At 44.8% G+C, this 57,671-nt stretch carries 58 protein-coding genes and 1 tRNA gene (1 of these 59 running past the window's edge); 47 read left to right on the forward strand and 12 right to left on the reverse strand.

The window, feature by feature from the left end; genetic code table 11:
* Nucleotides 1-136: 136 nt before the first annotated feature.
* Complete coding sequence (locus tag FW767_RS08010) at nt 137-754, forward strand: helix-turn-helix domain-containing protein (protein WP_147438778.1); 618 nt, start codon at nt 137-139, stop codon at nt 752-754.
* A gap of 70 nt (nt 755-824) precedes the next feature.
* Complete coding sequence (locus tag FW767_RS08015; protein WP_121699531.1) at nt 825-2,087, forward strand: multidrug effflux MFS transporter; 1,263 nt, start codon at nt 825-827, stop codon at nt 2,085-2,087.
* Between the two features lie 89 nt (nt 2,088-2,176).
* Here the strand turns inward: FW767_RS08015 and FW767_RS08020 are convergent, their stop codons facing one another.
* Nucleotides 2,177-2,941 (reverse strand): carboxymuconolactone decarboxylase family protein, encoded by a 765-nt coding sequence (locus tag FW767_RS08020; protein WP_369864030.1) that lies wholly within the window; start codon nt 2,939-2,941, stop codon nt 2,177-2,179.
* Nucleotides 2,942-2,994: 53 nt separating this feature from the next.
* Complete coding sequence (locus tag FW767_RS08025) at nt 2,995-4,002, reverse strand: alpha/beta hydrolase (RefSeq protein WP_235898089.1); 1,008 nt, start codon at nt 4,000-4,002, stop codon at nt 2,995-2,997.
* A gap of 203 nt (nt 4,003-4,205) precedes the next feature.
* Here FW767_RS08025 and FW767_RS08030 point away from each other — a divergent pair, with 203 nt between their 5' ends.
* The 3 genes from FW767_RS08030 (at nt 4,206) to FW767_RS08040 (ending at nt 7,306) form a co-directional block, all read left to right on the forward strand.
* Nucleotides 4,206-5,120 carry a helix-turn-helix domain-containing protein gene (locus FW767_RS08030; RefSeq protein WP_121699528.1) on the forward strand — a complete coding sequence of 305 codons (915 nt, stop codon included), beginning with the start codon at nt 4,206-4,208 and terminating at the stop codon, nt 5,118-5,120.
* A gap of 375 nt (nt 5,121-5,495) precedes the next feature.
* Nucleotides 5,496-5,568, forward strand: a tRNA-Lys gene (locus FW767_RS08035).
* A 499-nt stretch (nt 5,569-6,067) separates the two neighbouring features.
* Nucleotides 6,068-7,306, forward strand: a complete 1,239-nt coding sequence (locus tag FW767_RS08040; protein ID WP_068960670.1) for a site-specific integrase — start codon at nt 6,068-6,070, stop codon at nt 7,304-7,306.
* 58 nt (nt 7,307-7,364) lie between these two features.
* On the opposite strand, the gene FW767_RS08045 is transcribed toward FW767_RS08040, so the two are convergent.
* The 5 genes from FW767_RS08045 to FW767_RS08065 all read right to left on the reverse strand — a co-directional run bounded on the left by FW767_RS08045 (nt 7,365) and on the right by FW767_RS08065 (nt 12,860).
* Nucleotides 7,365-7,655, reverse strand: a complete 291-nt coding sequence (locus tag FW767_RS08045; RefSeq protein WP_068960671.1) for a helix-turn-helix domain-containing protein — start codon at nt 7,653-7,655, stop codon at nt 7,365-7,367.
* Between the two features lie 414 nt (nt 7,656-8,069).
* Entirely contained in the window at nt 8,070-10,028 is a 1,959-nt protein-coding gene (locus FW767_RS08050; RefSeq protein ID WP_205523867.1) for a DNA topoisomerase, read from the reverse strand.
* A gap of 193 nt (nt 10,029-10,221) precedes the next feature.
* Complete coding sequence (locus FW767_RS08055) at nt 10,222-11,670, reverse strand: DUF4099 domain-containing protein (RefSeq protein WP_205523868.1); 1,449 nt, start codon at nt 11,668-11,670, stop codon at nt 10,222-10,224.
* Nucleotides 11,671-11,715: 45 nt separating this feature from the next.
* Entirely contained in the window at nt 11,716-12,084 is a 369-nt protein-coding gene (locus tag FW767_RS08060; RefSeq protein WP_016411857.1) for a hypothetical protein, read from the reverse strand.
* A 179-nt stretch (nt 12,085-12,263) separates the two neighbouring features.
* On the reverse strand, nt 12,264-12,860 hold the full coding sequence (locus tag FW767_RS08065; protein ID WP_068960675.1) for a hypothetical protein: 597 nt from the start codon (nt 12,858-12,860) through the stop codon (nt 12,264-12,266).
* Nucleotides 12,861-13,162: 302 nt separating this feature from the next.
* On the opposite strand from FW767_RS08065, the gene FW767_RS08070 reads away from it, so the two are divergent.
* Nucleotides 13,163-14,500 (forward strand): sigma-54-dependent transcriptional regulator, encoded by a 1,338-nt coding sequence (locus FW767_RS08070; RefSeq protein WP_068960676.1) that lies wholly within the window; start codon nt 13,163-13,165, stop codon nt 14,498-14,500.
* Between the two features lie 54 nt (nt 14,501-14,554).
* On the opposite strand, the gene FW767_RS08075 is transcribed toward FW767_RS08070, so the two are convergent.
* Genes FW767_RS08075 through FW767_RS08095 form a run of 5 tightly spaced genes read right to left on the reverse strand, consistent with a single transcriptional unit; the run spans nt 14,555 to nt 24,866 of the window.
* Nucleotides 14,555-20,698: a MutS N-terminal domain-containing protein gene (locus FW767_RS08075; protein ID WP_088294826.1), complete on the reverse strand. Its 6,144-nt coding sequence runs from the start codon at nt 20,696-20,698 to the stop codon at nt 14,555-14,557.
* The gene (locus FW767_RS08080; RefSeq protein WP_068960678.1) at nt 20,688-21,143 is read right to left on the reverse strand and encodes a DUF1896 family protein; all 456 of its coding nucleotides are present in this window, start codon (nt 21,141-21,143) and stop codon (nt 20,688-20,690) included. Before FW767_RS08080 ends, FW767_RS08075 begins: the two co-directional genes overlap by 11 nt.
* 22 nt (nt 21,144-21,165) lie before the next feature.
* A complete protein-coding gene (gene mobC, locus FW767_RS08085) occupies nt 21,166-23,166 on the reverse strand; it encodes a conjugal transfer protein MobC (RefSeq protein WP_068960679.1) in 2,001 nt (666 codons plus the stop codon).
* Between the two features lie 15 nt (nt 23,167-23,181).
* Complete coding sequence (mobB, locus tag FW767_RS08090; protein WP_121699525.1) at nt 23,182-24,462, reverse strand: conjugal transfer protein MobB; 1,281 nt, start codon at nt 24,460-24,462, stop codon at nt 23,182-23,184.
* Nucleotides 24,441-24,866 (reverse strand): plasmid mobilization protein, encoded by a 426-nt coding sequence (locus FW767_RS08095; RefSeq protein ID WP_068960682.1) that lies wholly within the window; start codon nt 24,864-24,866, stop codon nt 24,441-24,443. The genes mobB and FW767_RS08095 overlap by 22 nt, the downstream gene beginning before the upstream one ends.
* Nucleotides 24,867-26,383: 1,517 nt before the next feature.
* On the opposite strand from FW767_RS08095, the gene FW767_RS08100 reads away from it, so the two are divergent.
* From FW767_RS08100 to FW767_RS08295, 41 genes are all read left to right on the forward strand, one after another.
* On the forward strand, nt 26,384-27,139 hold the full coding sequence (locus tag FW767_RS08100) for a ParA family protein (protein WP_068960684.1): 756 nt from the start codon (nt 26,384-26,386) through the stop codon (nt 27,137-27,139).
* Between the two features lie 10 nt (nt 27,140-27,149).
* A complete protein-coding gene (locus FW767_RS08105; protein ID WP_068960685.1) occupies nt 27,150-27,539 on the forward strand; it encodes a DUF3408 domain-containing protein in 390 nt (129 codons plus the stop codon).
* Nucleotides 27,540-27,851 carry a DUF3408 domain-containing protein gene (locus tag FW767_RS08110; protein ID WP_068960686.1) on the forward strand — a complete coding sequence of 104 codons (312 nt, stop codon included), beginning with the start codon at nt 27,540-27,542 and terminating at the stop codon, nt 27,849-27,851.
* Complete coding sequence (locus FW767_RS08115) at nt 27,848-28,633, forward strand: hypothetical protein (protein WP_068960687.1); 786 nt, start codon at nt 27,848-27,850, stop codon at nt 28,631-28,633. The genes FW767_RS08110 and FW767_RS08115 overlap by 4 nt, the downstream gene beginning before the upstream one ends.
* Before the next feature lie 83 nt (nt 28,634-28,716).
* Nucleotides 28,717-29,025, forward strand: a complete 309-nt coding sequence (locus tag FW767_RS08120) for a DUF4134 domain-containing protein (protein ID WP_068960688.1) — start codon at nt 28,717-28,719, stop codon at nt 29,023-29,025.
* Entirely contained in the window at nt 29,025-29,345 is a 321-nt protein-coding gene (locus FW767_RS08125; protein ID WP_068960689.1) for a DUF4133 domain-containing protein, read from the forward strand. The genes FW767_RS08120 and FW767_RS08125 overlap by 1 nt, the downstream gene beginning before the upstream one ends.
* Nucleotides 29,342-31,831: a TraG family conjugative transposon ATPase gene (locus FW767_RS08130; protein WP_068960690.1), complete on the forward strand. Its 2,490-nt coding sequence runs from the start codon at nt 29,342-29,344 to the stop codon at nt 31,829-31,831. Before FW767_RS08125 ends, FW767_RS08130 begins: the two co-directional genes overlap by 4 nt.
* A gap of 3 nt (nt 31,832-31,834) precedes the next feature.
* Nucleotides 31,835-32,557, forward strand: a complete 723-nt coding sequence (locus FW767_RS08135) for a hypothetical protein (protein WP_068960691.1) — start codon at nt 31,835-31,837, stop codon at nt 32,555-32,557.
* Complete coding sequence (locus tag FW767_RS08140) at nt 32,554-33,192, forward strand: DUF4141 domain-containing protein (protein ID WP_088294824.1); 639 nt, start codon at nt 32,554-32,556, stop codon at nt 33,190-33,192. Before FW767_RS08135 ends, FW767_RS08140 begins: the two co-directional genes overlap by 4 nt.
* A gap of 14 nt (nt 33,193-33,206) precedes the next feature.
* The gene (gene traJ / locus FW767_RS08145) at nt 33,207-34,205 is read left to right on the forward strand and encodes a conjugative transposon protein TraJ (RefSeq protein WP_068962035.1); all 999 of its coding nucleotides are present in this window, start codon (nt 33,207-33,209) and stop codon (nt 34,203-34,205) included.
* Nucleotides 34,206-34,223: 18 nt separating this feature from the next.
* Nucleotides 34,224-34,847, forward strand: coding sequence for a conjugative transposon protein TraK (gene traK, locus FW767_RS08150; protein ID WP_068960692.1), 624 nt, complete (start codon nt 34,224-34,226; stop codon nt 34,845-34,847).
* Nucleotides 34,848-35,150 (forward strand): TraL conjugative transposon family protein, encoded by a 303-nt coding sequence (locus FW767_RS08155; protein WP_068960693.1) that lies wholly within the window; start codon nt 34,848-34,850, stop codon nt 35,148-35,150.
* Nucleotides 35,140-36,339, forward strand: coding sequence for a conjugative transposon protein TraM (traM, locus tag FW767_RS08160; RefSeq protein WP_068960694.1), 1,200 nt, complete (start codon nt 35,140-35,142; stop codon nt 36,337-36,339). The genes FW767_RS08155 and traM overlap by 11 nt, the downstream gene beginning before the upstream one ends.
* A gap of 155 nt (nt 36,340-36,494) precedes the next feature.
* A complete protein-coding gene (gene traN / locus FW767_RS08165; RefSeq protein WP_449405092.1) occupies nt 36,495-37,370 on the forward strand; it encodes a conjugative transposon protein TraN in 876 nt (291 codons plus the stop codon).
* A gap of 3 nt (nt 37,371-37,373) precedes the next feature.
* Complete coding sequence (locus tag FW767_RS08170; RefSeq protein ID WP_068960695.1) at nt 37,374-37,955, forward strand: conjugal transfer protein TraO; 582 nt, start codon at nt 37,374-37,376, stop codon at nt 37,953-37,955.
* Between the two features lie 4 nt (nt 37,956-37,959).
* Entirely contained in the window at nt 37,960-38,646 is a 687-nt protein-coding gene (locus tag FW767_RS08175) for a hypothetical protein (RefSeq protein ID WP_068960696.1), read from the forward strand.
* The gene (locus tag FW767_RS13465) at nt 38,643-39,134 is read left to right on the forward strand and encodes a CHC2 zinc finger domain-containing protein (protein WP_394349337.1); all 492 of its coding nucleotides are present in this window, start codon (nt 38,643-38,645) and stop codon (nt 39,132-39,134) included. Before FW767_RS08175 ends, FW767_RS13465 begins: the two co-directional genes overlap by 4 nt.
* The gene (locus FW767_RS13470) at nt 39,127-39,510 is read left to right on the forward strand and encodes a toprim domain-containing protein (protein ID WP_394349338.1); all 384 of its coding nucleotides are present in this window, start codon (nt 39,127-39,129) and stop codon (nt 39,508-39,510) included. The genes FW767_RS13465 and FW767_RS13470 overlap by 8 nt, the downstream gene beginning before the upstream one ends.
* Before the next feature lie 24 nt (nt 39,511-39,534).
* Nucleotides 39,535-40,080, forward strand: a complete 546-nt coding sequence (locus FW767_RS08185; protein ID WP_068962037.1) for a DUF3872 domain-containing protein — start codon at nt 39,535-39,537, stop codon at nt 40,078-40,080.
* Nucleotides 40,077-40,607, forward strand: a complete 531-nt coding sequence (locus tag FW767_RS08190; protein WP_068960698.1) for a glycoside hydrolase family protein — start codon at nt 40,077-40,079, stop codon at nt 40,605-40,607. Before FW767_RS08185 ends, FW767_RS08190 begins: the two co-directional genes overlap by 4 nt.
* A 91-nt stretch (nt 40,608-40,698) precedes the next feature.
* Nucleotides 40,699-41,583 carry a carboxylesterase family protein gene (locus FW767_RS08195; RefSeq protein ID WP_084274015.1) on the forward strand — a complete coding sequence of 295 codons (885 nt, stop codon included), beginning with the start codon at nt 40,699-40,701 and terminating at the stop codon, nt 41,581-41,583.
* Nucleotides 41,584-41,775: 192 nt separating this feature from the next.
* On the forward strand, nt 41,776-42,012 hold the full coding sequence (locus FW767_RS08200) for a helix-turn-helix transcriptional regulator (RefSeq protein WP_068960699.1): 237 nt from the start codon (nt 41,776-41,778) through the stop codon (nt 42,010-42,012).
* Entirely contained in the window at nt 42,009-42,740 is a 732-nt protein-coding gene (fabG, locus tag FW767_RS08205; protein ID WP_068960700.1) for a 3-oxoacyl-ACP reductase FabG, read from the forward strand. The genes FW767_RS08200 and fabG overlap by 4 nt, the downstream gene beginning before the upstream one ends.
* A gap of 20 nt (nt 42,741-42,760) precedes the next feature.
* Entirely contained in the window at nt 42,761-43,984 is a 1,224-nt protein-coding gene (locus FW767_RS08210) for a beta-ketoacyl-[acyl-carrier-protein] synthase family protein (RefSeq protein WP_068960701.1), read from the forward strand.
* 12 nt (nt 43,985-43,996) lie between these two features.
* On the forward strand, nt 43,997-44,506 hold the full coding sequence (locus FW767_RS08215) for a hypothetical protein (RefSeq protein WP_135957385.1): 510 nt from the start codon (nt 43,997-43,999) through the stop codon (nt 44,504-44,506).
* A 60-nt stretch (nt 44,507-44,566) separates the two neighbouring features.
* A complete protein-coding gene (locus tag FW767_RS08220) occupies nt 44,567-45,676 on the forward strand; it encodes a methyltransferase (protein ID WP_068960703.1) in 1,110 nt (369 codons plus the stop codon).
* A gap of 5 nt (nt 45,677-45,681) precedes the next feature.
* Nucleotides 45,682-45,924 (forward strand): acyl carrier protein, encoded by a 243-nt coding sequence (locus FW767_RS08225; protein ID WP_068960704.1) that lies wholly within the window; start codon nt 45,682-45,684, stop codon nt 45,922-45,924.
* A complete protein-coding gene (locus FW767_RS08230; RefSeq protein ID WP_232321496.1) occupies nt 45,925-46,809 on the forward strand; it encodes an LpxL/LpxP family acyltransferase in 885 nt (294 codons plus the stop codon). It abuts the gene before it with no gap.
* Entirely contained in the window at nt 46,799-47,257 is a 459-nt protein-coding gene (locus FW767_RS08235; protein ID WP_068960705.1) for a pseudouridylate synthase, read from the forward strand. Before FW767_RS08230 ends, FW767_RS08235 begins: the two co-directional genes overlap by 11 nt.
* Nucleotides 47,254-47,670, forward strand: coding sequence for an acyl-CoA thioesterase (locus FW767_RS08240; RefSeq protein WP_068960706.1), 417 nt, complete (start codon nt 47,254-47,256; stop codon nt 47,668-47,670). The genes FW767_RS08235 and FW767_RS08240 overlap by 4 nt, the downstream gene beginning before the upstream one ends.
* Nucleotides 47,658-49,352, forward strand: coding sequence for a beta-ketoacyl synthase N-terminal-like domain-containing protein (locus tag FW767_RS08245; protein WP_068960707.1), 1,695 nt, complete (start codon nt 47,658-47,660; stop codon nt 49,350-49,352). Before FW767_RS08240 ends, FW767_RS08245 begins: the two co-directional genes overlap by 13 nt.
* 2 nt (nt 49,353-49,354) lie before the next feature.
* Entirely contained in the window at nt 49,355-49,615 is a 261-nt protein-coding gene (locus FW767_RS08250; RefSeq protein WP_068960708.1) for a phosphopantetheine-binding protein, read from the forward strand.
* A gap of 7 nt (nt 49,616-49,622) precedes the next feature.
* Complete coding sequence (locus tag FW767_RS08255) at nt 49,623-51,413, forward strand: beta-ketoacyl-[acyl-carrier-protein] synthase family protein (RefSeq protein ID WP_068960709.1); 1,791 nt, start codon at nt 49,623-49,625, stop codon at nt 51,411-51,413.
* Nucleotides 51,406-51,792, forward strand: a complete 387-nt coding sequence (locus FW767_RS08260; protein ID WP_068960710.1) for an EamA family transporter — start codon at nt 51,406-51,408, stop codon at nt 51,790-51,792. Before FW767_RS08255 ends, FW767_RS08260 begins: the two co-directional genes overlap by 8 nt.
* Before the next feature lie 4 nt (nt 51,793-51,796).
* Nucleotides 51,797-52,417, forward strand: a complete 621-nt coding sequence (locus FW767_RS08265) for a LolA family protein (protein ID WP_068960711.1) — start codon at nt 51,797-51,799, stop codon at nt 52,415-52,417.
* Between the two features lie 109 nt (nt 52,418-52,526).
* Nucleotides 52,527-52,823: a hypothetical protein gene (locus tag FW767_RS08270; protein WP_084274016.1), complete on the forward strand. Its 297-nt coding sequence runs from the start codon at nt 52,527-52,529 to the stop codon at nt 52,821-52,823.
* Nucleotides 52,810-53,178, forward strand: coding sequence for a hotdog family protein (locus tag FW767_RS08275; RefSeq protein ID WP_068960712.1), 369 nt, complete (start codon nt 52,810-52,812; stop codon nt 53,176-53,178). Before FW767_RS08270 ends, FW767_RS08275 begins: the two co-directional genes overlap by 14 nt.
* Nucleotides 53,129-54,640, forward strand: coding sequence for a glycosyltransferase (locus tag FW767_RS08280; RefSeq protein WP_235898088.1), 1,512 nt, complete (start codon nt 53,129-53,131; stop codon nt 54,638-54,640). Before FW767_RS08275 ends, FW767_RS08280 begins: the two co-directional genes overlap by 50 nt.
* Nucleotides 54,633-56,117, forward strand: a complete 1,485-nt coding sequence (locus FW767_RS08285) for a phytoene desaturase family protein (protein ID WP_068960714.1) — start codon at nt 54,633-54,635, stop codon at nt 56,115-56,117. The genes FW767_RS08280 and FW767_RS08285 overlap by 8 nt, the downstream gene beginning before the upstream one ends.
* Nucleotides 56,118-56,122: 5 nt before the next feature.
* Entirely contained in the window at nt 56,123-56,962 is an 840-nt protein-coding gene (locus FW767_RS08290; RefSeq protein ID WP_068960715.1) for an alpha/beta hydrolase, read from the forward strand.
* 15 nt (nt 56,963-56,977) lie between these two features.
* Nucleotides 56,978-57,671, forward strand: the 5' end (the start) of a protein-coding gene (locus tag FW767_RS08295; RefSeq protein ID WP_150980485.1) for a 1-acyl-sn-glycerol-3-phosphate acyltransferase. Its footprint extends 2,879 nt past the window's final position; only the first 694 of its 3,573 coding nucleotides appear in the window; the start codon lies at nt 56,978-56,980; the stop codon falls past the right edge of the window.

Here is a 57,671-nt window from a genome sequence, read left to right on the forward strand (position 1 = left end):
GGCAGAACTTGACAGAATACAAGCAAAAATCAACAGAAGACCGCGAGAAAAATTAGGTTTCTCAGCGCCTCGTATTGAGTTCTTCAAACTATTGACTTAATTTTGCACTTGCTTGTTGACTCTACATGCTGAAAATGTGGAAGGATACGCTTTGTTGTTATCTTCTGATTATCTTGACGAATTACAGATAGAATTAAAACTCAGGGCAGATACGTATATGAATGTCAGGCATAATGCTGTAATACATTTGCCATATGAGGAAATAATCGAGTTAAAGCCATATTTTACATTATTACAGAAGTATCTTCGGAAAAATAATCTGTATGTAGTAAAAGGGCTTGTACTTGCGGTCTCATATACAATAATATCCTTACATCAGGAGTATTGTGCGGAAGATAGAGCTGAAAATTCGATTAATGAGCCTCGCGCGCAAAATATATTCGACCGGTTCATATATCTGCTTGATATATACCATACAAAAGAACGTTGTTTGAAATTTTATGCGGATAAAATGGCGATCACACCCAAATATATGTCGCATATGGTTAAAATTTTCAGTGGAAGAAATGCTTTGGAATGGCTTAACGAGTATGTGGTTTTGGAAGCCAAATTGATGCTTAACTATACTAATCTAACGATTCAGGAGATTTCTTATAGATTGAATTTCCCTACACAATCATCTTTTGGAAAATATTTCAGAAAACAAGTAGGCAACAGCCCCAAACAGTATAGGATGGCTATAAATAAGGAGTAGAAGCCGCTTTATAATAGAGAAGTTTAAACCCATTGAGAGGCAGGAGTGTTTTAATCGAAAAAGGTGGAATATGGATAATCATCATATAGAAAAACAACCGCAGCAACCGGAAACTTCTCAATCGTCACAGCAGGAACCTCCATTGCGACCGGCACAGACCGATAAAAAGTATTATTGTTTTTTGGTACTGTATCTGGTACTTCTCAGTGCCTTGGGGTCGTTTGTCAACGACATGTACACACCTTCACTTCCTGAGATGGCACGATATTTCCATTGTTCGGCATCGCAGGCGCAGCTTAGTCTTACATTCGGTATGATAGGCCTCGGTATAGGCCAGTTGTTGATGGGGCCGATTTCTGATCATTACGGGCGCAAGATTGTATTGGCGGTTTCGCTTATAGTCTTTATTGTGGGGGCGGTGGTTTCGATTTTCTCGCCCAACATGACTGTATTTCTGTTATGTAGGTTTGTTCAGGGTGCGGGAGCGGCGGGAGGTTATTTTCTGGCTCGTACTATTCCCGCCGACATATATCAAGGACGGGAGTTGGCCAAATTGATGGCCCTTATCGGAGCGGTCAACGGTCTGGCACCGGCTTCGTCGCCTGTACTCGGCGGTGTTATAGCGGATTATGGCGGATGGAAGGCTGTATTCATCGTTCTCGCCGCTTTTGCTTTTTTGGTGCTTTGCATCTCTCCTAAACTCAAGGAGTCTCTTTATAGGCAGGACCGAACCTCATTGCCGTGGTACAGGACCTTGCCCGGTTATATAAAGTTGATGAAGAATACTCAATTTATGGTACACATAAGCCTGAAGGGTTGTGCATTGGGTTTGCTTTTCAGCTATATATCGGCTGCGCCGTTCATCTTGGAGGTTCATTACGGATTCTCACAAACCATGTATGGTGTCATAATCGGATTGAACTCTTTGGCTTTGGCGGCGGGGTCAATGCTGTCGTTACGGTTTAATCCGTTTAAAAATGCGGTCGTTATGGCTTCTGCCATACTATTGCCGTCAATTGGGGTAGGGGCCTATGCGCTATGGCACATACACAGTTTTCTACTGTTTGAGATTTGTTCGGTTACGATGCTGTTTGCCGGAGGCATGATTTTCAGTGTCACAAATGCTCTTGCCATGAATGAAGGACGTACTCAGGCAGGAGAAGCCTCGGCTTTACTTGGTGTCGCCGGTTATCTTGTCGGTGCTATTGTAGCTCCGCTCGTGGGAATCGGAAATATCCTCCACAGTACTGCAATTGTTTTTCTTGTGCTGCTTCTGTTTGTCATCGTATTTTCTGTGTGGACGTACTGTCTAAAATCAGACCTTAACCAATAAGTTCTGTCTAAATAAGCTTTTTCAGCAGGCTATTAAACAGACAAGGGCAAGTATTCCTGCCTTTGTCTGTTTATATATGAATACATCCGCTATTTTAGGTTGTTGTATTCGTTGTCAGTTACCGGTTCAAGCCATTCAGTTGAGTTGTTCTCGCCCGGCAACTCAAATGCAAGATGTGAAAACCAACTGTCAGTTGCGGCTCCGTGCCAGTGTTTTACGTTTGCAGGAATGTGAATGACGGTGCCCGGCAGTATCTCCTGTGCCGGTTTTCCTTCTTCCTGATACCAGCCTCGTCCGCCAACTCCGACAAGCATCTGGCCTCCGCCGGTTGTGGCGTGATGTATATGCCAGTTGTTGCGGCAGCCCGGCTCGAAGGTGACATTAAAGAAGGGTATATGCTGTGTGGATATCGGGGCAATATAACTGTTGCCTGTGAAATACTTTGCATAAGCAGTATTGGGCTCACCTATAGGAAAAATCATAGTACGAGCAAAGGCAGATTTGGCGTCATCGCCATTCTTGTCATCGTTCCACACTTCCTTGGCAAGATTAAAGGCGGCCCATGCTTTCGGCCATCCTGCATAAAAGGCTATATGGGTGATAATCTCGGCTATCTCTGTGCGGCTGATCCCGTTTTGCTTCGCTGTCGCAAGATGGTATTTCAACGAGTTGTCGGTTATGCCCATGGATATGAGCGATGTTATTGTCACAAGGCTGCGGTCGCGCAGCGAAAGGAGGTCGTTGCGGCTCCATACTTCGCCGAAAAGGATGTCATCGTTAAGGTGAGCGAACTCCGGGGCAAAATCGCCGAGCTGCTGATGTCCGGCGGTCTGTACGATTTTTTGCTGAGCCATAATGTTAGTCATTAAAAAACTGAATAATATTATTGAGATTATCCTATTGGTCATCATTTCATATTTTTATTGAAGAATGCCGCTATTTTATCAAACGGTATTTTGTCAAGATTGTCGTATAGGTCACAATGATTGGCGTCTGCAACGATAAGAAGCTCTTTGTTGTCGCCATGCAGCTTTTTGAAAGCATCTTCGCCAAAATAGCGTGAATGGGCCTTCTCGCCATGTACGACCATCACTGCGTTGCGTATCTCTGATGCGCGGCTCAGAAGCGGGAAATTGATGAAAGGCAGGTTGGATGTGAAGTTCCAGCCGTCGGTAGAGTTGCCCGACCGGGAGTGGAATCCGCGTGGCGTCTTATAGTAGGCATAATAGTCTTTTACAAACTGCGGGGCATCTGCGGGAAGCGGATCGACCACTCCGCCGGCTCGTTTATAAGAACCGTTACGATAATCCTCGGTGCGCTGTGAGGTCATAGCTTCAAGCATCTTATAGCGGGCGTCCGGATTGTCGTTGGCATCGAAATAACCATTGGATGTGCAACGGCTGATGTCGTACATAGTAGAGGCGACGGTAGCTTTGATGCGTGGGTCGTTGGCGACAGCATTTATGGCTAAACCGCCGAAACCGCAAATACCGAGTATGCCGATGCGGTCGGCATCCACGTCGGACTGAACCGACAGAAAATCAACGGCAGCTGAGAAATCCTCGGTATTGATGTCGGGCGAGGCCACGCGACGGGGCATACCTCCGCTCTCACCGGTGAACGAGGGGTCGAAGGCGATGGTAAGGAATCCTCGCTCGGCAAGTTGCTGTGCATACAGCCCGCTCGATTGTTCTTTCACTGCTCCGAAAGGCCCGCTGATGGCTATTGCCGGCAGTTTGCCCTCGGCATCTTTGGGTTTATACATGTCGGCTGCAAGCGTGACGCCATAACGGTTGACGAACGTCACCTTGTAATGCTCCACCTTGTCGCTCTTGGGGAATGTCTTGTCCCATTCCTGAGTCAACTCCTGATGTTCCAAAGTAGCCTTGGAAGTGTTTGTATTGGCATTGTTCATATTTTGAGAATTTAGAGTCATGAGCGATGTCACAAGCATGGCTGTTGTTATAACTGTTTTATTCATGTACTTAAAAGCAATTCTTTATTTGTCAGTGCAAAATTAGGTAGTACCCGTTAATTGGGCTTACCACAATTATGGTAGAACTTACCATATTTGAAGAAGATGATAAAAACCTGAAATATAATGACTAATTTTGCGGCATGCAAACAGACACAACAATAAAACTCGATTCAATCGACGCATATAATAAACTGTATGGGCTGACGACGCTTCATCCGCTTGTCACGGTCATAGATCTTAAAAAAGCCACTAAAAAGATCGACCGCATGAGGATAAATTATGGCGTGTATGCTCTGTTTCTTAAAAACGGGGTGAATTGCACTCTGAAATATGGCCGCGAGTACTATGATTATCAGGAGGGCACTATTGTAAGTTTTTATCCGGGGCAGGTAATTGATGTTGACAGCACGGGAGAACCGACGGCTCTTGATGTTGTGGGACTGATGTTTCACCCTGATTTGATATGCGGAACACCTCTTGCATCAAAAATCGGCAGTTTCGGTTTCTTCAGTTATTCTCAAAGGGAGGCTCTCCATCTGTCGGAAGCTGAACGGAAGTTGTTTTTGGACTGTCTTGCAAAAATAAGTCTGGAATTGGAACATCCTGTTGACAACCATTCCGCTGATCTGATTTCAGCCAACATTCAGCTTCTTCTTGAGTATATGAGCCGGTTTTATGATCGTCAGTTTATAACGCGCCATAAAGTGAACTCATCTGTCGTTGCAGCTTTTGAGAAAGAGTTGTCAAGGATTTATTCCGCCGGTGCAACCTTGAATGAAGTACCTAAAGTTTCATACTTTGCAGATAAAGCAAACCTTACACCGGGATATTTCGGTGACCTTATAAAACGGGAAACAGGAAGCTCCCCGCAAGACATCATAAAACTTTATATCATCAATGAAGCCAAGCGGCGTCTGGCTTCTACCGATGCCGACATCAGCGTTATAGCATATGACCTCGGATTTCAGTATCCCCAACATTTCACACGGCTATTCAAGCGAGTCACAGGTAAAAGCCCGATTGTATTCAGAAATGAATTTTATACCAATAACTAAACGTATGAGACATTTAGGGGATATGACGACTTATATCGCCATTAATTGAGAGGTTGTAACATTACTTACATTGTATGCCTGTGGAATAGGCAATATACTCAAAAAAAGATCTGACATCAGGTATATTAAATTGTGCTTTATCCGAAAAACAAATCTGAAACTGAACAGAAACTTTTGTGAAAACTGGGGAGCCGACTCTATACATTGATTTTTCTGTAGTATTTTCGCTAATGTTTCACTCGCTGGCGAAATCTGCTAATCCGCACTTAATTAATTAGTTGTGACCTTTGGGAGTTATCTGCGCTGAAATTCGTCTCAAAAAATTTGCAATATTCAAAAAAACTCCTTAACTTTGCATCGCTTTTAACAAATAACGATTCGCTAGCTCAGTTGGTAGAGCACAACACTTTTAATGTTGGGGTCCTGGGTTCGAGCCCCAGGCGGATCACGAAAGGGTTCGGAAGAACACCGCAAAGCACTGAAATCAGTTGATTTTCAGTGCTTTTCTTTTTGGTGAAATTGCAGGATAACGCAGAATATTACCTACAGGCGTGTACAAAACGTGTACATCGTGTTTCGTGTACAAAAATGTACACGGTTACACGGAAAGGCCCGCAACAGGTTGAGGACTGCACATTTGCAGAAATTCAACTTTGAAAAAGTGGGGTTCTGCGGGCGGGAACGCGACCCTCGACCCACAATTCGGGTGTGACATGGCGAATTTTAACTTTATTTAAGATTTAGTCTTGTCCGATGATTTTGTCTGTCGTCCCTGCTGTGGTCTTCCCCATTCTGCCGTGTGAAATTCGTGTACAATGTTAAATCTCGCTGAAAAATCGGCCGGATGTACACGGTTACGCCATCTCCGGAGTATCATGTTCCGAAGCGCATTTGGAATCCGGGTTAAAAATGAGTATCTTTAAGTAACCATTAAACCCGTAAGTAACATGACAAACAACCCTTATTTCACCCTGACCTTCTTCACAAGGAAGCCAAGGTCGGAAGGCTACACCGACCACAAGGTGTATGTCAGAATTTCAGTGGCAGGTCAGCAGACTGACCTCGCCATAGGCCGCTCGGTCAATCCTGAGAACTGGGACCAGAAACGCAAGCTCTCGAAAGGTCGCTCCCGGCGCGATCTGGAGCTGAACAAGTACCTCGATGAGATACGGGCCAGATTTTGTGAGATACATACCAATCTCGTCCGTGAGAAGAAACTCGTCAACCCTATTGTTATGCGCGACCTGTTTCTCGGCAAAGTTGAGAAGCCTAAGATGCTATGTGAGATTTTCACTGAATCCAACGTAAAGAGAAAAGAGGAAATGGAACGTGGCGATATGGTCAATGCAACCTATCTGCGCTGGGAACGTTGCGTAACATACCTCGGTGAGTTCCTGCGTCTGACTATGAATGTCGATGATATTCCGGTAAGGGATGTCACGGCAGGAATGATAGATGATTTCGAGCATTTTCTGCGTGTCAGCAAGAACTGCGCCAACAACACGGCTGTGAAGTACCTCCGCTATCTCAAGAACACTATCCAGTATGCCATCGCGCATAAGTGGATAACAGAAGACCCGTTCATCGGCAGGAAGTTCCACCGCACTCAGGCGAAACGCCAATTTCTGACTGAGGCTGAGATTATGGAGATTCTCAAACTCGACTTCTCCATGATGCCGCGTCTGGAACTTGTCAGGGACACATTCGTGTTCTGCTGCTTCACCGGCCTTGCATTCTGCGATATAAAATCGCTTCAATGGAGCGACATAGAGAAAGACCGCGACGGCAATATGTGGATACGCAAGTCCCGCGAGAAAACCGGCGAGTTGAGTATCATACCGATGTTGGAGGTACCGCGTCAGATAACCGACAAATATGTCAACCATCCCGTTGCAGTATCTACAGGAGTAGTACTTCCCGTATGTTCCAATCAGAAAATGAACGCTTATCTCAAAGAGATTGCGGATCTCGCAAAGATAACCAAGCCTCTGACCACCCATATCGCGCGACACACTTTCGCGTCTCTGTCGCTCAACAACCATGTCCCTCTCGAATCAATCCAGAAGATGCTCGGACACAGCGACATCAAGACAACGCAAATCTACGCAAAGATTCAAGACCAGACCGTCTATGAGGATATGCAGACCATGCGCAACCGATTTGACAGACTGAGCATTAACAGATGACATCAATATCAGATAACTGAAAAGGGAGAGCTACCGGTCGATTCGGTAACTCTCCCTTTTAATATTTGGGTATGTAGATTGAGGACAAGTATTCCGCTATATCCTTTTCTTCATAAAGTATCTTTCCGTCAAGACGATAGAACGGAATAATGCCTCTGTCGCGGAAGTCCTGCAATGTTCGGCGCGAAATGCCAAGTCTTTCCGATAATTGGGCATCGGTCATAAAGCGTTTGCCCATCAGGAATGGTTTATATTCCAATGCTATTTCCTCCAGCATCTCAATATTTCGCCTTCCCATCGAGAGGAATTTTCTTATAACGTCATGTTCTTTGTCATATATTTCTTTCACTCTTGCCTTTGTTTATTTTTGAATATACGTCCTCTGACTTGTAAAAACATTTCCGTCCATGTTTGACGTAGCCGAGTTGTCCGAGCGTTTTCATAGTTCTCACTTTCCGGGTTGAAACACATAGCAGTTCCGCGACGGTCTCAGTTGGAATCCATTTGCCGGATTGGATTGAGCGGCACTTCTCATACATCGCCGCAATCAAAAGGGACTGATACTCCATTATCTCGAACATTGCATCAAGTGCCTCTTTGTCGATTCTTACGTATTCCAATGTTTAGCGGTTTCAATTGTGACCGAGTGAAAAAAGAAGGCGGAGTCCCCTCCGCCTTCAACCACTAAATCCGCAAGTCGTATGTTACATAGACTGCGATTCGATTGCGAATTTAGTGAATTATTTTCAAACGGCGGTTATTTTCAGTATAATTTGGCTTCAATCGGGGCGAATGACAGCCCTTTGCCCTTGCCGCGCACAACGATGTCGTAGAACTCATGGCCGTGACGGTTGGTGAACATTATCTGCGATGTGTAGCCGTGGGTCAGAAGGCTGGCGACCTCCTTGTCGGTGAACTTGTGGCCCATGAACTGCAAAGGCATGGTGAATCCGCAGACATGGCATTTCGCAACGCGGGGATAGCGGATGACCGAGTGTCGGCCGCATATCGGGCAGACATGGATATCTACCTTAGCCGGGAACAGACGGTGGTCGGTGATGAGCTGTTCGGTCTTGTTATAGATCCATTTGCCATACTCATTCATGAGCTGCGCTCCGCCGACACTGTTCTTGCGGTCGCCGTAGAGCCGTTCAACCTCTACCTGATATGCCATAAGGTGACCGAGGGCATAAGTTGCGTTGAAGGTTTCAAGCAGGAGATTTCCCTCGCCGGTGATTGCCGGTTCACCGCATACGTCCAGAAGAAGGCGGTTGTCGCGGAGACGGTCGAATGCGTCCGCCACATCATGGTGTGCCAATGTGAAAGGCATACCGGGATTGTATTTGTCCGACAGTGAACGGAGCAACATTGAGATGGCGCAGAGAAGGTCGTTCATCTTGGGCGCGGTGGGAGCCACTGAGGTGTGGGAGAACTGGGATTTACCGGTGAGTTTCACTTCCACGACTTTCGGCACCTTGATGTCGGGAGTGTAAGGGATAGTTCCATAGAACGGTTCGCCGTTGATTTCCACCTCGATAACCAGCTCGTTCACTGCGGTAGGGCCGGCAAGGTTGGCATAGAAGCGAGAACGGATAAGGTCATATACACGCAGTTCATCACTGTCGAGGAACAGAGGCTTGTTGCCAGAGATGATGATGCCATGATTGCCGGAGATTGTACCGTCAGCGGCAAAGGGATACTTCCTGCACCATTTGTAGCGGCGGAGTTCATCGCGCAACGATTCGGGCAGTTTTGCGCATGATGTCAGGGGCGACGAGATAAAACCACGCTCATAGAGGCTGACGGCGATGTCGCGGGTGGTTGAGAAATTGAGGTTAAGTTTTTCCCATGCCTCGCTCTGGAGCGTGGCGAGAGTGAAGAGTGCCGGAGCCGGACTCATCTCGGTGTCGAGCATAACATCGGAAGCCTCGACTGTCGCCGGAACAGAAAGAGTCTTGTATGCTTCCGCTGCCTCATCTTTGGTGGAGAATGTCGAGCAGGGATAGAATTTGACATCCTTGCCGAGAACCACGCCGCTCACCATAACGGAATGGGTGGTGACGGAAACGTGTTGGCCACGGGCTTCTGCGTCAGATTCAAGATAGTTCTTGACGGCGGCAAGTACAAGCACATCCTGACGGCAGATAGGCGACTTCATTTCCTTGAACAGAGTGCGATAGGCTTCTGAAACATTGTACTCGAAAGCCTCGTCCATCGCCATGCCCACCAGTCCCGTCTGGGAGAGATTATGGAATTTCCGTCCCCACTGGCGGGTCTTGAAAGCCGACTTGATTGCCTTGCGCTCCAGACGGGTCAGGAACATACGGCTTGTGGGTGCGCCGACCTTGAAGAAACGGCAGATGTTGGCGAAACGTCCCTGAGCATCGGCTCCGCCGTCGGAAGCGAAAATTACCTCATCGCCGCCACGGATAAGTTTGCCGATATAGTCGGCGTAGGTCTTGTCCTCGGTCGAGATTCCGTAACGTCCGTTCTCATTGGGAGTATGGCGGATACCGTAGGTGTAGCGTTCCGGCACGATGGGGAGGGCGTCCTTGCCGGGAAGCACTCCGAGTCCGAAGGGACGGATGAAGTCAGGAGTGACGGTGATGACAGCGATGTCATTGTTGTAGATTACGCCGGGGACGGCTACATTGGTGGTTACGTTAAGGGCGCGGGCGATGGCTGAAGCCACGGGAGCGGCCTCGGTAATTATGACTTTCATGTCTGAAAATTTTTTAGAGTTTGTAAATTGGGTTTGTTGAAGGCTGACACTCTCAGCCGGGAGGTTTGGAGAGAATGACACGGGGAGTTCGCGACCTCCCCATGTCGGCGGAAGGATTGCCATATCATCGCTTGCGCACGCGAGGGAATGGCGGTCTGCTCAATCCAGAGCTTGCGGATAAAGTGGTTGAAGGTCAGAGTTTGGGGCCTTTTGGCTTTTGCTGTTTCTTCTGCTCTTCGTTTTTGGGTTCGGTCTGCCCCCTCTGGAGCGGTTCCTTAACCCCTTTTGTGGGTTCGTTGGTCTTACCCTCATTGTTGACAGCATATTGCGTCTTGCTCTCGCTGGCTATGCCGACAACCTTCTCTTTGTCGGGATAGACATAGGTCTGCTTCGGACGCTGCTTTTCAGGGTCAAACTGGAGATAGACCGTGCAGGGATTCCCGTTTCGGTCAGGGATTTCTCCTACCATAATCTGTTTGCCGGCACGATAGTCAGCTTGGGCGGTTTCGGAGAGCGGCACACCTTTCCATTTGGTGAGGTTCTTGATGTTGCCCTCCTTGTCGAGCCATGAGTTGTACTGCTGTCCACCCTGTTCCTGAGATTGCTCCCGCTTCTGGCGGTATTGTTCCGAGTTGACGAAAACCACATCGCGCTTGTCGGCATTGTACTGAAGGTCGGCGGTAAACTTCCGTCCGTTGGGCAGTTCGATATGCTGCTCTCTGATTATGCCTCCGTCTTTGAGGATGCCGATCTGCTTCATGTCAAGTTCGATGTTGGCGACCTTGTTCTTGATGTAGATTTTATCCATGGGGATACTTTCAATCTCATTGGTGAGACGGTCGATGCTGACGAGCGACTTCTTGACCTCCCCGGTTTTCGGGTCGGTGAGGTCAACAGGTCTGCCCAGATTTCCTGTCTTGCGGAGCTGAGCCTTGTCCTCGTCCGTGAAGGTATAGCCTTTATAGGCTTTGTCGAGCTGAGGCTCGTGCTTCACGAAATGAGGCGTGAGGGTAAAACTGCCGTCAGGATTGGACTTGAACGAGAGCCGGGCCTGTGCCTCGAATTTCTCGCCGCCGATTTCCGGTCTCACGGTAAAAAGCTGCGGAGACTTGTGGTTATATACCATCTGCTGCATTGCTCCGGATTTTTCGAGGTCATCTCTCTTGATGCCCCATTGTTTTTCGATGGTGTCCCAGTCAACTTTGTTGGGGTCAACCGGTGCCATCTTGATTGCGGTCGAAGTCTCCTTTGCCGGAGTCTGGTCATGCTGTTCAGTAACCGTCTGTTCCTTTGCCATTGATTTGGTGTCAACCTCAAATGGTTTAAGGAGGTCGGCGTTAGCCACAGGGTCTTGGAGCATATCGGACATTGCCGGGCCGATTTTGTCGAATTCAGTTTCAGGAATCTTGAAGAAACCGAATAGCGAAGGGTTCTTTGCCTGTCGGATGAAGTTCGACATGAAGGCTTCGAGGGGATTCTGACCTTTGGAAAATTTCACAAGGTCACTGAGCTTCGCGGATTTTACATCCGCCATTTTCGGGGTGCCGTCGGGATTCTGTCCCACGACTGCGCCGACCTGCCCTGTTTCGTTGTTGCGGGCAATCAGCACTTCAGATTGTTGCTGTTCTTTGTTTTGTTCCATTAAAATTATTTGGTTAAACATTACGCCGGACTTGCGGCGCGATAATTATCTCTGGGGTGCGGTTGATTCATCTTCAATTTCGTTGGGAACAAAATTGTTGGTGATGTAATCATCGAACTGGTCTTGTGTTACAAAGACAGTGTGTCCGTCTTTGCTTGACCAATAACTGATTTTCTTCTCAGCACGAAGTCGCCGGAATGTCCTCGGACTTTTGTTGAGACCTATGGCGAGGTCTTCAAGCATTATTATCTCTTTGCCTTTGTATTTCAGCTTGGCTTTACCGGACTTTTCGGCTATTTCTTTCAAAGACTCTGTCATTGAGCCGAGAAGAAATACCATTGTTCCTACTGCGTCCATGATCCATTTCTTGAATGGTTCGGACTCCGGATATTGAGGAGGTGGTGAAGTATTCATATCGGGTGTTGTTTAAGTTTTACGATGCAAAGTTACTGCGGCTTTTCTCGGGCATTGTAAGCATCGGATAAGTGCTGATGTTTTATTGTTTCAAATGTCTTATCTTTACTGAAATTCAGATATATATTTCTCTCATTACACTCAAAACCATAAGCAAGTATCAGCGTCTAAGCATACTATCATGCTGCAAGCTCGGCATTTACTACATCCACCATGCTGTCGAGGAAGTAAGTAACGCGGCTACCTTTGGCCGGACAACGGCGTTTTATTCCGTCTCTTGCATTTTGGTATTTCTTCGGGTCGAATTCCAGACCAAAAAGGGAATGGAGACCTTTTTTAATATGCTGCTGTGTCGCTTTACTTCCGCCGTTGATGAGTTTGCAAGCAATTATAAGGTGTATGAGTTCACAGAAGTCTGCATAATTGCCTGTAAAAGTAACTTCTGCCGTAGTTTCCTGCACTTCTTTATTTTCAGTGACAGGGTCTAATGCTATTTTCGCTGATACAGCCATCTCAATCTGATTGAGCAGACATTTGGCTATTTCAAGGATACGCTTTGCATAACGGCTCAACAAGCCCTTAGCATAGCCAAGTATTTCAGCCACTTCGGAAATGAATATTGACAACCCCGTGTGTATTACTCGCCAATGGGTGTTGCTGTGAGCATATTCCACAAGTTCGGCTCTCATATCTGAATAGTGTGCCTTGATGTTGTCTTCATCGCCATCTTCCAACTGGAGAAAGAACTTGGCGTTCAGGAGGGTAAATATTTCCATATCATTTGTCGTTTTGTGTTACGCCAATCCTTAATTCGTTTTATTGAAAATGGTTCGCCGTGAAATTGAATTTATTTTTAGTTGCTTATTATCCAATATATTAACTGCGTAAATATGAGTCTATATGTCTTTTATTAAATTGTTAAAAGTGTTGTTTTTGTTATACACTGTGTTGTATATTCAACATTTTATGACTGCGATTAAGTATGTATTTATCTAAGCAACATGACTTAAAATTGGATGAAATTTAGTAACTTTGCAATGATTATTTGCGAACAAATACCCTATATACATTTGTTATTATGGATGAATTTCTAATCACAACCCAAAATAGTCTTATGAATATAGACAATGATCCACCGAGTAGTCGGCGCCTTCTCATCTATAGTTCCCGGATAGAGGATGGCAAGAAGCTGGAAGAGGTATTTTCCAAAACGGGGACAAAAGTACAGACTACCAATAGTGTCAGCGATGCAAAAAGGATACTCGAAAGAAATGATTTCAGTATGCTTGTTGTGGCAGTCGCAGACAAAGATTGCGATGGAATGAAACTATTGGAATGGACAAATGATACTATTTTAGGTATCAAGAAAGTTGGAATCGCAAAAAATCAATGTGTCGAGCTATATAATAAGGTGTATAAGCTCGGTGCAGACCATCTTTTCTATTTCGACTCGCTTGTAATAGACAAGCTCACACTTGCTATCGAAGAGTTGCATAAGAACGGGAAAAGATGGTTTGAGCGTAAAAGCGGAGGATTTCAGGGATGCTCCAAGAGAATCATTGCTGAATGTAGTTCAGATGCCACATTACTGCTTGCCGGGCCTCATGGCGTAGGCAAAAGTGCCATAGCAAGACTCATACACGATAACAGCCCTCGTCGTTCTGAACCATTCATCGTTGCGGAATGTGCCCATTACATGAGCGCAGCGGAAACAATGGATATATTCCGTGGAAAAGAATTAGGTATCAAGCATCCTCTCTACCGCAACCAACAAGGGTTATTGGCTCAGGCCAACAGAGGAACGCTGTTTATCCATGAGGTATGCCACCTTCCTATCCATGTTCAGGAAGTTCTTGCAACTGTTATCCAACGAGGCGTTTTCACACCGCAGAACCTCACGAAAGAGGTAAAATTCTCAGGTCGTATAATATTCTCGACAAATGTTGATCTCGCTGAAAAAGTAAGAGCCGGTGAATTTTCGGAAGCATTATATCATTGCATACATAGTAATGTATTGCGAGTTCCACCCCTATCAGATTGTCTTGATGATGTGATTCCACTTGCAGAATGCTTCATAAAACAGTATTGCGCCGAAAATGGATTAAGTGTCCCCCGTTTGACAAAAGGGGCTATCAACAAATTGAATAATCACATCTGGGTCAGCAATGTCCGCGAATTATACAGCACTATTGTCCGTGCATGTTCTGAATACAGAGGCGACACCATTGGCAAGGATGATATTACATTGTATGAGACAGAAAAAGAAGTCAGCCATCACTCCCGAAGGTATCGTGTCACCAAAGCCTTACAGCACACGAAGGGAAATAAAGCACAGGCGGCTAAACTGCTCGAAATCAATCGTACAACTCTATATGCGTGGATGAAGGCAGAAGGTATTTCAAAGGATTATAGATAAGGAATTGAATGGCGACGCTCTATTTTTCAAGAGTGTCGCCATTCAATTCCTTATCTACAATTTCGGGCCGGCGGCGCGGAACCCTCCGGGGGGAGTTATGCCACAACCACCAATTATGATGCGGGAACTTAACGGTTCCCGTTCTTTGTATATGGTTGTCGGCTCTGCCACCATTGACTTCTTGGAGTCCTGACTCTGAGACGGTGCAGGTTCATCGAGTAGCTCTCCGTTGCCTTTTGTCGGCGTGACTACTTTGGCACGGGCGGCTTCCTCAGTATCGCTGGGTTTCAGTTCCGCAGTTATCTTGCGGTCGAGGCTGGCGAGTTCGGATTTGAGCTGCTTCAACTCCTCCTCTTTGCCCCATTGCTTGGCGACAATGCCTTCCAAGATTGGGACATCGGCTTTGAGTTTGGCGGTGCGCTCCTCATATTGCTCAACTATGCCGGGGATTTTCTCCAGTGCGTTGACAAAATTCATACAGGCGGCGTGAGTGTCGCTCATGGCAATGAAGCCGTTGTTGTACTTGTATTTATATGAGCCTTCGACAACGAAGCGGTTCTGCACTCCCTCACGACCGTCAATCAGGGTATGCTCTGATATAATGGAGATTGGGAAGCCATAGACCTCACCAACACGCTGATATTGTCCGTGGGTGTCGGTACGCTGTGCCAGCCCTTGCAGGTGAACTCCCATATTCTGCTCGTCCTTGAACTTGCAACCATCAACAGTGAGGTTGTTGACGGGGTTGCCATCCTTATCTCGCTGGACTACGGAGGAATATTTTTCATAGTCCGCCTTCATCCGCTCCATAGCCGCTTCGTTGTTTTGAATATCATGGGAAATGGTACTCAGACGGAACTCGGCATCAGCACGGCCCTTTCCAAAGGATTTACGCTCACTCTCCAGTGACGCGATGCGTTTCTCCAACTTGGCTTTATCCAACAGGTCTGTATTGCCGGAGAGGATAGCCATATACTCAGAGAAATTCATGCCTGATTTCTCATCCATAGCACCTTCGTCAATAGTTCTCGCTCCGAGCGCTCCGGATTTCAACTGCGCAATGAAAGTGGCCTTACAATGAAGAAGGTTGAACTTGTAGGAGTCCAGCGATTTCTCTACTGCATAGATGATTACATCCACTTTGTTGTCAGCATATAGTTTGGCAATCTCGTTGCCTGCACGGACTCCTCGACCGTTGCGCTGTTCCAGATCACTTGGGCGCCAAGGTGTATCGGTATGATGAATTGCGACACACCTTTTCTGGGCGTTGACTCCGGTGCCAAGCATTGAGGTAGAGCCGAACAGGACACGAACATCACCGTCGTTGGTCGCCTGAATCACAGCCTTTCTTGACCGCTCAGTCTTGCACTCCTGAATGAAGCGGATTTCATGCGGCGGTATGCCATAGTCCTCAATGAGTTTGCGCTTGACCTCCGAATAGAAGTTCCATTCGCCGGGCTTGTATGTCCCAAGGTCGGAAAATACAAACTGAGTCCCGCGCTGCTCATCATATTTATGGTAATACTGAGAAATCATCTTGGCGCAATGGCTGGCCTTGTTGTTCGGATCATCGGAATAACTGGGGTCAATCATTCTCATGTCGAGAGCCATCTTTCGGGCATAGTCGGTGGCTATGAGCATCTTCGCCTTCTCCTCGGTGTCTGACAATGGCGCACGACCTAAGATTGTGGCATCGCCACTTTTGGCAAACTCCATAAGTTTCTGAATGAAAACCTCCTGCTCCTTTGTCGGAGGGATGTTATGGAGAATCTCATTCTTCATCGGTCGGTCAACACCCACATCTTCTGCGGTTCTATAGTCCGTGATTTCGTTGTAAAAGGCTGCCAACTCCGGCACCTTGATGAAGTAGCGGAAACGCTCCTTCTGTACCAGATTGTTGGTAACATTGAACTCGAAGTCGGTAGTCTTCTTGGCGAATATTGCCGCCCAAGCGTCGAAACACCTTATCTCCTGCCTTTCAAGTTCTTTCGGACGCAGATACTTGAACAATAGATACAACTCTGTCAATGAGTTGGAGATTGTCGTACCACTGAGGAAAGTAGCACCGAGGTCTTTGCCATTCCTCTCTTGGATGGTACGGATTGCATACAACAGGTTGAGTGCCCTCTGGCTTCCCTCACTATTGCCTAGACCTGCCACTCTATCATGGCGTGTGTTGAACATCAGGTTCTTGAAGTTCTGCGACTCATCAACGAAAATGTGGTCGATGCCCATCTGCTTGAAATCCACGACACTATCCTTATTCTGCTCCATCTGATATTGGATGGTGGCTATCTTGGCGGTCAGATTTTCCTTTCGCTTGATAAGACCTTTGAGCATACCACGGGAAATGTCGTGTCCCTGCTGCTTGATGACTTCAAGATTCTCCTCAACCGTATCAAGTTCCGCTTGCAGGATTTGCTGCTGCATTTCCGGCGACTGCGGTATCTTGCCGAACTGGTCGTGCGACATTATCACGCAGTCATAATCGTTGGTCTTAATCTGATTGAAGAAGGCGACTCGGTTATCTGCCTTGAAACTCTTTTCATCGGCGTACAGAATACGGGCATTGGGATAGGCTGTCTGGTAGGTCATGGCAATCTCCGCGACATTCGCCTTCATGCCGATAATCATCGGTTTGTTGGCGAGTCCGAGACGCTTCATCTCATGTGCTGCAATGCACATTATCAGCGTTTTACCCGTACCGACTTCATGGTCGCAGATGCCACCGCCGTTCTGTTTCAGCATCCATATACAATCTTTTTGCGACTGGTATATAGAGCCGATTCCATATCGGTCGCCCAACAACTTCATATTGAGGTCAGGGAATGTCTGATGCGCTCCATTGTAATGTGGACGGACGTAACAGTTGAACTTAGAATTGTAAAGGTCAACCAATCTGTCCTTAAACTCCGGAGACTGAGCATCAAGCCATTCAGAGAAACCATTGCGTATTTCATCAATCTTGGTGTTGGCGAGTTGGATTGCCTCTGAATCCGGTACTTTGATGTCGTGACCATTCTCATCCTTGCCTATTGACTTCTTGATGTCGGGCACTGTGTTGTGCAGGGCGTGTTTGAGAAGGCTCATGCCGTCATATACACGATAGTAGCCTCTGACACAGAACTCCTCCCATATCTTCATATTCTTGCGGCGTGCGTCACAAGAATACTCATCCATTGATGAAGAATAGGCAATTTTCACATCAGTACCATAGAGATGACTCATGTAGGCCGAGTAAATGCCTGTCGGTATCCAGCGTTCACCGAAGTTGAAGTCCAGTTCATCGAAAGTAATCTTTCGTGGAATGGCTTCCTCCAACGCTTTCAACGAGTCTTTGGAAATTTCGATGAACGGTTCTATGCCGTCATAACCGGGGAAATTCTCGATGCGTTTTTCCTCACGGTCAATCCATGCCTTGATGTCCTCCGCTTTCTGAACCACATTTCCGGCGATGAAGCGGTCGGCAATCTCATACTTCTCCACAAGTGGATTGTAATAGATGTGACCTTTGAGAGCATCAAGCAAATCCCATTCATATTCACCGACAATGGATCCGGCAGTCTTGTCAATGCCGAGAAGGTCTGCCATGTAGTCCATATTGACCTCGCCGTATTTATTGAGCGAAGCCATAAGAGCGTCCTGCGGCATCTCAACCGATGTAATTTCATCCTGTGAGAATGAGACCGGATGGTCGAAAATATCAGCCTTTACGAATACACCATTTTCTCCACGTTCAAGGGCAAGAGCGTCGCGACCGTTGGCATCCATGAGAATGAACTTGACATTCTGTTTCTCATTAAGGTTGCCATACTTATCCACGAACTCATCGTAGTAGTCATTGAGGTGTTGACGCAACTCGGTTGAAGCCTCATGCGTCTCGGCCTCGAAGTTGTAGAGCTGCTGATACGTTTCAGAGAGGGTAACATATAGCATTGCTCTTTTCTCCTGCTCTGGTTTGAGTGACAGCGGCGAGAAAGTCGCGCCATTCTTGCGAACCTCCGAGAGAAAACCGACCTGCCCCTTGTCAACGACCATAGAACCGTTGTGGTGGAAGAACTGAATATCCTCCGAGAAAGGACGGGGAGACATATCAAGTTTTGCCGGTTTGGGAGCTTCTGTAGCTACTCTTGGCTTCGGGACAAAATCACCTTTTGATATTTCGATAATAGTGCCGTCTTCGGTGATTGTCTCTTTCTTGGCCGCTTCCATTGCCTGACGTTCAGCCTCCATTTCTGCGAGTTGACGATGGGCGATGCTCATCATCGTCTCGTAGAAGCCATTGATGGGAGGATTGGTTTCCCAATCAAGAGATCCGTAAAATTCCAACTCCTTTTCAGAGAGCGGACGGAATTTCTTTGCCTGAGTGTCGGTTATCGTAACCGTTGGCTTTGGCTTTTCTTCCGGCTGTGCAGGTTTTGGTTGACGTTGTGGCTTGCCGATAGGCTCCAGTTCTCCGAAAAGATTGTAGGCGAACAAACGAGGGTCAGGATTATCATTGTAATCCGGGCTACCAGATGTTTCTATTTCCTTATCGGATGGTATTGGGGTTGGAGGTGGCGTTGGATCATCATCCTTTGGTGCAGGAGAAGGTTCTGGCGGTTCTGGCTTGGGAGGGTCAGGTTTCGGCTGATTCTCTGGCTTCGGAGTGTCGCGCTTCACCGTCTTTTTCTTCATCTTCGGGTCTTCCAACTGCTCACATATAGCGACGCGGTTGCCGGCTCTGACCAGTTTGGGCAGATACACATCGAGAGCATGGTGCGGAAATCCTGCCAACTCTATGCTACTCTTGTCACCATCCATACGGCGAGTAAGGGTAATTCCCAAAACCTCCGACGCTTTGACCGCATCCACACCCATGCACTCGTAGAAGTCACCGACACGGAAAAGAAGAATGGCATCAGGGTGTTTCTTCTTCATCTCCCGATATTGCTGCATCAACGGAGTATCCGCTATACGCTTCGGTTTTTCGACCTTATTTTCAGAGGTTCGTTTTACAGGTTTAGGCGATGGCGGTTCAGGTGTTGGCGGCGTAAGACTCCTATTATTATAGAAGTCCAGATTCAGACGCAGTTTCAGCGACTCATCGAGTGCCGTTCGCATATCGCTGGCGATACCATCAACCCCGCCCTCATGCTTGTAGATGATAGCCGGTTTGCCGAACTGGTCAGTGCCGACCTTTGCCTCAGTGCAGATAACGTTCTGAGGGAATGCCGCAAAATATTTGTTGTTGGGAGCTTTTGTCTCACGGTCAACAATCGACTGGATAAAAAATTCCTCATCAGCCGACAACGCCTTCTTGTTGGTATGCTTCTGAAGAATAATCAAATCAGACCCGGCATCAGTTCCGGCATTGTCTGAAAAGGTATTGTTCGGCAGACGGAAAGCTCCCACAAGGTCAGCACGACGCATCATCTCCATGCGCACAAAGGGGCTGGCGGCATTCATCACCCCTTGCGAGGCTATGAAAGCGACAATTCCACCCTCATGTACGGAGTCGAGCGACTTCAAAAAGAAGTAATTGTGAATAGCCTTAGTTGACTGACGGTAGGCAATCTCTTTGCTTGTCGCATATCGAGGGTCGGCAACCGCAAAGTCCCCAAAAGGAATATTGGAGGCTGCCACATCGAAATATCCCTCAAAATCAGGATCAATCTTCTCAAATCCCTTTATTTCGGCTGAGATTGAGGGATGCAGAGCCGATAATATTTTGCCTGTCAGCAAATCCTTTTCAAATGCCAGAGTCTCTGCTCCGGGGTAGTGTTGCAGAAATGAATCAACGAAAGCGCCTTGTCCGGCAGACGGTTCAAGAAAACTGCCAACTTTTACACCACGCTCCTTCATTGTATCAGCCAAAGCATCAATCACCGGCGAAGGTGTATAGAATGCCGTCAGAACAGACGCTTTCAGCGAGTCCATATAGGCGGCAAACTCCTTGTCATTCTTGGAATAGTCGTGGATAAGGCGGCGAAGTTCAACGGTTGGCGCAAACAATTCAATGTCAGATTTGCTCCATTTGGCTGCATCGGCAAGTTCATTAGCATCGTTGAGTATGCACTTCAACCCACCGAATCCGGCATATCTGCCCAGCGCCTCGCGCTCAGCGGCGGTGGGCGGTCGCTTCTCGACACCGAGACGAAACGCGACGCGAATAGCCTCAATGTTGTTGCGCATTGTTTGCAACCTGTTATAAGCCATACTCCTCAAAGAATAAGGTAATACGGCCAATAACCGTCAGTCGGAATACTTCTCCTTCGGTAGTGTTGAAGAACTCTTCGCCAAGAGTAATTCCTTTGAACTCCTCTTTCAACTCATCAATGAACGTGAAAGTCCAGAACTCAATGGATTCATCTTCAAGTGAGATGTTGTCTTGAAACTCATCAAGCAACAGGCCGCTGATGAAATCGTAAGGTGACATTTCAAATCCGGCATAAAGTGCCGCCATTGCTTTTTCATTGGAAATATACCACTCGTCACCGGCAAGGCGGGATTCAACGAAAACATCGTATGCGTGTTCCGTGCGTGTGGCAATAAACAGATCATCCTCTGCTTCCGGAAATCTATGCTCTGAAAGGTACCGGCGGAGAAAAAGGTTGTAGTAGTCGAGGTCATATCCCCGGCTGTCAAAATGGTTATTTGTCATCAATAAACTTCGATTGATGTTTTCAACCCTTCTGTTGGAGAAGGTGTCGCAATTTAGGGTCAGCATCTATGCGGGCAATCTCATTGTCAACTATATCCCGCACGTCCTGCTTGATTTGGTCGTAGTTCGCCTGAATGTCGGCTTTCATCTTGTGCTTATCCTCCGAGGCATCTTTGAAATCGGTCAGGATTGGAATCGGCACATATTTTTTCATTTCGGCATCGACTTTTTTACTGTCCACGACAATCTCTGCGTGAAAAATCTTCTGGTCAATGCGTTGGTCGATGTTGTCGGAAACCGCTCCGACAAATATTCCCTGTGTCAATGTGGAAATCTTGCTCGGTGGAATAAGCGAATCCATCTGCGTGTTGAATGAGTGGCTTACATCCTGACGATTGATTGATATTGACTGCCGCTTCTGCAACACCTTTCCAAACCGTTCCGACAATGTTTTGGCGGTCGAGCCTACTACTTGCCCGGAGAAGATATTGCCGACGGTATTCATCACGACCGCCGCCTCCGGCTTCCCATAATCACGTTCCAACTGTGAGAAATCCTGAAAACCGAGGCACACGGCAACCTTATTGCTTCGTGCAGTGGCAATTAGATTATCCAAGCCCTTGAAGTATATCGTGGGAAGCTCATCTATTATGACACCGGACTTCAACATTCCTTTCTTATTGATTAGTTTCACGATTCTCGAATTGTAAAGTCCGAGAGCCGCGCCATAGATATTCTGACGGTCAGGATTGTTGCCGACGCATAGAATCTTCGGCTCTTTCGGGTTGTTGATGTCAAGAGTGAAGTCATTGCCCGTCATTACCCAATAGAGCTGTGGCGAAATCATACGAGAGAGAGGTATTTTTGCCGAGGCAATCTGACCTGCAAGCTGCTCCGCTGCTCCTCCGAGCCAAGCATCCATGAATGGTGACAGATAGTTTTCCAAGTCCGGATAGCTGGTTAGAATCGGAAAAATATCCTCATATCTGCGGCACAAAAACTCAATAGCATGAGGGAACGTGCAATATTGTCCACCTTTGTAGATTCGCAAAAACCAGATGATAGCCGCGAACAATACAATCGGAGATTCGACAAAAAAGTCTCCCTGTTTTTGCACCCACGACTTATTAAGGTTGAGCATTATGGTATATGCGCTCTCATAGGCATCGGCAATATCCGACATGAAATCGGGATGAATTGGATTGCAACGGTGGCTGCGCTCCGGATCATCAAAGTTTATCATGTAGAATTTTGGCTCAACATCTCCGTACTTGTCAAGGTGGTTCAACAGGTGGTTGAAAGCGATGGTACTGAGGTCGGGACTCTTGAAATCATAGACATAAAGCGAGTACCCTTTCTCAATCATCTGTTTTATGAAGTTATTGACAACGGCGTATGACTTACCGGAACCGGGAGTGCCGAGTACGATTGTCGCTCTGAAAGGATTGACAATGTTTATCCACCCCTCGTTCCACCGTTTTTTGTAGTAGAATTTTGTGGGAAGGTTTATGGAATAGTCATTCGTAAGCAGGCGTGTTTCCTGCTGAAATGATTCATTCTCATCGTTGAAACGGTCGTCCATCATGTTATTTTTCAACATTCGGCTCATCCATATTCCTCCCAAAAGGAGGCAAACATATCCGGCAACTGTGGTCACGATGTAAGTAATTTGCCAACCTAAACTCATCATCCACCAGTTTAGAAGAAACAGGACACCACCAATGCCAATGATTATCCAAATCTGCCGCCACTTGATTTTCTCATCCTTGACACCTTTTGTTCCGAAACAAGAGAGAGCCAACAATAGAAGGGCCCACCATTTGGCGTTCCATAGATTGTTGTAAAGACCTCCTGCTTCATTCAGACCGTTCAGAATTTTCATAGTCTGGGCATGGAATACCCAATCACCGATAAGGTTATGGCAGTACCAATAAATTTGTGTGACCACAACGAGGATGCTAAGGCCACGGATTAAATCCATGATTTTAGCCAATGCCCGCAGGTCGTCCTCTTGCTGAGACATTTTTATATACAATATTTAGAATTTCGGTCGTTGACCGCGCTTCTTCCGCTTCATGCGGCGTTTGAAATCCTCCTCATCAGCGTCAACTGTCGGACTGAGCTGAAACAGATCAAGACCGGGGAGTGAGTAATCATAGTCGTTACCGCTATCCTGAGGCTGTTGAGTAGGAGCCGAGTTGGTTGATGTCTGCTGCTCTTGATTTGTTTCATTATCCGGATTTGTCGGTTCAACAATATCAGGAGTCCGGCTAACCTCATTATCTCCGGAGAATCGTTCATTAAGAGCATTGGCGGCAAATTCCCTGCCAAGGCGAGAGCCATTCAGTACGGTATGCGTATCATGGTCTATGAATGTTGCGCCATAGATTCGACCCTCATCGGTATATCTCAATACAAGGTCGATGTTGCGCTCTTTCAGTGTAGCAATAAATTCTTCCTTACTGTGAGATTCATTCAGGGACTGAGCAACTCGCCTTCTTGTCTTTGCAACTGCCTCATGAGTTATATTCTGTTCGGAACGGTTGATTTTTTCGTGGACTGCATTAAGGCTTGAGAACTTACCGAGGCGTGAAGCCTTGAACGGGTTGCCAATCTTTCTTCCGTTTTCATCCAGCACGGAATAAACTAACCCATGATACTCCCTGCCATTAACTCTGCCGTTGGTTTCTTCTGAGGTCAAACCATAGAGCGACAACACAGCGTTGTATTCTCCCATTGTCTGAAATGAGTAACGGCTCATTATGAGCTTGACGGTGTTGGCAACCTGACGCTTTACATCACCGGCATTACAGTCAACTTTCTTTAATGGAGTATCCGGATTCAAACGCTGACGCTCTGCCTTACGGAGATTATATTTCTCCTCAATTTCGGTAGTTGCCTTTTTACTTCGCCGATGGATAAAATCCATGTTGAGTCGCTTTCCCTGTTCATCTACATTGACCGTCACGATATGGATATGGTGTCGTTCAATATCAGTGTGCTTATAAATTATGTAGGGCTGCTCACCGAATCCGAGTTTGTTGAGATACTCGCGGGCAATGTTAGCGAGGTCAGAATCAGACAGAACATCATCAGGATGCGGATTGAGGGAGATATGGAGAACCGGTTTCTTTGTGCGTCCGGCCTTCGGCATATAATTTTTGAAATCCTCCACCATTTCCGAAATGCCGATTTTTCCGTCAGGTGGCACATAAATCTTGTTAGTAGAGAGTACGCGACCCTCCTCCTTGTTGATTTTCTCGCCGTTGTATGAGAGTGCGCCATACAGACTGCTGCCTACTGAGATTTTTGCGACCATTGGTTGCGCATATCCTCAGTAAGTGCAAGTACTTTGGCGGTGACAGCCGCCAGTTCCTTCGTTTCCTTTTCAAGACGGTAGAGCAACGTCATTGCCTTTTTCTCGGAGAATCCTGCTTTGAGTTCCCTCACCACGATGTTGTAGTTGACGCCGATGTTACGGTATTCGGCAAACAGAGCTGAAAGTTTGGTGAGATAATCGAGCATTGTCTTGTCGATTTTATGCACCTTGAAAGTCTTTCCAAAGACCAGCCCCTTGATGAAAGTAGCCTTGACGCTCTCTCCGGCAAGCTCCATCATACGGATAAGTTTGTCAAATTCGAGGTCATCGAAGCGTAGCATTACGCAGTTGTGGCAACGGTTGGCGACCGTTGGACGCCCTCCTTTGTTGAAATTTTCTGCCATAACAGAACGGGATTGAAAGTGACGCATGGCGTTTTTGTAGCCAACGGCAGGTCTATTCAAGGTAAATGCGACTTCGGAGCATTTACCCAACATTGCAAGGTCGTTTTGTGGATACCCGGTAACCCAAAACCTTTTCAGTAACTGAAAAGACACCTTGCTATGTTCTTGTGAACATCCGATATAATATAAGGAAGTGGATTTTGGTTGATGTATATCAGAATCCGTGTTTTTCATTCGCTCCTGCCTGATTTTCGGCTTCGTCATGCGCTATTGCTCCTACAAAGATACGACATGGGAACCCCGAAATGCAAATTTTTGACCCTCTTGGAAGCACTTTTTTGAAAAAGCCAAGGATTTTGGTTTGGCACGTTGATACCGGAGCCGCCATAGCCATGTTCAATTATTGCGGTCAAATACGGCCATTTCCAGACCAAATGCGGACAGCCCTCCGTCACATTAGAAAATATTGGGAAATATGTATAATGATACAGTTAAAGAGATTTTCATAGTTCAATACCTATGTTAATAAAAATACCGATGTCGTGAGATATATACTTTGTACTATCTCAATGTATCAATAGAAATATTATTCTAATTATCTGCATAGAGATTAGTATGTGTATTTATTGTCATAGATAGAATGATGTTTCTATTTATCCCTAATACTATCGTTCTATCGTAGTATCTATTTATGTTTATTTGGTGTAGTAGATGTATCGCTATTTCTATCTATATTCAGTTCTATCTATATAGAAATATATTTCTCTTAATATTTAGGATATAGGTCTATATGTCTATAAGGACATAGGGACTTATGGACGTTGGAAGTTGTGTGAGGAGTCACCATGCTTTAACCGCACCTGAACATAATGATTGACTTCAAGAGTATGTGGCCAAATGCGGCCATTTCTATACTTTGTGCGTCCAAGGGTCTTGAAAATTTGGAAATCGCTGAGCTGTTGTTGTAATTTTGCATCGCATTCCAGCTGACGAAAACTCCTGTGCGTTCAAGTTAATGGTTATAGGAACAGCGACAGCAAGACCTCTGAATCTGAAATGCACCCCCTTCTCATAAAAGATTCGGGTTAAGGATATATCACGAGTACCCGGCCAAATGCGGTCATATCTATACTTTGTGCGTCCAAGACCCTCGAAATTTTGGAAAACGCTTACCTTGTGTTGTAACTTTGCAGAGCATTCCGGTTGACAGAATCCCCTGAACGTTCAAGTTAATGGTTATAGGAACGACTCCAGCGCGATTCATGATTCTTGAAATGCGACACAATATACAATTCACACGGCCGATGCTATGGCTGTGATTGGTGCCCGCTGAGTTCAAAACAGTTACCCTATGGGACTGCACGTCAGGGCTATTTAAGCCATTTGTAAGGCTGACTTCCAATACATTTTATTATTACGCTGTGACACAGACGGTAGTGTGGAATCCAATTACCCGGATTGAATTCCCCGCTGTCGCCCAAGGCCCGTGTTGTGTCTTAACCTCTATTCAAAAATGAATGAAAGAACCCAAATTCGTCGCTTTCTCCACCCAAAAGGGAGGAGCAGGCAAAACTACCCTTACGGTCACGGTAGCGAGCTACCTGTATTACTGCAAGGGTCTGAAAGTTCTCGTTGTTGACTGCGACTATCCGCAGTACAGCATCGACGAAATGCGCAAGCGAGAGAAGATGCTTCTTGACCTGAGTCCCTCGTTCAAGAAAACATTCTCCGACACACTCGTCCGAACCAAGCTGAAACCATTCCCTGTTCTGGTATGCCCTCCGGAGGAAGCCATGTCAAAAGTCAAGGAGCTGGTTGAAAGTGGCGACGACATCGACATCGTGTTTTTCGACCTCCCCGGCACAGTGAATAACCGTGGCGTGGTAACAGTGGCCAACTGCATGGACATGATTGTCGTACCAATCTCCGCCGACAAGGTGGTATTGGAGAGTTCGCTCGCTTATGCACTCAAATTACAGGAATGGCTCACGACCGGCAAATCCCAGCTGAAGGGTGTTCACATGCTCTGGAATATGACCGATGCCCGTGAGAAAACCGACTTATACGACCGCTATGAGAAACTCTTCGATGAACTGGGTCTGCCGACCCTCAGCACAAAAGTTCCCGACACGAAGAAGTATCGCCGCGAAGGTTCGGAAACGCTTGAAAGGGCTGTTTTCAGGTCCACGATCATGCCTCCGGACAAGGCGCTGCTCAAAGGGACGAGGTTACAGGAACTTGCAGAGGAATTCCTCAAGGTTGTCAACCTGTGATGTCTGACCTATGGGTAAAGTGTATGAATCGGATATAGACCCTGATGAGTTCATCCGAGATTTTCGGGAGAGCCCCTCCCAGACGCAACCTTCCAAGAAACCTAAAGTTACATCGTCGGATAAAGATTCTCCTGTCAAACAGAAATCCAAGCCGGACAACACCCCGCAATCACATCCTCAGACAGAGGAAGAATATCTTGACTGCTTCGTGCGCAATATGGCGCACATGCGGTCAAGGAAGAAATATCAGGTTGTTGAGGTTGACCCAATTTTTATACAGAAGGTAAAGCGGATCATCTCATACGGCGATACACCTTGTTGCTCAGCCAAAGCATATATCAACAACGTACTTGCGGAGCATTTCCGAGAGTATGAAACCTATATTGAAAAAAGACAATAAATGAAAAATGTAACCCATAAACTCACTATCAAAGTCACCCCCGATTCGGTAGAAGCCGAAATGCAAGCCACAGACCCGGAACAGGCTGCATACATAGAAAAGTATCTCTCCGGCTCAAATGATTTCGCCACGAGGCGCACCTACATCCAGCCACAGTTGCACGATACTCTTACCAAGATGGTGAAAGTCCTTGCTCCTCATGGTGCAACTATCGGCAGCTATCTGTCAGCAATCGTCCTCGACCATTTCGCAAAGAACGCAGACCTGATGAAGCGAATCTTTGAAGACAGCCGTGAGGACTTATTTACATGACAGTATTTGTAGTGCTGGCACTTTTGGCAAGCAATATCTTTCTTGCCAAAATGCTCCTATCAAAGGATAAAGAGAAAGCAGACAGTCCCTCAACAGACGCTGCGTCTGATAATACACCAGACCCGCCTAAAAATAATAATGAAGGTGTATCTGATGCTTCGGTCGAAAATCCCATTGAGGAGAAAATAGCCTCCGTTGTCGGAGAAAGCAAATATGACCCCGACACATATAAGCAGATTGTCAAAGAGATTGTGAAAGAGGTCGTTCCTCTTATCATAGAGGAATATGGCAACTTTGCAGATGCCGGATTCCCGGAATTAGAGGACAAGAAATCTTCAATAGTTGTACCCAATGACAAACTTGATGAAGTATTCTCCAACACAACAGTAGCGGAATTGACCGGTGAGGCTCCCGAACCTACTGAACCATGCGCCGACGGCTTGGACTTCAACGATATGACCACGACAATGAATGTGTTGAAAGAGACGTCTAACAACCCGGAGGATATGGAGGTAGCACAGGAAACTCTCCGTAAACTTGACGGTACAGTCATAAAGGAAAAACTTTCACTTGACCCGGCAATTCAGAAAAAGATTCTCCTTATCGAATTACATCTGCCCAAGCAAACGAAAGAGGAAACGGAGGATACTATTCCAGAACATGACCAGAATGACTCCGCTCAATCCCCTGAATCGCAGCCGGACAAACCTAAAAGAGTCCTTTTCCACGCTGACATCGACACCTCGGAAATTGATGAAATTGATTTCAATGTCTATCATTGACACTTGGCCGCAAGGCAAACCTATCTATAATATAATTCATGTCTAATTTTTTCAAGAAATTCTATGAAAGAACCGTAGCGTTTATGAACGCACCCCATCGCCGCCGTCCCATTGCCGCAATGCTTCTTCTGACGGCTGCAATCCAGATGTTCGCCGCCGGTAACGGTCTGAGTGGCATCAATGAAGCCACTTCAATGGTCACCTCCTATTTTGACCCAGGGACGAAATTGGTGTACGCAATCGGTGCCGTGGTCGGACTCATCGGCGGCATCAAGGTTTACTCCAAATGGTCGAGTGGCGACCCCGACACGAGCAAGACTGCCGCCTCATGGTTCGGTGCCTGTATCTTCCTGATTGTAGCAGCCACAATCCTCCGATCATTTTTCCTCTGATGTCCGAGTATTCAATCAACAAGGGCATTGGTCGGTCGGTTGAGTACAAAGGCTTGAAAGCGCAATACCTGTTCATCTTCGCAGGAGGATTGCTTGCCATTTTCGTGGTATTCGTCATCATGTATATCGCCGGAATCTCCCAATGGGTCTGCATAGGCTTCGGTGCGACAGGTGCGTCCTTTCTTGTCTGGCTCACATTCCATATCAATGCCAAATACGGCCAGTACGGTCTGATGAAACTGACCTCGGTCAAGTATCGACCACGATATATCATCAACCGTCTGCGCATAACACGATTGATAAAACATAAGAATAAATGAGGAATATACTGAAAGCTACAACACTGGAGTCAAAGCTGCCGCTGCTGGCGGTCGAGCATGGCTGCATCATCTCAAAGGACGCGGATGTCACCGTGGCCTTTGAGGTGAGCCTACCGGAACTATTCACTGTCACCTCCGCTGAATATGAAGCGATGCACTCCGCTTGGTGCAAGGCAATCAAGGTGTTGCCCCATTACACTGTCGTACATAAGCAGGACTGGTTTGTCAGTGAAAAGTATAAGCCGGAACTTCAAAAAGAGGATTTGTCATTTCTTGACCGTTCATTTGAACGCCACTTCAATGAGCGTCCATATCTCGCCCACAAATGCTACCTCTTCCTGACGAAGACTACAAAGGAGCGTATGCGCCAGCAGTCAAACTTCTCAACCCTCTGTCGTGGACGTATAATGCCAAAGGATTTGAATCACGAAATGGTTGTGAAATTTATGGAAAGCGTTGAGCAATTCGAGCGAATTATGAATGACACCGGCTATATCAAACTCCATAGACTGAGTGATGAAGACCTTATCGGCACTGAATCAACCTCCGGACTGATTGAGAAATATATGTCGCTGTCAATGGACGACGTCACTTGCTTGGAGGACATTGACCTGTCGGCAAAGGAGATGAGAATCGGCGACAAGATGCTCTGCCTCCATACTCTTTCAGACACTGAGGATTTGCCCGCAAAGGTCAGCACAGACAACCGATATGAGCGGTTATCAACTGACCGAAGCGACTGCCGGCTTTCTTTCGCTTCTCCCGTAGGGTTGCTGTTGCCTTGCAACCATATCTACAACCAGTATCTACTGATTGATAATCCTGACGAGAATCTGACGCGGTTTGAAAAGACGGCACGCAATATGAACTCCCTGTCGAAGTACAGCCGAAGCAACGCCATCAACAAGGAGTGGATTGACCAATATCTCAATGAAGCCCACAGTTACGGACTGATTTCCGTGCGCTGCCATTGCAATATAATGGCTTGGAGCGATGATGCCGAGGAATTGAGGCGGGTCAAGAATGATGTTGGCGGTCAGCTGGCGACAATGGGTTGTATGCCACGGCACAACACCATCGACTGCCCGACACTGTTCTGGGCAGCGATGCCCGGCAATGAGGCCGACTTCCCTGCGGAGGAATCTTTTTACACGTTCATTGAACCTGCGGTTTGCTTCTTCACTGCCGAAACCAACTACCGCTCATCGTTATCCCCATTCGGAATAAAGATGGTTGACAGACTCACGGGCAAACCTATCCACTTGGATATTTCCGATGAACCGATGAAGCGAGGCATAACCACCAACCGCAACAAATTCATCCTCGGCCCGTCAGGTAGTGGGAAGTCGTTCTTTACCAACCACTTTGTCAGGCAATATTATGAACAGGGCGCGCATATACTTCTGATTGATACGGGTAATTCCTACGAAGGTCTGAGCAACCTGATACGAAACAGGACTCACGGTGAAGATGGCGTATATTTCACATATACGGAGGATAACCCCATATCTTTCAACCCGTTCTACACCGACGACGGAGTGTTTGATGTGGAGAAGAAAGACTCAATCAAAACACTGCTGCTGACGCTTTGGAAATCGGAGGATGACAGAGTGACAAAGACTGAATCCGGCGAGCTTGGCTCGGCATTGTCAATGTTCCTCGATAAGATGGCAAAAGACCGCGACATTGTCCCATGTTTCAACTCATTCTATGAGTTCATGCGTGATGACTACCGTGCGGAAATGGCTAATCGCCCGATACCCATCTACAAACAGGACTTTGACATTGACAATTTCCTGACCACTCTGCGCCAATACTACCACGGTGGCCGCTTCGACTTCCTGCTCAACTCAAAAGCCAATATCGACCTGCTCAACAAGCGATTTGTGGTATTCGAGATTGACAGTATTAAAGAAAATCGCGAACTTTTCCCGGTTGTTACAATCATCATCATGGAGGCTTTCATCAACAAGATGCGCCGGTTGAAAGGCATCCGCAAAGTCCTAATCTGCGAGGAGGCTTGGAAGGCTCTATCCTCGGCAAATATGGCTGAGTACATGAAGTACCTCTACAAGACTGTCCGCAAATATTTTGGTGAGGCTGTGGTTGTTACGCAAGAAGTCGATGACATTATATCGTCACCTATTGTGAAAGAAACCATCATCAACAACTCCGACTGCAAGATACTTCTCGACCAACGCAAGTACATGAACCGCTTCGACCAGATACAGGAGCTGTTAGGTCTGACGGATAAGGAGAAAGCCCAAATACTGAGTATCAACATGGCGAACAATCCCAACCGCCTTTATAAAGAGGTGTGGATTGGACTTGGAGGAACGCAGTCAGCCGTCTATGCCACTGAGGTGAGCAAAGAGGAATATCTCTGCTATACCACTGAGGAAACGGAGAAAATAAAGGTTTGGGAAATGGCACAGAAACTCGGCGGCGATACCGAAGCCGCCATAAAACGATTAGCTAACGAATAACGAATGTTTACAGAACTTTTAGAATTATTTGAACCACTTTTTCCCATACTCGCCACTTCAATTCTTTTTATAGGTGGCGTAGCATTGGCAATTTACGGCCTTGTGCTTGTTTGCAAAGGTCTGAAACTCCTCTTTAAGAAAACCATAAGCAATATGTCACTCTGTGCCGATTGCATTAAAAATTGGATTGACTCCGGCTTTGAACGCCTTGAAAATACAATCAAGTCGGCAATAAAGAGTGCGAATCGTAGCCAGACAGAGGATATTTTGAAACTCGTTCAGCCAATGGTTGAAAAGATGGTTGAGGAGAATATTAAGGAACAATTCTCCCCATGCGATGTTCCGATGGCAATCATCGACAAAATATCCGAGTTGCAGGGATTATGGGAGGATGATTCGCACACAATCCTTGCGACCATTTATAGAGACGGTGGCACATACATTATGAGTCTGGACGGTATTGAAGACCATTATCTTGTCGGGAAGTATTTATTGAGCGAGGAATCGGAAAACAACCGCTTTTACGCCAATGGCTGCTTCGGCTTCACATTCCATTTTGATGAGGATAACAATGCTATCTTCATACCTCGACTTGGCGTCTGGCTGAAACGGGAAACACACAACGGAATCTTTGACAATGGGGCTTTTACGAGTGTTGAGAAACTTTCTCTTGATGATGATACCCGTGAAAGAATAAAAGTCATTTTATCAGACAGAAACGAATGAAAAATATCAAGATTATTATTTCACTGTTTGCTATCTGCATCCTTTTCAGTGCAAACAAGGCAAACGCCCAATGGACGGTCATTGACCCTTCCAACATCGCCCAAAGCATCGTAAACAACTCCAAATCACTCGTTCAAGAGTCGCAGACGGCGACCCACATGGTGAAAAATTTTCAAGAAACCGTGAAAATTTATCAGCAGGCAAAGAAATATTACGACGCTCTCCAGTCAGTCAACAATCTCGTCCGCGATGCCAGAAAGGTGCAGCAGACAATCCTCATGCTCGGCAATATATCCGGCTACTACGTCAATAACTTCCAGAAGATGCTCACGGATCCAAACTTCACTTCCTCGGAACTGTCTGCAATAGCCTCCGGTTATACCCGAATCTTGGAAGAAGCCAATGGTGTCCTTGGGGATTTGAAACAGGTGGTCAACATTACCACTCTCTCAATGACCGACAAAGACCGTATGGATGTGGTGGATAACTGTTACAAGGAGATGAAGCGGTTGAAGAATCTGACCGCCTATTACACCAATAAGAACATCAGCGTCTCTTATCTGAGGGCGAAAAAGAAAGCCGACACACAAAGGGTTGTAAACCTCTACGGCGACGGCAGTGAAAAATACTGGTAACCATGCTGTGTGCGATAGATTTCAGCAACCTTCACACAATCCTCCGCTCGCTCTATGATGAGATGATGCCACTATGTTCGGATATGGCGGGCGTGGCACAGGCAATCGCCGGATTAGGTGCATTGTTCTATGTCGCCTACCGTATTTGGCAATCACTGGCGAGAGCAGAACCTATTGATGTGTTCCCGCTTCTTCGGCCCTTTGTTATCGGCTTCTGCATAATGTTTTTTCCGTCGGTTGTACTTGGGACAATCAATGCGGTGATGTCGCCAATCGTTCAAGGAACAGCCTCGATGCTGGAGGGGCAAACCCTCGATATGCAAAAGTACCGTGAAGAAAAAGACCGGTTGGAATATGAGCAGATGATGAATGACCCGTCAACCGCCTACCTCGTTGATGATGCTGAGTTTGACCGTCAGATTGATGAGTTGGGCGTGACTGAAATAGGGACAGCCGCAGGAATGTATATCGAGCGAGGAATGTATAAGGTCAAGAAAGCCATTCAGAACTTTTTCAGGGAATTACTTGAAATGCTGTTTCAGGCAGCCTCCCTTACGATAGACACAATAAGGACATTCTTCCTGATTGTGTTGGCAATCCTCGGCCCGATAGCGTTTGCCCTCTCGGTATGGGACGGCTTCCAGTCAACACTGACCATGTGGATCCAGCGATATATTCAGACTTATCTATGGCTTCCGGTCGCGGATTTGTTCAGTACAATTCTTGCCAAAATCCAAGTTTTGATGCTTCAAAACGACATTTCAGAACTGACTAATAACCCCAATGCAGACCTCGACGGGACAAATACCGCGTATGTTATCTTTATGATTATCGGTATTATAGGCTACTTCACAATACCCACTGTGGCGGGGTGGATTATCCAAGCCGGAGGTGCCGGAAACTACAATCGAGCTGTCAACAATACAGCGATGCAAGCAGGGTCCATGGCCGGAAGTGTCGGCGGTGCAGTTGCAGGCAACGTGGCCGGCAGAGCCGGAAAACTATTAAAATGACATTCAAACACCGATTAAATGGAGTTCAAATCACTTAAAAACATAGAGTCATCTTTCCGTCAGATAAGGCTTTTCGGAATTGTATTTGTGGCTATGTGTGCGGTGGTTGTCTCGGTGGCTCTGGTTATGGTTTTCAAGTTTGCTGAGAAGCAGCGTGAGAAGATTTATGTCCTTGACAATGGCAAGTCTTTGATGCTTGCCTTGTCGCAGGACATGAGCCAGAACCGTCCGGCAGAGGCACGGGAGCATGTAAGACGTTTCCATGAATTGTTTTTCACTCTCTCGCCGGACAAATCGGCCATCGAACACAATATCAACCGCGCATTGATTCTCTCAGATAATAGCGCATACAATTACTACTCTGACTTCTCTGAAAAAGGTTACTATAACCGAATCATCTCAGGCAACATCAACCAGATATGTCAGGTGGACAGCGTTGTATGCAACTTCACCAACTATCCATACACGGCGGTTACTTATGCGAAGCAGAAAATCATTCGTCAGAGCAACGTGACTGAGCGCAGTCTTATAACAACCTGCAAGCTGACCAATTCGTCAAGATCAGATGACAATCCTAACGGCTTTATAATCGAGGGTTTCAATATCCTTGAAAATAAAGATATTTCCACAATCAAACGATAAGTGAGAGTTTTATCAAAAGTACGCGACACCATATATAATAAGGTGTGGCACACTCCCAAAGGGAAATTGAGAAATTTCCTTATATGCAAATGTGATAATATACCGCAGAAACGACGGTTGACAATCGTGGGTATATTCTTCGGATTGTTTGTCCTCATCGCATTTCTATTGTTCGGCAATGCCTGTTACCACATAGGACTGGGGCAAGCCCGTCAGCACATTGATGAGATAAAGCATATAAAGGCAGTGGAGTTACCAGCTTCAACTGAAAAACAGTCACTACCAACATTTGATGACATTTGAAGAACTGAAAACGAAAGTCAATGGCTGGTTTCAGCCGAAAAATGAGGCTGAGAGAGCCAAACTTAAAAAGTATGCCATTGTATTTCCCGCGATGTTCCTGACATTCATAGTTGCCCTTTGGTTAATTTTCGGCAGTGGATTCTCGTCAGACATGACCGACACAAGCAACGCCAATATGGAGCTGCCGGATGGTGACAATGCCGAAATTGAAGGGAACAAACTCAAAGCAATGGAGGCTAAGGCACTTGAAGATGAAAAGCACCGACAGGATAGCGTAGTCCAGACATTCACTGAAATGGCGGATACGATGCCGACAAATATTTCAGAAGAGCCGACTGCAATAGAGTCATCGGCACAGGCATACCAGTCAGTCCAAGCGTCACTTGAAGATTTTTATATTCCCGAAGACCAGTCTGCGGCACAGGTCGCAGAACTTCAAGCGAGGATTGATGAACTGGAAATGCAGAATGCCTACGCCCAGCAGCAGACTCAGCAGCCCAATGAAGTGGAGCTGATGGAGAAGTCTTATCAGTTGGCGGCGCAGTATCTCGGCACTGGAAATGGTAGCCAACAGGCGATCATTGTCGATGAGCCGGTGAAGGAGCGTAAAGTTATGCCCGTGAATCAGGTCAACCGCAATGTGGTTTCCTCTCTCAATGCGGCAACATCTGAACGATCATTCTCTACTGTTGTCGGCGGCAAGCGTCAAAATTTCAAAAATACCATTTCAGCTTGTATAGCCTCTGACCAGTCGGTAATTGACGGTCAGAGCGTGAAACTTCGTACTCTTGAACCGATGTGGATTGGGAACTCTCTGTTGCCAAAGAATACAACCGTTGTCGGCTCGGCACGATTGCAAGGTGAACGCCTTGAAATCACGATTGAGAGCATTGAGGCATTAGGCTGTATAATGGAAGTTGACCTCGCTGTATATGACTCAGACGGTCAAGAGGGTATCAACATTCCCAATTCTATGGAGTCTGACGCACTGAAAGAAATCGGAGCCAATATGGGTAGTACCGTCGGCAGCTCAATCAACATATCCACCAATGCCGGAGCGCAAATTGTCTCCGATGTGGGTCGAGGCTTACTCAACGGCGTAGGTCAATATCTTACCAAGAAAGTCCGTCAGGTGAAAGTGCATCTGAAATCCGGATATAAAGTGATGCTCAAGCAGGTTGAGCAATAATCAACAAAACACACCAACAACGAATGAAAACAATCACAAAACTCTTTGTTGTGGCAGTGGCACTCTTCGGAGCAGCCACCGCTGTCAACGCCAAAACAGTTAAAAATACCGATAACAACGTGTCGTCTGACACTGAAACGGTCGCCGAACACGATATGAACGTGTACGGCGCAAACTACACCGACGGCGACAAATTTGACGGTCTTACCCGAAAAGTCGGCTTTGACCGCATGATACCGCCTCACGCACTGGAAGTTGCGTATGAGAAAACGACGCACATCATCTTCCCGGCAGAAATCACTTATGTGGACTTGGGCAATGAGAACCTCGTTGCCGGACTCGCTGACGGTGCAAAGAATGTGTTGCGTGTAAAATCGGCTTTCAAGTCGTTCAAGCAGGAAACCAATCTTTCGGTTATCACCGAAGATGGCAGCTATTACACGTTTAATGTAAAATTTGCCAAAGAGCCGCTGTTGCTCAGTATCGAGATGACTGATTTTCTCCATGACGGTGAGGCTGTGAACCGCCCCAACAACGCGCAGGAGATCTATCTGGAAAAACTCGGTCAGGAGTCGCCGATGCTTGTCAAACTGATTATGAAATCAATCTACAAACAGAACAAGCGCGAAATCAAACACATAGGCAGCAAGCGTTTCGGTGTCCAGTTCCTACTGAAAAGCATCTACACCAACAATGGACTTCTCTATTTCCACACCGAACTGAAGAATACCTCAAATATCGCTTTCGACATTGATTTTGTGTCGTTCAAGATTGTGGACAAGAAAGTTATCAAGAGAACCGCCATGCAGGAACAGGTGCTTGAACCGCTCCGCGCCCAGAACTATGTGACTGTTGTTCACGGCAAATCTTCTGAAAGAACCGTGTTCGCCTTGGAGAAATTCACTATCCCCGACGATAAACAGCTCGTTATCGAGGTCGCCGAAAAGGAAGGCGGCCGCCATCAGTCTTTCGTAGTGGAGAACGAGGATATTGTGAGAGCCAACGTAATCGACGAACTTTCAATCCAGTAACCAATGAGAAAAGCGATAATTCTTTTCGCTGCCATGCTTGCTCTTTTCACAGGGCAGGCAATGGCCCAGCGATGCCTCCCCGGAATGTCAGCGGTCGAGGTAAAGGCAAATATGGCAGACGGTTTTTATACCGGCAACTCCCGCAACTGCGGCTATTCTTTCGGTGTCTATTACTCCGTTTTCAAGGGTAACGCCAACACATGGACTTTTGGCGGCGAGTATCTCCAGACTTACAAGCCATACGGCGAAAAAGGTCGTATCCCTGTTGCGGAGTTCACGGGCGAGGTAGGCTACAATCTCCACCTGTTGAGCGACTACTCGCAGGCTTTTCACCTCTATTGTGGCGTGTCTGCCCTCGGCGGATATGAAACGGTAAACTGGGGTAAGTCGGTGCTGTCCGACGGATCCACGCTCCACAACGGCGACGCCTTTATCTATGGCGGCGCACTGACTGTTCAGGCAGACTTTTATCTATCTGATAAAATAGCCTTGACTGCCAATGTGAAAGAACGGTTTGTGTTCGGCAACTCAACGGGCCATTTCCATACTCAGTATGGTGTTGGCGTAAAATTTATAATCGAATGAGCCTATGAGATACACAAAAGATGATATACACAAAATCAGCATATACAAGCTATTGGAGGCTATAGGCATGAGACGTGTTGACCTTGTCAGTGATGACGTCGAACTCTATTATACGCCATATAGAAATGATTCGGAACCTAAATTTATTGTTGATGATTTGGCAAGAAAATGGTATGACCAAGTGACTGGCAAATCGGGGGATATAAGGGATTTGGCACGACTTATTGCAAAAGGTGCTGATAGAGATGATATTGATGGCTATATAGTCCGTAAAGCTAATGAATATGAGAAAATACAGGAACTGCGTGCAATGAGTCGCAGACTGATGGAGCCGGAAACTTTTGATGTAGATTATGACAAAATCCATCTGACTACTTTTATGAAAGCGTTGGGTCAACCCAAACCTCTGATGGCGGATGGAAACATTCTCTACTACAAAGCTCCGTATTCAAATGACGAGAATCGGACTATCGCTGTTAATACCATCACTAATTGTTGGCATGACACCAAGTCTAAGAAACAAGGGAACATATTTACTCTTGTATGGCACATGATAGGTTCATCCAATATATCGGAAATCAAACGATATATTGTTGCTGAGATGTCAGCTATGAATAAAAATCTGGCATTAAATAGGACTGAACTTGAGAAGACGGAAATCCCGAAAAAGAAACGAGGTATGCGCCTATGAACATCGACGCTATCCGACAAATCCCGTTGGTGGATTTCCTCAACCACCTCGGCTATCGGCCGACAGGACGCGACAGCAAAGGATTGTGGTTCTACTCTCCATACCGCAATGAGCGTAAGCCCTCGTTCCATGTCAACCCGCGCAAAAATTTATGGTTCGATTTTGGGAGCGGTGCAGGTGGCGACATCTTCAACCTTGCCGGAGAGTTGACAGGCGAAACAGACTTCATCAGACGGGCGGAGTTCATCGCCCAAAAGATGCAGTTGCCAGTAGAGAAACCCTACAAGCCAATGCCGTTCAAGGAAGAACCGACATTTGAGAATGTTGCTATCTCCAGACTGGAGGCTCCGGCTCTGCTTAAATACCTTGATGACCGTGGCATACCACGCGACATAGCCCAACGCTATTGTGTGCAGTGTGATTATGAATTACATGGCAAGAGGTATTACGCCATCGGCTTTGAAAATAACGCGCATGGCTATGCGTAATTCCTTTTTCAAAGGCTCTTATCCACCCAAGCATATAACTCATATAGCCAATGGCAACGCCCGGTGTAATGTCTTTGAAGGCTTCATTGACTTTCTCTCAGCGGAACGACTCGGATATAATGACGGCACTGACACAATAGTGCTTAACTCTGTCTCCAATCTGAATAAAGCCATTGCGCCACTGAGAGAATACAGTCTGGTCAGTTGCTATCTCGACAACGACAATGCCGGACGAGCCGCACTCGTCAAGCTCCAGCAGGAGTTAGGCGATAAGGTAATGGACAAGTCCGCACTTTACCCCAATCACAAGGATCTGAACGACTATCTCATGTCGCTCTATCCTAAACAGACAGCAAAATCAAAACTCAAACTCTGAAAAATGAAAACAATCCTCAATAGAATCGGCTCAGCCCGTGTCACTCCAACCCGTTTCTTCGGGTTCTTTCTCCGTTCCACTACGAAAGCGCTTTGCGGTTGCTGGGCAATCGTCTTTGCCTTCGTGTTATCCCTCACCTCCTGCGACGATGACCTCGATGTGCAACAATCATATCCCTTCACGGTGGAAGTTATGCCATACGCAGACAAAATAGCCAATGGCGAAACCGTAGAACTGCGTATGACCATCGTCCCCGAAGGTAACTACACCAACACACTCTACACAATCCGCTATTTCCAGTATGAGGGTAAAGGCTTGCTGAAACTCGTTGATGGCCCGACACTCGTCAACAATGACCGCGTCCTCCTCGAATCCAAGCAATTCCGGCTCAACTACACCGCTTACTCCTCAGAAAGTCACGAACTTCTGATAACGATTGAGGACAACTATGGGACTCGTTGGGAACAGACCTTTGAGTTCAACAACAACGACAGCGATGACAAAGGCGGATCGGAAAGTACTGTCGTGACACCAATCAATCCCGGTACACTAACACCTATTAGCCAATGAAGAAACTCCTTATACTCTTTGTGGCATTGTTCTCCCTTGTAGGAACAATGCCCGGCAACGCCGCCTCACAGCGAACTGCCCCCGCAAGGGAGCAGAAAACAAAACGAAGCATAATGGAACTGACGATCTTTGAGCGTGCAGTTCTCATAATAAAGAAGTTTGAAACTTTACATGACTCACGCCGCCACTGGCCATACTTGGGTTACGGTCATAGAAAACTTCCCGGAGAGAAATATTTTCGTGGCTACAAGATGAGTGAGCGCGAAGCCGATGCACTTCTCCGCAAAGACCTACGGAAATTCTGCGCTCTATACCGCGACATGGGAAAGGATAGTATTCTGCTTGGAGCATTAGCCTACAACATCGGCCCCGGTGCTGTAAATAAGTCTAGCGTCTATAAAATGCTCAAATCCGGCAACCGCAACATCTTCAAAGCCTACACCTCCTACTGCCACTACCGAGGCAAATGGCACAAAGGATTATACACTCGCAGACTAACGGAACTCGGAGCCCTGTTCATCCCTTAAATAAATTCCATATATAACAATCCTGACAAACTTTCAGTAATAAAGGTCTGTCAGGATTGTTTGCTGTATTACGTATCCATTAAACCAACCAATGATGCTAATTGTTGGGAAAGAAGAATTACCAATTTACAAATACTCTATGAATAGATTCTACACTATATTATTTTTGATGATGTCTTTTGTCTGTGCATTTGGGCATGACAAAGAAAGTGTTCAGGAACTGTATGAATATGGTTCATATAGTTCCTCCGATGGTCTCACCATAAATTATAGAATAATCTCTCCGGATTCTACCAATATTGTAGAATCAGAAGAAAGTAGTTATCCTCTGATTGTCTTTATGCACGGAATCGGTGAGCGTGGTAATGATAATAAGAAACAACTAGAACATGGTGGAGACCTTTTCTCAAATTCAAGTTCTCGACAGTCATACCCTGCATATGTGATTTTCCCTCAATGTCCAGATGACTATTTTTGGTCGTTGAATAAGAGCCCAAAATCTCAGAAGGACATCATGAAAAATCAAGACGAGACTCCCATTATGAAGGGGGTAATTGAGCTGGTGGAGAATTGTGCCAATACTCTGCATATCGATAAGAATAGAATTTATATAGTTGGCCTTTCTATGGGTGGACTTGCTGTATATGACGCAGCTTGGAGACACCCTGATATATTCGCCGCCGCAGTTGCCATTTGTGGTGCTGTAAATCCGGACAAACTTTCGTCCATAACAGATACATCGTTCCGTATATATCATGGAACAAATGACGATGTCATACCAATTGAAGCATCTGAAGCAGCATATAATGTTTTAAAAAAGCATGACATCGATGCTCAGCTCATTGAACTTCCCGATGTGGGACATGAATGTTGGGATAAGGCATTTGCATCCCCGGATTTTTTAAGCTGGATTTTCAGTAAATCAAAACTTCACCATGGTATAGAAATCCAGAATGCTATTGCTTTGCAACCATAAGCAATTTGGTATGTATATTCTTAAGGATAGGTCAAGGGCTTATCCTTTTTTTGTATATGCAGGTCTATTTCATTGGGTAGGTAGTGCTATATTTTTACTTTACGGCCTAAATACACATATTTTCAGGCAGTTTCTTGTTCCAGAATTTGGAATATGAAGAAATTTTTCTTAATTTTGCACCGAAAATCATGAATGATGAAATCAGGAAACTACAATCGTATTAAAGAAGTACTTGAAGAACAAGGTCGTACGCAGACATGGCTAGCCAAAAAGTTGAATATAACTTTTCGGCAGGTTAACTCTTATTGTTCTAATGCTTCTCAACCCAGTATCCCTGTTCTTTATGACATATCTATTTTGTTGCAAACGCCAGTTTCGGAATTACTTAGAGAATCGTCCGAGGAATTATTAAAAACAGATGACTTATGAAGTACGCATTAGTAACAGGTGGATCCAGAGGAATCGGCAAAGCTGTTTGCTTGAAGTTTGCACAAATGGGAGTTCCGGTTCTAATAAATTATCATTCAAATGAGACTGCCGCCCTTGATGTATTAAAGTGTGTGCAATCCATTGGAGGAACTGCATATCTTCTTCAGTTTGATGTGGCCTCTGAAAAAGATGTTAGTAGTGCAATAGAACGTTGGGAAGATGAGCATCCAGATGACTACATTGCGTACCTTGTAAATAATGCTGGAATACGAAAGGATAATCTGATGTTCATGATGCCTGAGAAAGATTGGCATGATGTTATTGATGTGACGCTTAATGGTTTCTACTATGTTACCCGTAAGCTGCTTCCCAAAATGATGATGCGCCGACATGGTGGCAGAATTATTAATATGGCGTCGTTATCCGGTTTGAAAGGAATGCCCGGGCAGACAAACTATAGTGCCGCAAAAGGTGCTTTAATCGGTGCAACCAAAGCTCTGGCGCAGGAAACGGCAAGTAGAAATGTGACAGTGAATGCCATCGCACCAGGATTTATTGAATCCGACATGACTAAGGATCTTCCGCAAGAAGAACTGAAAAAATTGGTTCCAATGAATCGTTTCGGCCGTCCGGAGGAAGTAGCAGCATTGGTTGGTTTTCTTTGTTCTGACGAGGCTGGTTACATAACTGGCGAAGTCATCAATATCAATGGAGGATTGTACAGTTAACCTCATTATCTGATTTTGCAATGAGTAGAAGAGTAGTAATCACAGGTATGGGAATTTGGTCCTGTATCGGAAAAAATAAAGAAGAAGTACAGGATTCACTATATAAAGGGAAATCTGGAATTGGCTTGGAACAAGCCAGGTTAGACTATGGCTACCAGTCCGCTCTGACGGGAATTGTGGAACGTCCGAAACTAAAGGGCATTCTCGACCGGCGTCAGAGGACCGGAATGTCCGAAGAGTCGGAATATGCGTTTATGGCTTCCAAAGAAGCATTTGATGAAGCCGGCATTTCAGATGACTATCTAAAGGAGAACGAAGTTGGTATCATCTTCGGTAACGATTCATCGGCCAAGGCTGTCATTGAGGCTCATGAAATAATGAAAGAAAAGAAAGATTCCGCATTAGTAGGATCTGGTTCTATTTTTCAGTCCATGAACTCGACGGTCAATATGAACCTCAGCACCATATTCCACCTTAAAGGAATTAATATGACCATAAGTGCAGCCTGTGCCAGCGGATCTCATTCTATAGGTCTTGGATATATGATGATTAAACAAGGTCTTCAAGATATGATATTGGTTGGAGGTGCTCAGGAAACCAACTACTACTCAATGTCTTCTTTCGATGCTCTTGGCACTTTCTCTTCAAGAATGGATGAGCCTACCAAAGCATCACGTCCATTTGATAAGAACAGGGATGGATTGATTCCCAGTGGCGGTGCCGCAGCATTGGTGCTTGAAGATTATGACCACGCCATTGCCAGAGGTGCAAACATTCTTGCTGAAGTGGTGGGATATGGATTTTCATCAAATGGCGGAGGCATCTCACAGCCCAGCGATGAAGGGTCAGAGCGAGCAATGAAAAGGGCACTCGCAGACGCAGGTATTTCTGCTGAGGAAGTTGATTATGTGAATGCACATGCCACTTCAACTCCTCAGGGTGATGACTATGAGGCAATAGCATTAGACCGGATATTCGGCGGGAAGAAAGCTCTTATAAGCTCTACCAAATCCATGACCGGTCATGAGTGTTGGATGGCTGGAGCTAGCGAAGCTGTTTATTGTGTTTTGATGATGCAAAATAGTTTTGTAGCACCAAACATCAATTTGGATGAGCCTAGTGAACATGCAGCTAATCTTAATATAGCTAAATCTACAATAGACATGCCAATTGATATTGCACTCAGCAACTCATTTGGATTTGGTGGAACAAATAGTGCTCTTGTGATAAAAAAAATAATCTAACGTAATAATCATATGAAAAAGTTACTCTTTTCAATTTTAATTGTCATGATGGCAATCCCTGCTTTAGCAGGGACCAAACTCGTGACAGGTTCACTCTCAGAACTGAAGGGAGCAAAAAGCGTTCCGTTCATTGTCAATTGGGATGGTGCTGTGTACAGCAAAGCTGGTACACTTGTTGATTTCCTTGACAAAGCAGTCAGAAACAATGACTGGGAAGAAGGTTCTCTCAACTACCTCTTCCAAAAGGCTAATTCGCGTACTGGCGAATATGGTGTTCGTCTTGTTGACAAAGATACTCAGACAGACTCTGAATACTACTTTGAAATGGTAGTGGAAACCATTTCAAAAGGCGGAGACATAAAAGGAGAAATTCACCTGAAGAAAAAGGGTCAGGATGAGCCTATCGCAATCATGACATTTGCATCTGATGATGCAGACGACAATGATAAAATTGCCTTTCGAGATCAATTTAAGTCCATCGGAGAAAGTCTCGGGAAGTTAATTGTAAAACAAATTAAGTAAACCAATGAATCATAAAGTTATGGGGCTAAGGAGTCCCATAACTTTTAATGCAAAAATTGAATGAATCTATTTCCAGAACTTAAAAAGAGATATTCAGGAGACAATCTAAATGCAAGAGAAGCTCAACGTCTTGCAGAGTTTATTGCATTTGGCCCTGTGGTATTCCAGACTGCTCGCATTTTGTTAAAATGGGGAATCTTGGATATAATTCGGGATTCAGATAATGGTATGACCATTGATGAAGTCGCGAAACATACTAACATCTCCATATACGCTGCAAAATGTCTGATGGAAGCTGCTCTTTGTATCGGTATACTTTTTATAGATCCGGAAACAGATCGGTTCAAAATATCAAAGACAGGATGGTTTCTCATTAACGACCCAGCAGTACGTGTTAATATTGATTTTAATCATGATGTTAACTACGAAGGCTGGTTCCACCTTGAAGAATCTCTTAAAGAGGGGAAGCCTGCCGGATTAAAACATTTCGGTGACTGGCCAACAGTTTACGAGGGCTTATCCAGCCTTCCGGAGCAAGTGCAAAAGTCATGGTTCGGATTTGACCATTTTTACAGTGATTCGTCATTTCCAGAAGCTCTCGAAATTGTATTTAAGAAGAATAAGACACGGTCGCTATATGATGTCGGTGGTAATACCGGCAAATGGGCTCTCCAGTGTGTTGCATATGATAATGACGTTGAGGTAACCATATTGGATCTTCCTCAGCAAATCAAGCTGATGGAAACGAATACATCCGGGAAAGAAGGAGCCAATCGCATAAAGGGATATGGGATTAATCTTCTTGAAGCTTCCGCAAAGTTCCCCAAAAACGAAACCGCGCCCGATGCCATTTGGATGAGCCAGTTTCTGGATTGCTTCTCAATGGAAGAAATCGTAAGCATTCTTTCAATAGCCAAGGAAGCTATGGGTGACAACACCAGAATCTATATAATGGAAACATTATGGGACCGTCAGCGTTTTGAACCCGCGGCTTTCTGTCTGACTATGACAAGCCTATATTTTACAGCCATTGCAAATGGCAACAGTAAAATGTACAACACTGAAGATCTTGCAGAGTGCATAAAGAAAGCCGGACTTGAAATAGAAAAAATTTATGACGGGTTGGGTCAAGGGCACAGCATAATAAAAGTAAAACTAATAAACCAATAACAGTAATGACAAGAGAAGAAATAGAAGAAAAGGTAAAGGGCTTCATGATCGAGGAACTTGAACTTGAAGAAGATGATCTCGTGGCTGAAGCCCTCCTCAAAGATGACCTCGGGATTGACAGTCTAGACTACGTTGACATCGTGGTCATTGTAGATAAAATCTTCGGATTCAAAATCAAGCCGGAGGAGATGACAGATGTCAAGACCCTCGGTCAGTTCTGCGACTACATCGAATCCAAGGTAGGATAAATGGAAAAAGAGTGGGCAGGAACTACATACGGCAACGGTTGGATGCACAAGTGGCTCATCCGTATGCTCCGTTTCATTGATGTACGGATTCTTTACGGATTCGTATCCATCTTTGTTATTCCTGTCTGTCTGGCAATCAATCCAAGTAGAGGTCTAATCTACCGATATTTGCGTAAACGTCAAAAAAATGGCATTATAAGGGCTGCATGGCTGACTTATGTCAATCATTGTCTGTTCGGGCAAGTGGTCGTTGACAGGTTCGCAATGTATGCCGGGAAAAAGTTCGAAGTTGAGATAGATGGCTATGACAACTATCTGAGATTAGCAGATAATCCCGACGGATTTATCCAGTTAAGTGCGCATATCGGGAACTATGAAATTGCCGGATATACATTAAAAGCAGAGAAGAAGAAATTCAATGCGTTAGTGTTTTTCGGGGAGAAGGAATCAGTCATGCGCAATCGACAAAAATTGTTCTCGACTACGAACATCAATATGATTGCCATTCGCCCAGACATGGGTCATCTCTTTGAAATTAATGCCGCATTGGCCAACGGAGAGGTTGTCAGTATGCCGTCCGACCGTGTATTCGGTTCCGACAAACATCTTGCAATTGACTTCCTTGGGGAGAAAGCCAAATTTCCCTATGGCCCATTCAGCATAGCCACGATGAGAGGTTTGGAAGTAATTGCTGTCAATGTCCTTAAGATATCTGCTAAGAAATATAAAATCATAGTTACCCCCCTCTGTTACGATGGACAGGCTCCAAGAAAGGAACAGATCCGGCAACTCAGTTCGGCTTATGTAAATGAACTGGAGCGTGTTGTAAATATCTATCCGACTCAGTGGTATAACTATTTTGAATTTTGGGAAAATGATAATTGAGATAAATCCGCGAACCCCGCCAGATGAATTTGTAAGGCAAATCGATGTTCACACATTGTTGCCTCAACAGGAGCCATTTGTCATGATAGGACAGATGGAGCATTTCGACATGACCAACGTGAGAACAACCACACAGGTGCTGATGTCAAATATTTTTGTAGAAGGTGGAGTGCTGGATGCTTCCGGCATCATTGAAAATATTGCCCAAACTTGTGCTGCAAGAATCGGCTATATAAATCAATATATACTGAAGAAAGGTATTCAGATAGGATTTATTGGAGCAATAAAGAATTTCCAAACACATAGTCTTCCTAAAGTAGGTGAAACCATAGAAACCTCTGTTACCATCAATGAGGAGGTCTTTGGAATGCTTTTGGCAACAGCGCAGGTCACTACACCGGACAGACTCATTGCAACAACAGAGATAAAAATCGCAATCAAGGAATAATGGAACTAACGTCATCAAAAGACATAGAAATTCGCTTCAGCGAAGTGGATATGATGAAGGTCGTATGGCACGGCGCATACCCGTTATATCTTGAAGATGCACGCGAGGCATTCGGTGACGAATATGGGTTGACTTATGAAGGCTATCTTGACAACCAATATTATGCGCCCATAGTGGACATGCAGATACAATATAAATTCCCCCTCCGCTACGGGGTAAAGGCCCGAATTGATATAACGTATCGTCCAACTGAGGCTGCCAAGATTGTGTTTGACTACGAAATACGTGATAAGGAAACCAATCTGCTATACTGCAAGGCTCGCACTATCCAAGTATTCATGGACATGGATTATAATCTCGTATTATTTAATCCGGAATTTTTTGAGAACTGGAAAGCAAAATGGCAGCAATAATAGGTGATAATATCATATCCCCAATGGGATTCACAACAGAGGAAAATTTCCAAGCCGTAAGACTTGGAAAGACCGCATTGCGTCATTTCGATTCTGCTGATGGCATCCCGTTTCCCTTTACCGCCTCTCTTTTTACAAAGGAACAAATAGATGGGCTTAAGGAAGAAAATCTCACTCGTTTTGAGTCTCTGGCTTATCACTCAATTATGAGTGCCATTACGAGCCATCCGGAAATAATCTCCGAACGAACTGTTTTAGTCCTTAGTAGCACCAAGGGAAACGTAGGCGTTCTCCAAGACACCGAAAATGATAAAAATATCATAAATTTAGGTGAAGCAGCAAGAAAGATTTCTGACAAAATAGGTTTGAGCCAATCTCCAATAGTTGTCAGCAATGCGTGTATTTCAGGTGTCTCGGCAATCATTTTGGCCACACGGCTAATCGATGCTGACAAGACAGACAATGTCATCGTCTGTGGTGTTGACGAGCAGAGTCCTTTCATTATATCTGGTTTTGAGTCCTTGAAAGCTTTGTCAGAATCAGAATGCAGACCCTTTGACATAGAGAGGCTTGGTCTTAATTTGGGTGAGGCTGCTGCAACACTTGTTTTATCAAAGCACCCCCAAAAGGGCTGTTGGCAGATAATTGGAGGCGCGATAAGAAACGATGGTTTTCATATAAGCAGCCCCTCACCTAAAGGAGAGGGAGCTTATCAGTCACTGTGTAAAACAATTGAAGGGACTTCCTTTGATGACATTGCAGTTGTAAATGCACATGGTACGGCTACCATGTATAATGACCAAATGGAGTCAAAAGCCATAAGCCGTGCCGGACTTTCGGAAGTGCCGGCAAATGCCTTAAAAGGGTACTTTGGTCACACCATGGGTGCAGCCGGAGTATTGGAAACCATTCTAACAATGCATTCTGTAGAGGATGGCATCATTTTCGGAACAAGAAACTTTGAAGAACTTGGCGTAAGCGGAAAAGTTAACATTACTTCTTCATTGCAGCAAACAAATAGGTCATCGTTTATTAAGATGATTTCCGGATTTGGTGGAGGGAATGCTTCAATTCTTGTATCTCTGAAAGATAAAGGTGGACTTGAAACTCGTAATACTCAGTTTGAAATATCCCATAGGGTAGTTTTGACACAAGATTCTTTAGTGATTGACGGAGTGTCTGCCAAATTGGAATTTTCGGGTGATAAACTTTTGACTGCGCTATACAAGGAACGAATAGGCGATTATCCCAAATTTTATAAAATGGATTCTCTTTCCAAGTTAGGATTCATCGCATCCGAGATACTGTTGCAAGCTGAGAAGGAGAATGATTTTGAAAATACGCCCTCAAGAGGAATAGCCTTTTTCAATAGCCATGCATCGCTTAATACGGATATTGCCTACTTGGAAACAATAAAAGACAAAGGAAATTATTTTCCTTCTCCATCATTATTTGTCTATACATTGCCCAATATCGTTACGGGAGAGTTAGCCATCCGACATCATCTACTTGGCGAGACAGCATTCTATATCCTACCTAACAAGGATTGGAACAGAATAACTGACATTATTGAATGTATGTTCTGTGATGAACAAATAGATTCAGTGATTGGAGGTTGGGTGGAATACATAAATTCAACCAGTTTTGAAGCAAATATTTTTATCGCAAATAAAACCAACTAAATATGGAAGAAATAATTTTAGAGTTGAAAGAGAAAATTATCGATGCCCTCAACCTAGAGGACATAACACCCGAAGAACTTGATGCTTCGGCACCTCTGTTCGGTGATGATGGAATTGGCCTCGACTCCATTGACGCGCTTGAAATAATAGTGCTTCTCGAGAAGAACTATGGCATCAGACTTGCAAATGCTGCCGAAGGTAAAGCAATATTTACCAGCATTGAAAGCATTGCCAAATACGTTCAGGAAAACCGCAAGAAATAATCCTATCATGCCACAAAGCATAGCCATAACAGGTCAGGGTATAATCTGCGCAATAGGTGTGGATTGTGAATCCGTGCTGTCTTCCTTGAAGAAGGAGGAACATGGAATCTCACAGATTAAGTATCTTGAATCAATTCATAAAGAGCTTCCTGTCGGAGAGGTCAAGCTTTCTGACAATCAAATGAAAGATATTCTTGGGCTACCCACAGACAGAGAAGTAAGTAGAACATCGCTGCTTGGTGCTATCGCTTTGAAACAGGCAATGAAATCTTCTGTACTAAAGAAAGAAGATTTAGCCGGGAAAAGAGTTGCTCTCATATCGGGGACAACTGTCGGTGGTATGGATGTAACCGAGCGGCATTATCCGCAAATGCTTTCAGATAAGGGGAAAGCCCGGTATGTAAGACAACATGATTGTGGAAACAATACTAAAGAGATAGCTGAATTATGTGGTATAGAAGCCGATTTGATTACGATTTCCACGGCTTGCTCATCCGCATTGAATGCCATTATTCTTGGTTCCCGATTATTGTTGGCCGATAAAGTTGATATTGTCCTTGCCGGAGGAAGCGAAGCTCTAAGTCGATTCCATCTCAATGGTTTTAACAGCCTAATGATATTGGATTACGACAGTTGCCATCCTTTTGACAGTAACCGTCATGGACTTAACTTGGGAGAAGGAGCTGCCTACGTCGTTTTGGAGCGGGCAAAAGACCTATCTATGCGAAAAGGATGTAATCCTATCGTATTTATAGCAGGATATGGCAACAGATGCGATGCTTTCCACCAGACAGCGACGTCTGAGAATGGAGAGGGAGCATACCTTGCAATGACCGATGCCATTGCGATGAGTGGCATTAACCCGTCAGAGATTGATTATATCAATGCTCACGGCACTGGTACTCCCGACAATGACAGAAGTGAGTCTCAGGCTATACTTAGAGTCTTTGGCGAGTCCTATCCTCCAGTATCAAGTACCAAAGCTTTTACAGGCCATACAACGTCCGCCTCAGGGAGTATTGAAACAGTTATTTGCATGTTGTCGATGCACAATAACTTCATTCCGGCGAATCTCCGCTGGCAACAAAGTTCAGAGGATTGCATTATCCCCTCCAAAGGGCAACAAAACGTTGAGTTACACAATGTAATGTGTAACTCCTTTGGTTTCGGAGGAAACGAATCTTCACTGATTTTGTCTCGTACTCCCGTCCTTCTGGATGATGTAAAAGACTCAGCTGAATATGGAATTTCCTCCATTCATGAGATTACAAACACCGAGGACTTGTCTGATGTCAAAAAATATGTGACAGCCATGGAGGCTCGCCGAATGAGTAAAATCATGAAAGCAGCAATCTTGACTTCCATGCAGGCGATTGAATCAGCAGGTATCCAAAAACCAGATGCCATTGTCATCGGGACCGCATATGGAATGCTTGATCAGGGAGAGAAAATTCTCAATCACATAGAAGAAGAGGGAGAAGAAGGGCTTAGTCCTACTTTGTTTATGCAGAGTACACATAATACTATTGCTGGAACATTGGCCACTCGTCTGAAATGTCATGGGTATAACATCACCTATTCGCAGGGAGAAGATTCTTGGGATTTAGCAATATCCGATGCCAAACAACTGATTTCGGAAGGGAAGGCAGAGAATATACTCGTGGGACTGCATGACTATTGTCCCGAACATTTTCGTCAAATTTTTGAATTTGCCGGAATAAAGGTTCCTGCTGAAGTAATTTCTAGAAGTGTAATTGTATCAAAGCATAAAATAGGAAAGGAGGAAGGCAATGAATAATTCGTTACTGTTTAACCTCTCCACTTATGGTTTGTTTCTGCTTGCTTTGATTCAGAGTGCAATCCTTGCCTTTGGTCAAGTTTTCTTGAAGATAGGCTTGATGAAGATGGAACCATTCGGATGGAATGCAGCTTTTTGGAGGTCGGCTTTACTTAACTGGCAGTTTGCCCTTTCCGGAATATGCTTCGGAGGAGCCAGCCTTTTGTGGATGTATATCATAAAGAAATTTCCTCTCAGTATGGCCTATCCTTTGGTCAGTTTAAGCTACGTTTTTGGACTATTGGCTGCAGCGTGGATTTTCCACGAAGATGTCAACCTCAATAAATGGATTGGAGTTGCATTGATAGTGGCGGGCTGCTTTATCATTTCTAAACCATAAAATCATGAGAAAGATAATAATATTGTTGACTTTGTGTTTGACGCTCGGGGTTGCGTTTGCCCAGAATTTCAATCAAGCTCAGGCACTGAAAGAAATTAGTGCTGCGGCAGCTTCAATAAAAACTATGCAGTGTGATTTTGCCCAGACAAAATCGTTGAAAATGCTTGGCGACAAAATGGTCTCCAGAGGTCAGATGTGGTGTGAGCAACCAAATATGCTGCGGTGGCAATATAACACTCCATACACTTACACATTCATCCTCAATAACAATAAGGTAACGGTCAAAAAAGGCAATCATAGTGATGTGATTGATGTGAACAAAAACAAGATGTTCAAGGAAATTGCAAGAATCATGATGAATAGTGTCTTGGGGAAAGTGCTGACAGATAAAGCAGACTTCAAATCGTCCGTTATCCACAAGAGCAACTATTACATCGTTACTCTGATTCCTCAGAAAAAGGAGATGAAACAGATGTTTACTTCCATCCTTTTGCATTACGACACAAAACTCAAATTAGTTACGAAGGTTGAAATGCACGAGAAGAATGGAGATAGTACATTGATCGAATTGAAAAATATAAAAAAGAACACTCCGATAAATGCTTCGCAGTTTAAGATTAATTAGTCTACTACTAATACTGTTGAGTTGCCATGGCTTTGTATTTTCGCAGAGTCCGGTTCTTGCATATCCTGACTCGGTAGGTCAGAGATCCCGGTATGAGATTGTCATAGAAATGCCTAAAGCCTATCTTAGCGGACTAATGATTATGCACAAGCCATCAGAAGGACATGTAGATGCGAGTGTAATCAATGAATTTGGCATTTCTCTGATGGATATAAGCTACGATGAGAAAAAGGACAAGGTTAAAATACACAGTATAACTGACAAGATGAACAAGTGGTATATCAAGAGGTCACTGAGCGGAGACTTTAAGAATATCTTTAAAGCTATGCATCAGGGTTCACAAGAATACCTAAATACAAAACGCAAAATCAAATATTCTTTTCAACCGGCAAATGAAACTGAATAGGAATTTATATAAAATCATCAATAAGGAAACTGTCGGCGAGGTGACTACATATATAATCACCCTTATTCCTTCATGCGTAATATACGCCGCCCATTTTCCGGGAATGCCTATTACTCCAGGCGTTTGCCAGATTCAAATGACAAAAGAACTTTTGGAGGATTGTCTTAATAGGACATTGAGAATTTCGGGAGTGAAAAATGCGAAATTTGTTTCCGTTCTAACTCCGACAGACAAACCAATAAGAGTCTCATTAAATAAAATTAAGCAAGAAGACAATCAGTTCAAGGTACAAGCCGTGATTGCTGATGATGATACAACCTATGCCAAACTCTCATTACAAACAGTCATTGCATGACAGAGGCATCTGTGTGATAATACCAGTTTATAATAATGAGGGTACTATTGCAGACGTGGTGGGGCGAACGCTTCTCCACTGTGATGACGTAATTGTAGTGAATGACGGTTCTGCCGATTCGACAAAAGAATGTTTGGAACGTATTGCCGGAATAACAATTATCAATTCTCCTAAGAATGAAGGAAAAGGGTCGGCATTGAGAAGAGGGTTTAGGAAAGCTTTGGATTTGGGTTTCGCTTATGCGATAACTCTTGATGCAGATGGGCAACACTATCCTGAAGATATTCCTCTGTTCTTGGATGCCAACATCGAACATCCGGGATGTCTGATTGTCGGGTCCCGTGATTTAACCGGGGTTGTCAGATCTAAAGGAAGCTCGTTTGCAAATTCCTTTAGTAATTTTTGGTTTTGTGTTCAGACGTTGCATAGACTACCTGATACACAAACTGGTTATAGGCTTTATCCACTCAAAAAGTTAAAAGGGTTATCTTTCTTAACCTCACGTTATGAGGCGGAGCTTGAATTGTTGGTATTTGCCTCGTGGCACGGTGTAAAGCTAATTTCAAAGCCGATAAATGTCTTCTACCCAAAACCGGAAGAACGGGTCTCCCATTTTAGACCCGGCCTTGATTTTACAAGAATTTCAATCTTGAACACGATACTGTGTGTTTTAGCTGTGATTTACGGTATTCCATGTTTCTTGTACAGAAGTCTGAAAACGGGCTTATTTACAATTACCACCTACATTGTGTATCTTGTCGGAGCTCTCACAATAACCCCCATTGCATTCGGAAAGGCTTGTTATACTAAACTGACAGGGAAACCATCTTATAAACTGCATAATGTCGTGACAACATTCAGTAAGACAGTTGTTAAGTTACTCGGTTTGTTCGGTGCGAAAGTAAAAGTAGATAATAAATCAGGTGAAGACTTTAAGAAACCTGCATTGATTATATGCAACCATCAGAGTCAATTAGATTTAATGGTTCAATTGAGTCAGACAAACAGGATAATATTTCTGACAAACGATTGGGTGTGGAAAAATCCTATATTTGGTGCCATTGTTCGGTGTGCGGAATACTATCCCGTCTCAGTGGGATTGGAAAAACTTTTGCCCAAGTTGCAAGAGTTGGTGGATAGAGGATACTCAATTTCAGTTTTTCCAGAGGGTACGAGATCAGAAGCGGAGGAAATTAACCGATTCCACAAAGGTGTATTCCATATTGCTAACACTCTGAATCTGGATATTTTGCCTCTTGTTGTTTATGGGACAGGGAAGGTTATGCCGAAACATGGATGGCTTATAAAGAGGTGGCCAATATGGCTGAAAATAGGGAAAAGGATGAATCAAGAAGATTTGACCTCTTTGGGGACAACTCTACGGGCACAGGCCAAAAACCTGCGTGGAGAATACCAAACTATTTACGATAACTTGAAAAATAGGATTGAAAGGAATGTCTAAACAAAAGGTCATAATAATTGGTGCCGGACTTGGTGGTCTTGTATGTGCAGCCATTCTTGCAAAAGAGGGGCTTGATGTCACTGTTGTAGAAAAGAATCCACGTGTTGGAGGATGCCTACAAAGCTATTGCCGTGACAATGCAATATTTGATACAGGAATGCATATCTTTGGAGGTATGCACGAAGGCGGTAATATAAGAAGAATCTTTGATTATCTCGGTATTTCAGAGATGCTTAACATTCATGATCTTGATGCCACAAACAGCATTGAAGTATTTGTAGATAAAGATAAAACAACCCAAACATTCTCAATGTACAGAGAGAGATTTGTAGAATCCCTCTCAAAGATTTTCCCGGAAGAAAAGAGCAATTTACAGAATTATCAAAATAAGGTGGACGAGGTTATGGAGCAAATGGATTTGTTCCATCTTCGGGCTGACCGTGGATTAAATACCGTTGGGAATGTTGATTTCAACCTTCCTGCGAATAAATTTATTTCTAAATATATCGACGATAATCGGCTGGTAGCCTTATTGGGCGCACTGAATGTTCTATATGCCGGTGAAGCGAATGTCACCCCGGCATTTTTACACTCCTCAATTTCCACTATATTCTTTAATGGTGCTTGCCGAATCGCCGGAGGTTATGAGACTCTTGCAAATGCTTTGACGTCTGTTATAACAAATCATGGAGGGAAAATTCTTGTCAATAGTAAGGTAATCAAGATAAATTCTGACAATAAAGAAGTTACCAGTATTCTTACTGACAATGGCAATATTCTCAAAGGGGATACTTTTGTATTGGCCTCCCCTGTGAATGAGTTGGAATCACTTATAGATAACCCCAGACTTTTGTCAAATGCCTACAAGTCTTTTATTTCCATAAAAGAAGATTCAATCTCATCCTTTATCGTAAATATCCGGCTTAAAAAAGATAAGATAGAATACAGTAATCGTATTGGTTTCTATTTGGAAAATTACGATACGACATGGGAAGATGAATCCTGTGCTGATATAAAGCGGTTTATGTATATGACACCACCTGTTGTCAATCAAGGAAAATTCGCAGAAACACTCAACGTTGTGGCTCCTTTGAGATGGTCTGAAGTAGAACAATGGGAAAAGAACGTCAAAGGAGCAAGGGATAAGGATTACTATACCTTCAAGAATAAACTAATAGAATTCATATTAGACAAATTATCTGAGATATATCCAAGTCTTAGAGAAGCGGTGGAGTACATAGATTCCGCCACGCCTTTAACAATCCACGATTTTACGGGTGTTAGGCATGGAGCTATGTGTGGTTTGCGCAAAGATTGTAATGATGCCATTCCATTTATTCCCTTGCGTACCAAGATTCCCAACTTGTTTCTTACAGGACAAAGTATAAATATGCATGGCTTTTGTGGCGTGACATTGACCGCAGTACAAACTTGTGAAGCGATTCTTGGCAAGGATTATCTTATCAATAAAATTTAAACGAAATGAAGAGAATCACCTCCATAATAGCTGCAATAATAATGACAATCAACTGTTTTGCCAAAATTAATATATGGGAAAATACAGATTGCCATAAAAAGGTAAAGCTAACTCCTTATATAGTCAATGGCGATAATAATATCGGGATTATTGTATGTCCCGGTGGGAGTTACTTTTGGCATGATAGCGAAACCGAGGGGCATGAAGTGGCTAAATGGCTCAACAATAACGGAATTTCTGCGTTTGTTTTGGACTATCGAACTGCCTATGTCCCCGCATTTATATTCCATCATCGGTATCTATTTAGAGGAAATCGTTATCCTGACCCACAAGATGATTTACGACAGGCTATAAAAATAGTAAGAGAGAACGCAAGTGAGTTTGGGGTGGATTCTACTAAAATTGGGGCCATGGGATTTTCAGCAGGTGGACATCTCGTAATGTCTTCTGCAGAACTATTTGATCCGCAATATAGACCGAATTTTATTGTTCCGATATACCCTGTTGTTACCATGACTGAAAAATGCGTTCATAAAAGGTCTCGCAGAGGATTATTGGGTGATAATAAACAGAATGACCCGGAATTAAAGAATTTACTTTCACTAGAAAGACATGTTCCGGAAGATTGTCCGCCTGTCTTTTTGGTGAATTGTAAGGATGACCCTATTGTGGATTACCACAATTCTGTATTGTTGGATTCGGCTCTCACGTCAAAGAACATTCCTCATCAATATCTTTTGTTTGAGACAGGAGGACATGGATTTGGTGCATCTGAAACAAAGGGTTCTGCTGAATGCAGGGAATGGAAAGAAGCATTCCTAAACTGGATAAAGACAATATTCTGATAAAGATACTTCCAAATGACTAAGATTGCACTCAAAATACATGACTTCATGCAGAGCCGCAGAAGGTTTTGCCTTCTGTCGTTTATCATAGTCACGTCAGTCCTCTCCTGCCTGTTGCTACGTCTGGATTTTAAAGAAGATATTTCGGATTTTCTTCCATTGGAAGGCAATCATCAGGAGGCGATGCAGGTCTATCAAGATGTGTCGGGGGCAAGTAAGATTATTGCCATATTTCAAGCGTCAGATTCGCTTAATGCAAATCCTGACGATATGGTGGAAGCAATCGATTATTTTGAAAATATCGTCTCTGAAAAAGATTCTGCTGCATATGTCAGGGAATTGACTACGCAAATCAACTTGGAGAAGATTTCGGAATATACCGACTTCGTCTATTCTAATATCCCTTATTTCCTCTCCGAGGAAGATTATACGAGAATGGACAGTCTGCTGAATACCCCCGGCTATATTTTATCTCGGCTTGAAGAGGATAAGGAACTGTTAATGTTCCCCACATCCGGATTGCTGTCTGAAAATCTTCAAAGAGATCCGCTCAATCTTTTCTCTCCCTGCGTAGGTAGGCTTCAAAGTGGCCAGTCTGCAGATAATATTGAGATGTATGACGGTTATATCTTTACTCCGGATATGAGCCGCGCCTTGGTTCTAATGGAATCTCCATTTGGAAACAGTGAAACTCATAACAATGCCGTTT

This window comes from Heminiphilus faecis (genome assembly GCF_008728965.1).
Classification (GTDB): Bacteria; Bacteroidota; Bacteroidia; order Bacteroidales; family Muribaculaceae; genus Muribaculum; species Muribaculum faecis.

What these genes read in the sequence shown, in the direction of transcription:
- FW767_RS08015 (WP_121699531.1), top strand. Translation starts at nt 825, where the DNA reads ATGGATAATCATCATATAGAAAAACAACCGCAGCAACCGGAAACTTCT.
- FW767_RS08020 (WP_369864030.1), bottom strand. Translation starts at nt 2,941, where the DNA reads ATGGCTCAGCAAAAAATCGTACAGACCGCCGGACATCAGCAGCTCGGC.
- FW767_RS08025 (WP_235898089.1), bottom strand. Translation starts at nt 4,002, where the DNA reads ATGAACAATGCCAATACAAACACTTCCAAGGCTACTTTGGAACATCAG.
- FW767_RS08030 (WP_121699528.1), top strand. Translation starts at nt 4,206, where the DNA reads ATGCAAACAGACACAACAATAAAACTCGATTCAATCGACGCATATAAT.
- FW767_RS08040 (WP_068960670.1), top strand. Translation starts at nt 6,068, where the DNA reads ATGACAAACAACCCTTATTTCACCCTGACCTTCTTCACAAGGAAGCCA.
- FW767_RS08050 (WP_205523867.1), bottom strand. Translation starts at nt 10,028, where the DNA reads ATGAAAGTCATAATTACCGAGGCCGCTCCCGTGGCTTCAGCCATCGCC.
- FW767_RS08055 (WP_205523868.1), bottom strand. Translation starts at nt 11,670, where the DNA reads ATGGAACAAAACAAAGAACAGCAACAATCTGAAGTGCTGATTGCCCGC.
- FW767_RS08060 (WP_016411857.1), bottom strand. Translation starts at nt 12,084, where the DNA reads ATGAATACTTCACCACCTCCTCAATATCCGGAGTCCGAACCATTCAAG.
- FW767_RS08065 (WP_068960675.1), bottom strand. Translation starts at nt 12,860, where the DNA reads ATGGAAATATTTACCCTCCTGAACGCCAAGTTCTTTCTCCAGTTGGAA.
- FW767_RS08070 (WP_068960676.1), top strand. Translation starts at nt 13,163, where the DNA reads ATGGATGAATTTCTAATCACAACCCAAAATAGTCTTATGAATATAGAC.
- FW767_RS08075 (WP_088294826.1), bottom strand. Translation starts at nt 20,698, where the DNA reads ATGGCTTATAACAGGTTGCAAACAATGCGCAACAACATTGAGGCTATT.
- FW767_RS08080 (WP_068960678.1), bottom strand. Translation starts at nt 21,143, where the DNA reads ATGACAAATAACCATTTTGACAGCCGGGGATATGACCTCGACTACTAC.
- mobC (WP_068960679.1), bottom strand. Translation starts at nt 23,166, where the DNA reads ATGTCTCAGCAAGAGGACGACCTGCGGGCATTGGCTAAAATCATGGAT.
- mobB (WP_121699525.1), bottom strand. Translation starts at nt 24,462, where the DNA reads ATGGTCGCAAAAATCTCAGTAGGCAGCAGTCTGTATGGCGCACTCTCA.
- FW767_RS08095 (WP_068960682.1), bottom strand. Translation starts at nt 24,866, where the DNA reads ATGGCAGAAAATTTCAACAAAGGAGGGCGTCCAACGGTCGCCAACCGT.
- FW767_RS08100 (WP_068960684.1), top strand. Translation starts at nt 26,384, where the DNA reads ATGAAAGAACCCAAATTCGTCGCTTTCTCCACCCAAAAGGGAGGAGCA.
- FW767_RS08105 (WP_068960685.1), top strand. Translation starts at nt 27,150, where the DNA reads ATGGGTAAAGTGTATGAATCGGATATAGACCCTGATGAGTTCATCCGA.
- FW767_RS08110 (WP_068960686.1), top strand. Translation starts at nt 27,540, where the DNA reads ATGAAAAATGTAACCCATAAACTCACTATCAAAGTCACCCCCGATTCG.
- FW767_RS08115 (WP_068960687.1), top strand. Translation starts at nt 27,848, where the DNA reads ATGACAGTATTTGTAGTGCTGGCACTTTTGGCAAGCAATATCTTTCTT.
- FW767_RS08120 (WP_068960688.1), top strand. Translation starts at nt 28,717, where the DNA reads ATGAACGCACCCCATCGCCGCCGTCCCATTGCCGCAATGCTTCTTCTG.
- FW767_RS08125 (WP_068960689.1), top strand. Translation starts at nt 29,025, where the DNA reads ATGTCCGAGTATTCAATCAACAAGGGCATTGGTCGGTCGGTTGAGTAC.
- FW767_RS08130 (WP_068960690.1), top strand. Translation starts at nt 29,342, where the DNA reads ATGAGGAATATACTGAAAGCTACAACACTGGAGTCAAAGCTGCCGCTG.
- FW767_RS08135 (WP_068960691.1), top strand. Translation starts at nt 31,835, where the DNA reads ATGTTTACAGAACTTTTAGAATTATTTGAACCACTTTTTCCCATACTC.
- FW767_RS08140 (WP_088294824.1), top strand. Translation starts at nt 32,554, where the DNA reads ATGAAAAATATCAAGATTATTATTTCACTGTTTGCTATCTGCATCCTT.
- traK (WP_068960692.1), top strand. Translation starts at nt 34,224, where the DNA reads ATGGAGTTCAAATCACTTAAAAACATAGAGTCATCTTTCCGTCAGATA.
- traM (WP_068960694.1), top strand. Translation starts at nt 35,140, where the DNA reads ATGACATTTGAAGAACTGAAAACGAAAGTCAATGGCTGGTTTCAGCCG.
- traN (WP_449405092.1), top strand. Translation starts at nt 36,495, where the DNA reads ATGAACGTGTACGGCGCAAACTACACCGACGGCGACAAATTTGACGGT.
- FW767_RS08170 (WP_068960695.1), top strand. Translation starts at nt 37,374, where the DNA reads ATGAGAAAAGCGATAATTCTTTTCGCTGCCATGCTTGCTCTTTTCACA.
- FW767_RS08175 (WP_068960696.1), top strand. Translation starts at nt 37,960, where the DNA reads ATGAGATACACAAAAGATGATATACACAAAATCAGCATATACAAGCTA.
- FW767_RS13465 (WP_394349337.1), top strand. Translation starts at nt 38,643, where the DNA reads ATGAACATCGACGCTATCCGACAAATCCCGTTGGTGGATTTCCTCAAC.
- FW767_RS13470 (WP_394349338.1), top strand. Translation starts at nt 39,127, where the DNA reads ATGCGTAATTCCTTTTTCAAAGGCTCTTATCCACCCAAGCATATAACT.
- FW767_RS08190 (WP_068960698.1), top strand. Translation starts at nt 40,077, where the DNA reads ATGAAGAAACTCCTTATACTCTTTGTGGCATTGTTCTCCCTTGTAGGA.
- FW767_RS08195 (WP_084274015.1), top strand. Translation starts at nt 40,699, where the DNA reads ATGATGCTAATTGTTGGGAAAGAAGAATTACCAATTTACAAATACTCT.
- FW767_RS08200 (WP_068960699.1), top strand. Translation starts at nt 41,776, where the DNA reads ATGATGAAATCAGGAAACTACAATCGTATTAAAGAAGTACTTGAAGAA.
- fabG (WP_068960700.1), top strand. Translation starts at nt 42,009, where the DNA reads ATGAAGTACGCATTAGTAACAGGTGGATCCAGAGGAATCGGCAAAGCT.
- FW767_RS08210 (WP_068960701.1), top strand. Translation starts at nt 42,761, where the DNA reads ATGAGTAGAAGAGTAGTAATCACAGGTATGGGAATTTGGTCCTGTATC.
- FW767_RS08215 (WP_135957385.1), top strand. Translation starts at nt 43,997, where the DNA reads ATGAAAAAGTTACTCTTTTCAATTTTAATTGTCATGATGGCAATCCCT.
- FW767_RS08220 (WP_068960703.1), top strand. Translation starts at nt 44,567, where the DNA reads ATGAATCTATTTCCAGAACTTAAAAAGAGATATTCAGGAGACAATCTA.
- FW767_RS08225 (WP_068960704.1), top strand. Translation starts at nt 45,682, where the DNA reads ATGACAAGAGAAGAAATAGAAGAAAAGGTAAAGGGCTTCATGATCGAG.
- FW767_RS08230 (WP_232321496.1), top strand. Translation starts at nt 45,925, where the DNA reads ATGGAAAAAGAGTGGGCAGGAACTACATACGGCAACGGTTGGATGCAC.
- FW767_RS08235 (WP_068960705.1), top strand. Translation starts at nt 46,799, where the DNA reads ATGATAATTGAGATAAATCCGCGAACCCCGCCAGATGAATTTGTAAGG.
- FW767_RS08245 (WP_068960707.1), top strand. Translation starts at nt 47,658, where the DNA reads ATGGCAGCAATAATAGGTGATAATATCATATCCCCAATGGGATTCACA.
- FW767_RS08250 (WP_068960708.1), top strand. Translation starts at nt 49,355, where the DNA reads ATGGAAGAAATAATTTTAGAGTTGAAAGAGAAAATTATCGATGCCCTC.
- FW767_RS08255 (WP_068960709.1), top strand. Translation starts at nt 49,623, where the DNA reads ATGCCACAAAGCATAGCCATAACAGGTCAGGGTATAATCTGCGCAATA.
- FW767_RS08260 (WP_068960710.1), top strand. Translation starts at nt 51,406, where the DNA reads ATGAATAATTCGTTACTGTTTAACCTCTCCACTTATGGTTTGTTTCTG.
- FW767_RS08265 (WP_068960711.1), top strand. Translation starts at nt 51,797, where the DNA reads ATGAGAAAGATAATAATATTGTTGACTTTGTGTTTGACGCTCGGGGTT.
- FW767_RS08270 (WP_084274016.1), top strand. Translation starts at nt 52,527, where the DNA reads ATGCCTAAAGCCTATCTTAGCGGACTAATGATTATGCACAAGCCATCA.
- FW767_RS08275 (WP_068960712.1), top strand. Translation starts at nt 52,810, where the DNA reads ATGAAACTGAATAGGAATTTATATAAAATCATCAATAAGGAAACTGTC.
- FW767_RS08280 (WP_235898088.1), top strand. Translation starts at nt 53,129, where the DNA reads ATGATGATACAACCTATGCCAAACTCTCATTACAAACAGTCATTGCAT.
- FW767_RS08285 (WP_068960714.1), top strand. Translation starts at nt 54,633, where the DNA reads ATGTCTAAACAAAAGGTCATAATAATTGGTGCCGGACTTGGTGGTCTT.
- FW767_RS08290 (WP_068960715.1), top strand. Translation starts at nt 56,123, where the DNA reads ATGAAGAGAATCACCTCCATAATAGCTGCAATAATAATGACAATCAAC.